Below are 56,538 nucleotides of genomic sequence, written 5' to 3'. Positions count from 1 at the left end.
GCTCTCCCCCGGATGTGTGTGCTCCCCCGGATGTGTGCGCTCCCCCCGACTGCCGGATGCCCGGCGCGCCGCCCGGTCCCTTGTGCTCGGCGATCCGCGCGAACTCCTCGACGGTCAGTGCCTCGCCGCGGGCCTGCGGTGAGACGCCCGCGGCGACCAGGGCGGCCTCCGCGGCGGCGGCCGAACCGGCCCAGCCGGACAGTGCGGCCCGCAGCGTCTTGCGGCGCTGGGCGAAGGCGGCGTCGACGACGGCGAAGACCTCGTCGCGGGAAGCGGTCGTCTCGATCGGCTCGGTGCGGCGCACCAGGGAGACCAGGCCGGAGTCGACGTTGGGGGCGGGCCAGAAGACGTTGCGGCCGATGGCGCCGGCGCGCTTGACCTCGGCGTACCAGTTGGCCTTGACCGACGGGACGCCGTAGACCTTGTTGCCGGGGCGGGCGGCCAGTCGGTCGGCGACCTCGGACTGGACCATGACCAGGGTGCGGTCGATGGTGGGGAAGGTCGCGAGCATGTGCAGCAGCACCGGCACGGCGACGTTGTAGGGGAGGTTGGCGACCAGCGCGGTGGGCGCGGGGCCGGGCAGCTCGGTGACGTGCATCGCGTCGCTGTGGACCAGCGCGAAGCGGTCGGCGCGGCCGGGCAGCCGGGCCTCGACGGTGGACGGCAGCGCCGCGGCGAGCACCTCGTCGATCTCGATGGCGGTGACCCGGTCGGCGGCCTCCAGCAGGCCCAGGGTCAGCGAGCCGAGTCCCGGGCCGATCTCGACCACGACATCGTCGGGCCGGACCTCGGCGGTCCGGACGATCCGGCGGACGGTGTTGGCGTCGATGACGAAATTCTGGCCGCGCTGCTTGGTGGGGCGGACGCCCAGCGCGGCGGCCAGCTCGCGGATGTCGGCGGCGCCCAGCAGGGGGCCGGGATCGTCGGTGGTGCTCTTGCTCATGCCACAGCCTCGTTGCGCTCGTTCACCCGTGAAGCTTACGGCCGCAGACCGGCCACGGGCTCGCCCCCCTTCTGATGTAGAGCTTCTTGGCGCGGTAGGTCTGTTCCTGGGGGGTGGCGTCCTGCGGCCTGCCGTGGCCGCCGAGGGCCCGCCAGGTGCCGACGTCGAACTGGTAGAGCCCGCCGTAGGTGCCGGAGGAGTCCACGGCGTTCGGGCGGCCGCCGGCCTCGCACTGCGCCAGCGCGTGCCAGGCGAGGTGGTCGGCGCCGCGCACGGAGGTGGGCAGCTCCCGGATGCCGAGGTGCACGATCTGCGGGCGCGGGGCGCGCACGACCTCGCTGCGCAGCCGCTTCGGCTTCTGTTTGACGCCGTTGACGGTGCGCACCCGGTAGGTGACCCGCCGGACTCCCGGGCGCCCCTGCTGGACGACGACCACGGTGCCGCGGGCCAGGCGGGCGTCGACCCGGTGGATCGTGCGGAAGGGGACAGTCCGGTCGCGGACCTCCTTGGAGCCGGTGATCCGCAGCACCGAGAGGGTCTGGCCGTCGTGCGGGAAGCTGTCCGGCGGCACCGAGGTGGTGTCCTGGTCGCGCAGGGCGATCCCGGCCTCGGCCAGCGCCTCGCGGACGGTGGCGGCGTTGGTGCGGAGGTGGTGCGCGCGGCCGTCGGCGACGATCGTCACCGAGCGTTCGGTACGGACCGCCAGCTCCAGACCGCGCTGCCCGATGCGCCGGGAGCGGGAGGCCGACACATAGGCGCCGTCGGCCCGTACGCCGATCTGGTGGAGGGCGCCGGCGACGGTGTCGGCGGTGGTCCACACCGTGCGGCGCTGTCCGTCGATGGTCAGCACGACCGGGCGGCCGTGCCGGACGACGACCTCGTCGCCGCTGCTGAGGGCGGTGCCGGGGGCGGGCGCGACGATGTCGTGGGCGCCGATGTCGAGCCGTTCGTCGGCCAGCAGGTCATCGACGTCGGAGGCGAAGGTGTGCAGGGTGCGCGGGGTGCCGTCGACGGTGAGCCGGACCGCCTTGTCGTGGGCGATGAAGGCGGTGGTGCCACCGGCGAGGAAGGCGACGACCAGGGCCCGCGGCAGCAGCCGGCGCAGCGCTTCGGGGCCTTCGGCGCGGCGTCTGCGACGGCCGCGCGCGGCGCGGTGGCTGCTCTGCGAATGACTCACGGCGCGCTCCACATGCCCCGGCTGCGGTTGACGGCCGGAATGTAGCGGAGTCTTCGTCACTCTCCAAAGTCCGATCACTACGGAGAGTTATTAATGTGGCGGATGTGGAGGGGATTCGGGGGGTGTGGGCGGGCTTTTCGGTGGGGTGTGCGGGCTCTTCGGCGGCCGTCGGAGGGCCGCCGCGAACCGTCAGTAACCGAAGGCCCGCGCCGTGTTCGCCGCGACGGCGGTGGCCATCGCGTCCTCGGTCACGGCCGTGACCTCGGCCATGGCCCGCAGCGTGACCGGAATGAGGTACGGCGCGTTGGCCCGTCCGCGGTACGGGGCGGGGGTGAGGAAGGGGGCGTCGGTCTCGACCAGGACCAGCTCCGGCGGGGCGACGGCGAGGGCGTCGCGCAGGTGCTGGGCGTTTTTGAAGGTGACGTTGCCGGCGAAGGACATGAAGTAGCCGGCCGCGGCGCAGATCTTGGCCATCTCGGCGTCGCCGGAGTAGCAGTGGAAGACGACCCGGTCGGGTGCGCCCTCCTCGCGCAGGATGCGCAGTACGTCGTCGTGGGCCTCGCGGTCGTGGATGACCAGGGCCTTGCCGTGCCGCTTGGCGATCTCGATGTGGGCGCGGAAGGAGGCTTCCTGGGCGGCCATGCCCTCGGGGCCGGTGCGGAAGTAGTCCAGGCCGGTCTCGCCGACGCCGCGGACCTGCGGGAGGGCGGCCAGCCGGTCGATCTCGGCGAGGGCCTCGTCCAGGGCACTGTCACCGCCGGGTTCCCGGGCGCCTTGCCTGGACCAGCCGTCCGGGTCGCCGAGCACGATCCGAGGGGCTTCGTTGGGGTGCAGGGCGACGGTGGCGTGCACGCTGTCGTGGGCCGCGGCGGTCTCCGCGGCCCAGCGCGAACCGGCCAGGTCGCACCCCACCTGGACGACGGTGGTCACACCGACGGAGGCGGCCTTGGCGAGCGCCTCCTCGACGGAGGAATCCTGCATGTCCAGGTGGGTGTGCGAGTCCGCGACCGCCACCCGAAGCGGTTCGGGCAGCGGCGGCGGGGTGTTCTTGTCCTGCGGTGCCATGGCCGCGATCCTACGAGGGCCGCGGCAGCGAGCTCACTTGCGGTGGTGCTGGAAGGGATGCAGCAGGTCGGAGAGGTGCCAGTGGTGGCGGCCGGTGTCCTTGTCCCCGGCAGTGCCGTCGGGGTGATCCGAGTCCGCGGCGGAGGGTTCCTTCTTCTTCGCGTCGGCGGGGCGGCGCTGGTGCATGTGCGCCATCGCCTCGGAGACCATCGAGACCTGGCCGGAACGCATGATGCGGACGACGTCGCTGCCGCAGTTCAGGCAGGTGGGGCAGGTCAGCGGGGACGGGACACGCTCGCCGTCCGCGTAGTAGACGACATGGAGTTCGCCCTTGCCGTCGACCTGATGGACTATCTCGTAAGCCTGCTCCCAGCCGTGGCCGCACCGCATACAGGCGAAGGAGTACGCCTCGTGCGCGGCGGCGTCGGGCCGGGGGGCGGGGTGCTCTCCGCCGGTGGTCGTCGTGGAAACTCCGGGGGTCCTGGCGAAATCCGTCATGTGCTGCGCTCCTCTTGTCCGCTGGACAAGGTCTTCGGGAACCGGTTCGTCCCGACGTCCAGTGGACGCCTTTCCCGGTCACAAAGCAGCAGATCGCCGACCGTATTGGCGCAGATTTGGCCGGGGGCAGGGAAAAGTCCCCGCCATACCGGCCAGACCTTTACCTTTCAGGCCAGTCATTTACCTTCTGATGGGTCGGTTTTCTCCGCGCTCTTCGCCGCGTTCTTCGCCGCGACCACCGCGTCGAAGACCTCCCGCTTGGGCAGCCCGGCGTCCGCGGCGACCGCGGCGATGGCTTCCTTGCGGCGCTCCCCGGCCTCCTCGCGGACCCGCACCCGGCGCACCAGCTCCTCGGGGCCCAGATCCTGCGGCCCGCCCTCCGGGGCGCCCTCGACGACGATGGTGATCTCGCCGCGTACGCCCTCGGCCGCCCAGGGCACGAGCTCGCTCAGCGGCCCCCGCTTGACCTCCTCGTAGGTCTTGGTCAGCTCCCGGCAGACCGCGGCGCGCCGCTCGGCGCCGAAGATCTCGGCCATCGCGGCGAGGGTGTCGTCCAGCCGGTGCGGTGCCTCGAAGTAGACCAGGGTGCGGCGCTCGTCGGCGACCTCGCGCAGCCGGGTGCGCCGCTCACCGCCCTTGCGGGGCAGAAAGCCCTCGAAGCAGAAGCGGTCCACCGGCAGCCCGGAGACGGCCAGGGCGGTGAGCACCGCGCTGGGGCCCGGGACGGCGGTGACCTTGATGTCCCGCTCGACCGCCGCGGCGACCAGCCGGTAGCCGGGGTCGGAGACCGAGGGCATCCCGGCGTCGGTGACCAGCAGCACCCGCGCCCCGCCGGCCAGCGCCTCGGCCAGCTCGGGCGTCCGGGCCGCTTCGTTGCCCTCGAAGTACGACACGATCCGCCCGGACGGCTGGACCTCCAGTGCCTGGGTCAGCCGGCGCAGCCGCCGGGTGTCCTCGGCGGCGATCACATCGGCGGCGGCCAGTTCGGTGGCGAGCCGCGGCGGCGCGTCCGCGATCTCTCCGATGGGCGTCCCTGCAAGTACCAGCGTTCCAGTCACCTTCCCATCCTCCCAGGGCGCCGGCGCGCTCCGGCCGGTCGGTGTCCCCCGGTGCGGTCCAGGGCGCTCCACAGGCGGCTTCCCTACGATGGGCCGGGTGACGAGTGACACCACCGCGACCGACGCCGCCGCGCAGCACGCCCCGGAGCCGCCCGGAGCGCCCCCCGTGTGGCAGCGCCGGCTGCGCCGTTTCGGGCTTCCCGACCGCCCGCAGACCGATGTCCGCGCGCGGCTGGTGCCCGCCTTCCCCGAGCCGAGCGGCCGTCTGTGGGCGGTCTTCGGCGCGGGCCCGGAGGCCGCGGTCCGGCTGACGCGCTGGTCCGCCTGGCTGGGTCCCCTGCTGGTGGCGCTGTTCGCCGGGGTGCTGCGGTTCTGGAATCTGGGCAGCCCGCGGAAGGTGATATTCGACGAGACGTACTACCCCAAGGACGCCTGGTCGCTGCTCCAGTACGGCTACGAGGGCACCTGGGCCAAGAACGCCAATGACGCGCTGGTCGGGCATCCGCCGCAGCTGCTGCTCTCGCCCGAGCACTCGTATGTCGTCCACCCCCCGATGGGCAAGTGGCTGATCGCGGTCGGCGAGGGCCTGTTCGGGATGAACCCGTTCGGCTGGCGGTTCATGGTGGCGCTGCTCGGCACCCTGTCGGTGCTGCTGGTGTGCCGTATCGGGCGGCGGCTGATGCGCTCGACGGCGCTGGGCTGTCTCGCGGGCGCCCTGCTGGCGGTGGACGGTCTGCACTTCGTGATGAGCCGGACCGCGCTGCTCGATCTGATCGTGATGTTCTGGGTGGTCGCCGCGTTCGGCTGTCTGCTGGTGGACCGGGACCGCACCAGGGCCCGGCTGGCGGGGGCGCTGCCGGCCGGGCGTGGGGGCACCTCCCGTTCGAGCGAAGCCGAGAACGGGGGAGGGGTCGCGCGCCCGGACGAGAGGGTCGGCGACCGGCTGCGGCTCGGGTGGCGCCCCTGGCGGATCGCGGCCGGGCTGTGTCTGGGCCTGGCGACCGCGACGAAGTGGAACGGTCTGTACTTCCTCGCGGCCTTCGCGCTGATGGCGGTGCTCTGGGATGTCGCGGCACGCCGTACGGCCGGTGCCCGGCGCCCCTTCCGCTCGGTCCTGCGCCGCGATGTCCTGCCCGCCTTCGGGGCCACCGTCGTCGTCGCCCTCGCCACCTATCTGGCGTCGTGGTCGGGCTGGATCGCCACCAAGGGCGGCTACTACCGCGACTGGGCGACCTCACCGGAGGGCCGTACGGGTTCCTGGACCTGGCTCCCGGACTGGCTGCGCAGCCTGTGGCACTACCAGACCGAGGTCTACTCCTTCCACACCGGACTGACCACCCCGCACCACTACCAGTCCAACCCGTGGAGCTGGCTGGTGCTGGGCCGCCCGGTCTCCTACTTCTACGAGGAGACCAAGGTCGGCCAGGACGGCTGCACGGGGGCCGAGCCCTGCGCCCGCGAGGTGCTGGCGCTGGGCACCCCGCTGTTGTGGTGGGCGGCCTGCTTCGCGCTCCTCTATGTCCTCTACCGCTGGCTGTTCAAGCGGGACTGGCGGGCCGGGGCGATCGTCTGCGCGGTCGCGGCCGGCTATCTGCCGTGGTTCCTCTACCAGGAGCGGACCATCTTCCTCTTCTACGCGGTGGTGTTCGTCCCGTTCCTGTGTCTGGCGCTGGCGATGCTGATCGGCGCGCTCGTCGGACCACCGGGCTCGACGGAGCGCCGCCGCACGATCGGCGCGGTCGGCGCCGGTGTCCTGGTTCTCCTGATCGCATGGAATTTCATCTACTTCTACCCCCTCTATACGGGGATGCCGATCCCCAAGTCGGCCTGGCACCACCGGATGTGGTTCGACACCTGGGTGTGAGGGCGTCAATTCGACAGTTCCGTAACAGGCGTACAACAGCGCGTCACCGGACCGTGCCCGTATCGAGACTCAGAGCCCTCGCGTGTCCCTTAGAGTGCGAGGCACGTTCTTGTGTGCGTATTCAAGGACGAAGCTCTTGGAGGGAATCGGTGGCATGCGCCGTGAGGTGAAGTACGGGCTGATCGGCGGATCGGTGGCCCTGGTGGCGGGAGTCGTGGGCGGCTTCACGCTGTTCGGCGGCTCGGACGAGTCGTCGCGGGAGGTCAACTCGGCGGATGCCAAGTCGGGCGAAGACGGCACGAAGGTGGCGACCGGCCCGCTGTCGGCCAAGGAAGTGCAGACGACGTCGCGGGAGTTCCTGACCGCGTGGCAGTCCGGCGACGCCGCCAAGGCGGCCGGGCTGACCGACGACCCGGAGAAGTGCAAGAGCGCGCTCGCGTCCCTGAGCAAGCAGGCGCGGTTCTCGAAGGTGACGCTCACCCCGGGCACCCCGGCCGGTGACAAGGTGCCGTACACCGTCGCCGCGCAGATCGACTACAAGGGCACCAAGGCCGCGTACTCGTACCGCACCTCCGCGACCGTGCAGCGTGAGAAGGCCACCGGGAAGCCGCAGATCGCCTGGAAGCCGACGATGATGCACCCGGGCCTGGCCAAGGGTGACGAGCTGCGCACCGGCGAGGCGGAGGCGCCGCCGATCAAGGCCGTGGACCGCAAGGGCGCCGCGCTGACCCCCGAGGCGCATCCGGCGCTGGCCGGGGTGCTGGACAGCCTGCGGGACAAGTACGGCGACAAGACCGACGGCAAGCCGGGCGTGGAGCTGTTCATCCACCGCGCCAAGAGCGCCAAGCCCGCCGACCAGCTGCCCGAGAAGACCCTGAAGGTGCTGTCCAAGGGGACGCCGGGCACGCTCAAGACCACCCTGGACGCCGGTATGCAGTCGGCGGCCGAGCGGGCGGTCAAGGGCAAGAAGTCCGCCTCCGTGGCCGCGGTCAAGCCCAGCACCGGTGAGATCCTGGCGCTCGCCAACTCCCCGGAGAAGGGCTTCAATCTGGCCACCCAGGGGTCGCTGGCGCCCGGCTCGACGATGAAGGTCGTGACCGCGGCGATGCTGATGGACAAGGGCCTGACCTCGCCGGGCAAGAAGAACCCGTGCCCCAAGTACGTGACCGTCGGCGGCTGGAAGTTCCAGAACCTCAACAAGTCCGAGATCAAGGACGGCACCTTCGCGCAGAGCTTCGCCGCGTCCTGCAACAACGCCTTCATCTCGCACGCCAAGGACCTCCGCGACGACGACCTGACCAAGGAGGCCCGGGACGTCTTCGGTATCGGCCTCAACTGGCAGACCGGCATCCCGACCTTCGACGGCGCGGTGCCGGTGCAGAGCGACGCGCAGATGGCGGCCTCGCTGATCGGCCAGGGCGGGGTGCGGATGAACCCGCTCGATGTCGCCACGCTCGCCGCGACCGTCCGGGCCGGCTCCTTCCACCAGCCGTACATCGTCTCGCCGGCGCTGGACCACCGCACGCTCGCCAAGGCGCCCCGGACGATGAAGCCGTCCACCCTGAGCGGGCTGCGGTCGCTGATGAAGCTGACCGCGACCTCCGGCACGGCCGCCGAGGCGATGTCCGGGGTCAGCGGTGACGTCGGCGCCAAGACCGGCTCGGCCGAGGTCGACGGGCAGAAGAAGCCCAACGCCTGGTTCACCGCCTACCGCGACGACCTCGCCGCGGCGGCCGTCGTCCCGGCGAGCGGCCACGGCGGCTCCAACGCGGGCCCGGTGGTCCGCGCGCTGCTCACCTCCGGCTGACGGGGACGGGGCGCTGTGGGGGCGCCCCGTCTCAGCGTCCGAATCCGGTTCGCATGGCCCGTACAGCTTTCGCTAGCGTGCGGGCCATGAGCGATTCCGCGTCCGGCACCGCCCCGGGCCCCCAGACCGCCATATCGCCCGCCGAGCGCGAGCACACCTCGTGACCCCGCTCGTCGTCGCCGCGGTCCTGCTGGCCGCCGTCACCCACGCCAGCTGGAACGCCATCGCCCACGGCATCCGTGACCAGCTGCTGGCCTTCACCCTGGTCGGCGGCGGCGGCGCGGTCTGCGGTCTCGCGCTGGCCGCCGTCACCCCGCTCCCGGCCGCCGGCGCCTGGCCCTTCCTCCTGGCCTCCGCCGTGCTGCACATCGTCTACCAGGCCCTGCTGATGCAGTCGTTCCGCCTGGGCGACTTCGGGCAGATGTACCCCATCGCCCGCGGCACCGCGCCCCTGGTCGTCACCGTCCTGGCCGCTGTCTTCGTCCACGAGATCCCCGACGGCTGGGCCCTGGCCGGCGTCGCCCTGGCCTCCGCCGGTCTCGTCGGGGTCGCCCTCTGGGGCATCCGCGGCTCCGGGACCAGGCCGCACTGGCCGGCCCTGCTCGCCGCCCTCGCCACCGGCCTCGCCATCGCCTCGTACACGACCGTCGACGGCCTGGGCGTCCGCGCCTCCGGCAGCTCCCTGGGCTACATCGCCTGGCTGATGCTCCTCGAAGGCATCGCGATCCCCGCCTACGCGCTCGCCACCCGCCGCCGCCAACTCCTCACCGAACTCCGCCCGTTCGCGCTGCGCGGGCTGGCCGGCGGGGTGCTCTCCGTCTTCGCCTACGGCCTGGTCCTATGGGCCCAGACCCGCGCGCCCCTCGCACCGATCGCCGCACTGCGCGAGTCCTCGATCATCGTCGGCGCCGCCATCGGCGCCCTCTTCTTCAAGGAACGCTTCGGCGCCCCCCGGATCGCCGCCGCCGGCCTGATGGTCATCGGCATCGGCCTGATGCTGCACACCGGCTGAAAGCTGCCGCTCACTTGGCCATCCGCGCAGCCCGGACCCGCCCCACCAGGTCCTCCGCGGCCGCCGGCCAGCTGTCGTACGCGAAGTCGAAGCCCGCCTCGCGCAGCCGGCCGGGCACCACCCGGCGGCTCTTGAACAGCAGTTCGGTGTCGGAGCGCAGCGCGAACGCACCCAGCTGGGCCATCCACTTCGTGGCGGGCAGCCCCACCGGGACACCCCAGGCGGCCCGCAGCGCCCGCATGAAGTCCCGCTGCGGCAGCGGACCGGGCGCGGCGAGGTTCACCGGTCCGGTCAGGTCGTTCCGGTCGACCAGGAACTCGACCGCCCGGACGAAGTCACGGTCATGGATCCAGGACATGTACTGGGCCCCGCCCGCGACCGGGCCGCCGAGCCCCAGCCGGACCATCCGCAGCAGTACGTCGAACACCCCACCGCGATCCGGGCTCATCACCATCGCGGACCGCAGCGCGACCTTGCGGGTCTCCGGGGTGGCGGCCTCCTCCTGCGCCCGCTCCCATTCCTTGGCGATCTCGATGCTGAACGCCCAGTAGTCCGGGACACCGGGCTCCGCACCGCCGATCTCACCGGTCGCCTCGTCATGGGGCGCGTCGAAGCGGTGGGCGTAGATGGTGGCGGTGCTCATCTGGAGCCAGACCCGGGGCGGCCGGGCGGCCGCGGCGATCGCCTCGCCCACGACCCGGGCGGAGTCCACCCGTGAGCGCATCATCTCCCGGAGGTTGACCTGGGTGTAGCGGCAACTGACGCTGCGTCCGGCCAGGTTGATCACGACGTCACTGCCGTCGACCGCCGCCGTCCAGGGCCCGGGCGTCGTACCGTCCCAGGCCACCTCCCCCGCCCGCGACGGACGTCTGGTCAGCACCACGACCTCGTGGCCCGCGGCGGTCAGCGCGCGGTTCAGGATGCCGCCCACCTGGCCGGTCCCGCCGGGTATCACTATCTTCATCGGGCTCCCCCTCATGGTCACCGGACCTGCCGGGCGCGGGAACACCACACCCGGCACCAGCAGATGCCACCGCCCCGGGCCCCGTCAACGACGCGGGTGGACCGTGCCGTCGGGCGGTGTCTCCAGCGTACGGAGATAGGTGTCGATCGCCCGTGCCGGGAGCGGCGACTGGCACTTGCGGTAGAGCCAGTGGTCGACGGAGTCGAGGACGGCGAGCCGCCCCGCCGGGAATTCCCGCGCCATGCGCCGCGCACCCGGCAGCGGGGTCGCCAGGTCGTGCTTGGCGTTCACCACCAGGACGGGCGGGAGGCTGCCCTTGGCCCGGGCCGGCTCCGGCTCGGGCGCGGCCGGCCATCCCTGACAGCCGAGGACCATGTCCAGGGCCTGGGAGTTGTAGTGGGCGTGCGGCGCGGCGGACCGGGCCTGCTGCCGCAGCTCGCGGTATTCGTCCCAGTCGCGGATGTGGAAGTCGTAGTCCCGGCACATCGTGGTGCGCCAGGCGAGCTCCGGGATGCTGCGTATCCAGAAGACCTTGCCCTTGCCGCTGTTCAGGGCGCCCAGCTGCTCGGCGGTGGGCTGCGGGTTCCACTTCCCCAGGTTGTCGGTGAGGAAGCCGGACAGCTGGTCGGCGGTGACCTTCTTCCGCGTCGGGCCGTGCGGCCCCGGTGCGAACAGCCTGCCCGCGTCGGCGCGCGCGAAGAGCCCCCGGACGACGGACTTCACGTCCTTGCCCTTCAGCGCACACGACGTGTTCTTCGCGCACCAGTCCGCGAGCTGCTGCACCCCGCCCTCGACGGCGGCGGAACCGTCCGTGAGGAAGCGCCCGGCGTCCGGCCGGGACGGGTCCATCGCGCTGTCGAGGGCCAGCGCCCGGACCTTCTGCGGGAAGAGCCGGGCGTATTGGCGACCGATGAGCGTGCCGTACGAGTGCCCGAGGAAGCTGATCTGCTCCTCCCCCAGCGCGGCGCGGATCGCGTCCATGTCGCGGGCGACGCTGACGCTGTCCATGTGGTCGGCGACCGGGCCGCTGCCCGCCCGGCAGCTGTCGGCGAGCTGCTTGTTGAGAGTCCGCATCCGCTGGAACTCGGCCGCGTTCTTCGGGCGGGTGGGGATCTTCCCGGCGAGCTTCTCGTCGCACCGGAGCCCTCCGCTGCGGCCGATGCCGCGCGGGTCGAAGCCGATGATGTCGAAGCGGCTCCGGATGTTCTTGTCATAGCCCTCGGTCGGGCTGTCGGCGTAGTAGGCATCGTCCAGACCGCTCGATCCGGGGCCGCCCGGGTTCGAGAGCAGCACACCGAGGCGCTTCTTGGGATCGGTGGCCTGCTGCCGGGCCACCGCGATCTTCATCGTCGGCCCGTCGGGCTTCGCCCAGTCGACCGGCACCTCCACGGTCCCGCACCGGGTCCGCTTGCTCGGGTCGGGGTAGGGCGGGTCGGCCTTGGGACAGGCGGACCATTTGATCGTCCCCACCGGACCCGCCCCCGCCGCCGGCCCGGGGCTCGCCCCCGCGCTCCACGGCACGAGCAACGACCCGGCAAGCACCGCCACGCCCACCGAGGCCGTGAGGCCCACCTTCCGACGCGACCAGCGCGCCCGACCGTCCAAGCTCTCGACCGACCCGCCCCCGGGCCGCGAAAACGAAACTGAAGTATTCATGCCGCACACCCTCAGGCCCCCACATGACGGCCCTTCCATGACCACATGGTGGCGACGTAACAGAGCCGCACCCTTCGGGGCTCCCCTCCATCGGCGCCGGCGAGCAGGTCAATGGCGCTCTTCTCCATGCCCCGGGAGCACCTCGCTCCCCTCCCTCTCCACCGGTGTGCCGTCATGCCGGGGGTGCCGCGTGCCGTCCGGACCGGTGCGGCATTCGGCGGAGCGGGCCCCTACCGCCAGGACCACGAGCACCGCGGTGCATCCGCCCAGCAGCATGACCGTGGACGGAGAGGTGCGGTCCAGGGTGACTCCCCCTACGAGTGCACCGAGCGAGAAGGTGGCCTGGAAGGAGGCGGTGAACAGGACCGATGCCGCTTCCGGGGCATGCGGTGCCGCCTTGGCGAACCAGGTCTGCGACGCGACGGGCACGGCGCCGTACGCGATGCCCCATACGATCAGCAGGATCACCGCGCCGGTCTCCCGGCGGCCCAGCGCCGGAAGCAGCAGGGTCACCGCGGCGATCAGTCCGGCCGCGAGTCCGAAGGCGGTCCGGGGATACCGGGCCACCCAGGCGCCGCCCAGGAAGTTGCCGAGGATCCCGGCGGCACCGTAGAGCAGCAGGAAGGTCGTGATCAGACCACCGCTGACGTGGGTGACCTGCTCCAGGAACGGCGTCACGTAGGTGTAGGTGCCGAAGTGGGCCAGCACGACGAGGAACGTCAGCAGGAGCGCGAAGCGGATGCCGGCGCTGCGGAGCATGCCGCCGAGGACGCCCAGCCGTGTGGGGTGGACCGGAGGCAGCGGCGGCACGAGCAAGAGCAGCATGACCAGTACGCCGACGGTCAGAACTCCCATGCCGGTGAAGGCCGTTCGCCATCCGGCGAGGTCTCCGACGAGGGTGCCGGCCGGCACGCCGAGGACGGATCCCAGCGGGACGGCGGAGAAGATCACCGCGGTGGCCCTGCCGACCGAGGCCGGTGGCACCAGTCGTTCCGCCAGCCCCGCGCCGATCGACCAGAAGCCGCCGATCGTGATCCCGACCATGATCCGGGAGGCCAGTACGACCCAGTAGTCGGGTGCCGCGGCGGCAAGGAAGTTCGCCAGGGCCAGCAGGAGCATGAGAGCGCAGAGCATCAGCCGGCGGTCGAAGCGTGCCGTGGCCGTGGTGACCAACGGGGCGGCGACAGCCGCCAGAAGGCCGGGCATGGTCATCATCAGGCCGGCCCGCCCGTCCGAGATGGTGAAGCTGGATCCGATCGAGGTCAGCAGACCGATCGGCAGGATCTCGGTGGTGACGATGGCGAAGATCCCCAGCATCACCGAGACCACGGCCGGCCAACCCGTCAGCGGGGACCGGCGGGACAAAGGCTGACCGTGGGCCGAGGCGGTGGTGGTGGCAGTCGGCATGGCGTTCCGTCCTGTGAAAGGCAGCGCGGGTGTACGAGCAGTCCAGCAGGTGGGCCGCGCGGTGGCTGGCAGGTATGCGACCGCATCCTTGCCCTGCCGGCTCTGTTCACGGGTTCCGGCGGCAGCCGGCCTCCCCTTGGGTCCGCCGTGGGCGTCGTCCGTCGTCCGTAGGGTCGCGGAGCCGAGAATCGGATGACCCCGGATTCCGGGGTTGAAGTTGTCGTTGCGGCAGCTTCTACCGTCCTGAACAGGGCCGGAGAGACCGGCCCGGTGACGCGTTCGTGAAGGGGGCGGTGATGGACTGGCCGATCGCGGAGGTTGCCCGGTTGTCGGGTGTGACCGCCCGGATCAGCTGATGGCCGCCGGCCACCCGGCCGACGCCGCGCCCGTGCAGGCCGAGATCGACGCCCAGTACCGTGCCCTGGCCCAACTGCGGGCCGGGGCCGTGTCCACCGATGTTCCGCGCCATGGGGCGCTCCTGCGTGGACAACGACGCCTGGCACGCCGCGTACGAGTCGATCGCACCGGGGCTGGCCGCGTACCAGCGGGACGCCATGGAGGTGTATGCCGCTGCCCGGCTGAGCTGAACCGGGACCGGCCGCCCCGCGGGAACCGGTCCGCGGGAACCGGAGCGCACCAGCGGCCCCTGCCTGTCGCACCGACAGGCGCACCTCGCACGGCCCTCAGGCGCCGGGCGAGGTGCTGCCCGTTCTTGAACGGCGGATCAGCCGCCCGCGGGGGAAACCGCGGCAACGGCCCGCAGCAGCGCCTGTGCCCGCGGGTCCGCCGTCACGTTCCGCTGCATCCCGTTGGTGACGTAGCCGAACGCCAGCCCGCTCTCGGGATCGGCGCAGGCGAGCGCGCCGCCGCGGCCCGGGTGGCCGAAGGAACCGGGGGCGAGGAGCGGGGAGGCCGGACCGTGGAGCATGAAGCCCAGGCCGAAGCGGGTGTGGAGCAGGAGGGTGCGGTCGAGGCCGGCGGACTCCTCGGTGCGGGCGAGGGTGAGGGTCGCGGGGGCGAAGAGCCGGGCGCGGCCGTCGACGGGGCCGATGAGGGCGGCGTAACAGCGGGCCAGGGAGCGGGCGGTGGCGATGCCGCCCGAGGCGGGCAGCTCGGCGGCCCGGTAGGCGGGGGCGTTCTCGTCGGGGGCCGGTGAGATCGCGGCGAAGGCGCGGCTGGTGAGCGAGCCGGGATCGGCGTACGCGTCGGCGACGGACTGCTTGGGGCGGACCCGGAGCCCGGACGCGGCGGGCGGGGCCGGGGGTTCGACGGCGGCGAGCCGTCCGACGCGGGACCGCTCCGCCGCGGGCAGGCCGACCCACAGGTCGAGGCCGAGCGGGCCGGCCAGCTCGTCGGCGATCCAGCTGCCGATGGTGCGGCCGGTGGCCCGCAGCACCAGCTCGGAGAGCAGCCAGCTGTAGGTCTGCGCGTGGTAGCCGTGGTCCGTGCCGGGCTCCCAGGCGGGTTCCTGGGCGGCGAGCGCGGCGGGGCCGCTGACGCCGTCGATGGCCTGGTCCGGGGTGAGCGGGGTGTCCAGGACGGGCAGTCCGGCGCGGTGCGAGAGCAGATGGCGGACGAGTACGCGTTCCTTGCCGGCGGCCTTGAACTCCGGCCAGTACGTGCCGACCGGCGCATCGAGGTCGAGCTGTCCGCGCTGGTGCAGCAGCAGCGGGACGACGGCGGCGATGCCCTTGGTCGCGGAGCGGATCACCTGGGCGGTGCCGGCCTCCCAGGGCGCGGCCGTGGCATCTTCGGACGCGTCGCCGTCCTTCGTACCGCCCCACAGGTCGACGACCTTGCGCCCGTGCCGGTAGACGGCGACCGCCGCGCCCCGCTCACCGCGGCGCGCGAAGTTGGCCATGAAGGCGTCCCGGACCGGCTCGAAGCCGTCCTCGACCGTGCCCTGGACGTCCACCACTGACTCCCGCTTCCCACTCATCCGTCGCTTTCGTGACCCATCCATGGTGCAACGCGCGGATCAGTGCTCATGACCAGGACCGCGGGCCGTGGCCTTCGTCACATGCGCGCACCGCGGCGGGGAGCGGCGTCAGCGGTGGGTCACAGCGGGACGTCGACCGACCGCGGGTCGAAGCCGAAGGGCAGCTCCAGGCGGTGGGTGCGCATCAGTTCCTCGTCGCACAGCAGGTCCTGGGTGGTGCCGTCGGCGACCAGCACGCCGCCGGAGAGCACGACGGAGCGCGGGCACAGCTCCAGCGCGTACGGCAGGTCGTGGGTGACCATCAGGACGGTGACGTCCAACGACCGCAGGATGTCGGCGAGTTCGCGGCGGGAGGCGGGGTCGAGGTTGGAGGACGGCTCGTCGAGGACGAGGATCTCGGGGCGCATGGCCAGGACGGTCGCCACCGCCACCCGGCGGCGCTGGCCGAACGAGAGGTGGTGCGGCGGCCGGTCGGCGAACTCCGCCATGCCGACCCGGGTGAGCGCCTCGGTGACCCGCTCGTCCAGTTCGGCGCCGCGCAGCCCGGCGGAGGCCGGTCCGAAGGCGACGTCCTCGCGGACGGTGGGCATGAACAGCTGGTCGTCGGGGTCCTGGAAGACGATGCCGACGCGGCGACGGATCTCGGCGAGATGCTTCCGGGCGACCGGGAGCCCGGCGACCGCGACGCTGCCGGCGCCCGCTTCGAGGATGCCGTTGAGGTGCAGCACGAGGGTGGTCTTGCCGGCGCCGTTGGGCCCGAGCAGGGCGACCCGCTCGCCACGGCCGACGGTCAGGTCGACGCCGAAGAGCGCCTGATGGCCGTCGGGGTAGGCGTAGGCGAGCCCGGAGACGGCGAGGGAGGGGGGCGTGGTGGTGCTCAAAGGGTCCATCCCAGGAGGCAGACGGCGAGCGCGGCCAGCGGGAGGGCGGCCGCGCGGGTCCATTGTGTGCGGGTGGTGGCGGCGCCGTCGACCACGGGCATGGTGCCGGTGTAGCCGCGGCTGACCATCGCGAGGTGGACCCGCTCCCCGCGCTCGTAGGAGCGGATGAACAGCGCACCGGCGGACTTGGCGAGCACGCCCCAGTGACGGACGCCCCGCGCCTCGAAGCCGCGGGAGAGCCGGGCGATCCGCATCCGCCGCATCTCGTCGGTGATCACATCGCCGTAGCGGATCATGAAGGACGCGATCTGGACGAGCAGCGGCGGCATCCGGAGCCGCTGAAGGCCCAGCAGGAGTTCCCGCAGCTCGGTGGTGGACGCGAGCAGCACGGACGCGGCGACGCCGAGGGTGCCCTTGGCGAGGATGTTCCAGGCGCCCCACAGCCCGGACTCGCTCAGGCTCATGCCGAGGACGGCGACCCGCGGCCCCTCGGCGACGAACGGCATCAGCACGGCGAAGGCGACGAACGGCACCTCGATCAGCAGCCGCTTGAGCAGGAACCCGGCCGGGATCCGGGCGGCCCCGGCGGCGGCCGCGATCAGCAGCGCGTACAGCCCGAACGCCCAGACCGCCTCGCGCGGGGTGGAGACGACGACGAGGACGAAGCCGAAGACCGCCGCGATCTTGCAGTGTGGCGGCAGCGCGTGGACCGGCGAATGCCCGTGCCGGTAGAGCTTGTGCGCGTGTCCGGCGCCCATGTCAGACGCTCTCCGTCGGGCGCCCGGCGCCCGCGTCGGACGGCTCGGCGGTGCCCGCGCTCCGGCGGCGGCGCAGCACGACGAACACGCCGGTGCCCACGGCCAGCGTCGCGCCGACGCCGATGACCCCGGCGAGGCCGCCGGACAGCCGCGGGTCGGTGATGTCCTTGACGCCGTAGTCGGCGAGCGGGGAGTCCTTGGCGGCGTGGTCCTCGGTCTTGCGGTCGATGCCGTGGTCGTGGGCGACCTTCTCCAGGCCGTCGGGGTCGGCGGAGGCGTAGTAGCTGACGCCGCCCGCGCACACCAGGGCGGCGGCGAGGCCGGCCAGCCAGACGCGGCGGACGGAGCGGCGTGCGGGGGCCGGAGCGGCGGCGGCAGCGGGCACGGGGGCCGGCTCGGCCGCCGGGGTGCCGTCGGCCGAGGTGGCGAGCGGCGAGGTGCGCAGCTCCAGCGGCTTGGTCAGGCCGCGGGCGCCGTAGACCAGGTCGGGGCGCACGGCGATGACGGCACCGACCGTGAGGGCGGTGATCGCCGCCTCGCCGATCCCGATCAGCAGATGCACGCCCACCATGGCGGTGAAGACCTTGCCGAGCGGCACGTCCGCGGTCCCGCCGACCGCGTAGAGGGCGGTGAAGGCGACCGCGGCCGCGGGCACCGAGAGCAGCGCGGCGACGAAGGAGGCGACGGTGACCGAGCGGCGCCGCCGCGGCAGCACCTTCACCAGCCCCCGGAACAGGCCGTAGGCGACCACGGTCGTCACGATCGCCATGTCGGTGATGTTCACGCCCAGCGCGGTCAGCCCGCCGTCGGCGAACAGCACACCCTGCATCAGGAGCACCACCGAGACGCAGAGCACGCCGGTGTACGGGCCGACGAGTATCGCCGCGAGCGCACCGCCCAGCAGATGTCCGCTGGTGCCCGCCGCGACCGGGAAGTTCAGCATCTGCACGGCGAAGATGAACGCCGCGACCAGCCCGGCCAGCGGCGCCGTACGCTCGGCGGCGGCCGCGCCGGCCGGCCCCGCACCCGCCAGCTCACGCCGGGCACCGCGCAGGCTGACCGCCACCGCGACGGCGGCGGCCACTCCGGTCGCCGCCGATACCGGCGCATTGATGAATCCATCGGGTACGTGCATGTCGGCTTCTCCGCTTCAGGCGCTGCAACCCGCCCATGGTGGTGCCTCCTGCAAACAAGTTGCAAGAGCGCCTGTGATGCGAACGCCCACGACGACGCCGAAGGGGGCTTCACCTCGGCACTCTCTCCCGGTGGCACTTATGTGCGAATGAGCGGAAATCGGGCAGCGCCGCACGGAGCGCGCCGTACGACGACTCGGACCCCGGTCACCATGGGTGCTCTATAGTTTGCCTATGGCATCGACGACGATTCAGGTCCTGCGGGAGACCCGTGATCACCTTGCCGAGCTCGCCAAGGAGCGAGGTGTGAGCATCGGCCAGCTGGTAGAAGCACTTGCCGCGGAGCAGCCGACTGCGGCACAGCGGGCAGCGCGGCTGGCTGCCGACCGGGAGGTGGTACGCCGGATGATGGGCGTGGACATCCGCGACGAGGAGTTCGAGCAGGCACCCGATGTGCTCGGCAACCTCTACAAGATCGCCGCCGAGAAAGTCCGGGCCGCCAGGGGCACCGCAGCGTGATCGTCCTCGACACCAGTGCTGTCAGGGCGCTCGCCGGCGGCCACAAGACGCTGAACCTCCTGGCGGGCAACATGGCAAAGACACCCGGCGAGCGCCTCAACATCCCCGCCTTGTGCCTGACGCAGGCCGAAGCCGGTGAAGAGAACCTCTCGCAGCGCGTCCTGGCACTCTCTTCCGTGGTGGTCGACAGTCTCGACACGATGGCCGCCGTCAGCGTCGGCACCATGATCCGCGACGGCTACGGCGGCCCCGACACCTGCCACGCCCTGTACTGCGCACTGCCACGCCCCGAGTTCACCGGGATGTCGATTCTGCTGACCGGCAACGAGGACGCCTACCCGCCGGGCGTGGTCACCGTCGACATCGACTCTCCCGGAATGCTGGGCTTCCACTGACGGAACCGCGCGGAAACCGTTTCGCTGAGTGGCCTGTGTCACCCGACCGAGTTGCCGCCACTTGCTCGTCCCGAAACGATGGGTGCGTGAGCGATGCACCCGAGGCCGTCGGGCCGCGCCCGGAGCCGAACCCCGCGAAGCCTCGCGGGCGGCTGCGCCGGATGCCGGCCCGGCCGGACCCGCCCGGTGGCTCGTATCTGCGCTTTCCGCATCTGCACGGCGAGCTGCTCTGCTTCGCCGCCGAGGACGACCTGTGGATCGCCCCGCTCACCCCGGACGGCGAAGAACCCGGCCGTGCCTGGCGGCTGACCGTGGACCGCACCCGCGTCGGCCACCCCCGCTTCTCCCCCGACGGGCAGCAGATCGCCTTCACCACCTGGCGCAGCCTCGACCCCGAGGTGCATCTCGCGGCGGTCGAGGGCGGCCCGGCGCGCCGGCTGACGTACTGGGGCAGCACCGACGCCCGGGTCTGCGGCTGGACGCCGCCCGATCACGAGGGCCACAGCCACATCCTGGCGGTCTCCTCGCACGGCCAGCCGTTCTCGTACTACTCGTGGGCCTACAGCCTGCCCACCGACGGCAGCCCCGGCGGTCAGCTGCCCTGGGGGCCGGTCTCCGACATCGCGGTCGCCGACATCGACGGGGAGCACAAGACACTGCTGCTGACCGGCAAACCGCCGCACGAGCCCGCCGCCTGGAAGCGCTACCGGGGCGGTGCGATGGGCCGGATGTGGCTGCACGGCACCCGGCTGCTGCCGGATCTGCAAGGGCATCTCGACTCGGTGATGTTCGTCGGCGGCCGGATCGCGTTCCTCTCCGACCACGAGGGCATCGCCAACGTCTACTCCTGTCTGCCCGACGGCACCGATCTGCGCCGCCACACCGACCACGCCGACTTCTACGCCCGGCACGCCTCGACCGACGGCGAGCGGATCGTCTACCAGTGCGCCGGTGACCTCTGGCTGGTCGACGACCTCGGCCCGGAAGCGGCGGCGCGCAAGCTGGCGGTGCGGCTGGGCGGCCCGCGGGCCGGCCGGCGCAGCTACCAGGTCCCGGCCGCCGCGCATGTCACCGCGCTCGCGGTGGACACGACCGGGCGGGCCAGCGCGGTCGGCGTCCGCGGCAGCCTGTACTGGCTCACCCACCGCGACGGCCCGGCCCGGACCATCCATGACGTCCCGGGCGTACGGGTCCGGCTCCCCGAAATGCTGGGCGCCAGCGGGCGGATCGCCTATGTCACCGACGCCGAGGGCGAGGACGCGATCGAGATCACCAACCTGCCGCGGGCCAGCGCGCCCGGCGAGCCGCGCCGGCTGGCCGCCGGTGAGCTGGGCCGGGTCCACGAGATGACCGCCGCCCCGGACGGCGAACGGCTGGCGGTGGCCTCGAACGACGGCCGGCTGCTGCTGGTGGACGTGACCCGGCCCGAGGAGGGGGCGAGCGAGGAGGACGCCGCCGGCGGCGTCACCGAGCTGATCCGCTCCGTCAACGGCCCGGTCCGCGACCTGGCGTTCTCCCCCGACTCCCGCTGGCTGACCTGGTCGCACCCCGGCATCGGCCGGTCGCTGCGGCAGATCAAGATGGCCCGGCTGGCCGACCGGCACATCGTGGACGTCACCAACGGCCGGTTCGAGGACGAGCAGCCGGTGTTCACCCGCGACGGCCGCTATCTGGCATTCCTGTCCTGGCGCGGCTTCGACCCGGTCTACGACGTGCACACCGGCGATCTGTCGTTCCCGCTGGGCTGCCGCCCCCATCTCGTCCCGCTGTCGTCGGCGACCCCGTCCCCCTTCGCGCTGTCCCCGGAGGGCCGGCCCGCGGCGGGCGGCCTGGACCCGGACGAGATCCCGCCGGCCGGTGAGGGGCCGCTGCTGGTCGAGGTGGAGGGGCTGGAGAACCGGGTCACCCCGTTCCCGGTGGCGGCGTCCAAGTACTCCTCCCTGGAGCCGGTCAGCGGCGGCGGGCTGGTCTGGCTGCGCTGGCCGATCTCCGGTGCGCTGGGCGAGACCTTCGCCAACCCGGCCGAGACCTCCGGCCGTCCCACCCTCGAACACTTCGATCTGACCAAGGCGCGGCGCACCGAACTCACCAGCTCCCTGGACGGGTTCGCGCTCAGCGGCGACGGCTCCCGGCTGGTCGTCAACGACGAGGGCGAGCTGCGCGCGGTACCGGCGACCGAGCCGCCGGACAGCGACACCACCGTCTTCCTGGACCTGCGGCGCATCCTGCACGACGTCGACCCGGTGGCGGAGTGGCACCAGGCGTTCGAGGAGGCGGGCCGGATCACCCGGGCGTACTTCTGGGAGCCGCGGATGTGCGGCATCGACTGGGACGCGGTGCTGGCGCAGTACCGGCCGCTGCTCGACCGGGTCGCCTCCCCCGACGAGTTCGCCGATCTGCTGCGCGAGGTGATGGGCGAACTGGGCACCTCGCACGCCTACGTCACCGGCGCCCGGCGCAACGAGGGGCCGCCGCACTACCAGCGCGCCATGGGCCTGCTCGGCGCCAACCTGGTGTGCCGGGACGGCCGTTGGGTGGTCACCCGGATCCTGCCCGGTGAGTCCTCGGACTCCAAGGCCCGTTCCCCGCTGGCCGGTACGGGCATCCGCGAGGGCACCGCGCTCACCCATGTCGACGGCCGCCCGGTGGACCCGGTGGCCGGCCCCGGACCGCTGCTGGCCGCGGCCGGCGGCACCACCGTCGAGCTCACCTTCTCCCCGCCGGACGGCGACGGCCCGGCCCGCCGGGTCGCGGTGGTCCCGCTGGTCGACGAACGGCCGCTGCGCTACCAGGACTGGGTGGCCAAACGCCGGGCGGTGGTACGGGAGTTGAGCAGCGGCCGGTGCGGCTATCTGCACATCCCCGACATGGGCGGCTCCGGCTGGGCGCAGTTCAACCGCGATCTGCGGATGGAGGTCTCCCGGCCCGCGCTGATCGTGGACGTCCGGGGCAACGCGGGCGGCAACATCTCCGAGCTGGTGATCGAGAAGCTGACCCGCACCATCATGGGCTGGGACCTGACCCGGGACGCCGAGCCCGTCTCGTACACCAGCAACGCCCCGCGCGGCCCGATCGTCGCGGTGGCCGACGAGATGACCTCCTCCGACGGCGACATGATCACCGCGGCCTTCAAGCTCCAGGGCCTCGGCCCGGTGGTCGGCATGCGCACCTGGGGCGGGGTGGTCGGGATGACCGGCCGGCACCGGCTCGCCGACGGCACCGCGATCACCGTCCCGATGAACGCCGCCTGGTTCCGGCTCTACGGCTGGGGCGTGGAGAACCACGGCGTCGAGGTCGACATCGAGGCGCTGCGCTCCCCGCTGCACTGGGCCGAGGGCCGGCATCCCCAGCTTGGCGTCGCGATCCGTACGGCGCTGGAACTGCTGGAGCGGCATCCGGCGGCGATGCCTCCGGACCTGTCGGACGTGCCGGACCTGCGGCGGCCGCCGTTGCCGCCGCGGAGCGGAGGCGCGGCCGAGGCGGCCGGCGCCTGACACCCGCGGGTCCCGGGCCGCCTCACCCCGGGCCGATCAGGATTGTCTGGTCGTCCGCCCCCGTGCAGGACCGGGCGAGGGCGGTGGCGCCGCCCGCCGTTCGAACTGACGGTAGGTCAATCCCGCCTGTTCCTTGAGCTGTTGCATCATCCCGACGAGTGCGACCGCGTCCCCGGCCGCCCCCGGATCCAGGCCGCCGGAGCCCCCCGTGCTCTTCATGCGGGCCATTGAACCGCCGCCGGACCGCGGCCACAACACCGTCCCCGTCACCCCGCACGGCGGGCGTCACCCGTCCGGACAAGCCGCCGGCCCCCGTCCGACCTGCCCGGACATCCGCGGCTTGTCCGGGCCTCCGATTCCCCTTGCCGGACAGCCGCGGCCCCAGCAAGGTCGTGTCCTGCCGGCCGGCATCGCCCCCCACACCAACGGCTCACCACACAACGGGAGATACTCCGATGGGAATCCGTCACCGGATCATTCCGCTCGCCGCCGCACTGGCGCTCACCGGCGGCCTCGCCGCCACCGAGGCGGCCCCCGCGCTCGCCGCCCACCCGGCGTCCGGGCAGTCCGCCGCGGGCGGGACGTACCTCTACTTCAACAAGAACCAGAGCAACCCGAGCAATTCGCGGCTCTACCTGATGAAGAGCATTCCGAACGCCAAGGACAAGGTGCTCGCCAAGTACCGCGCGGGCTCCGGCAACGGCGGCCGCAACGCCAAGAACGAGTGCGCGAGCATGCAGGGCTGGCTGCCCAACGGCAGCTACCGGGTGCTGGACCACACCAAGCGCCACAACGGCGGGTCCCGGGGCATCAACGGCTATGCGATCCACGTCCAGGACAAGGTCTGCAAGAACGGCCGGACCAAGCGGACCGAGCTGTTCGTGCACAGCGAGATGAACGTCAACGGCACCCAGGGCGCCCGGCAGCCCGGCCGGGACAACCCCTACCGCTGGGACGGTGTCCGGGACTACTACTCGCTGGGCTGCATCAAGCTCACCCCGGCCCACATCATGAACCTCTTCACCAAGGCCGCGCGCTACGGCTGGCCGACGAAGCTCAAGGTCGTCAGCTGACATGCGGTGGGGCGCACCCGGTCGACCGGGTGCGCCCCTCACGCATGGCGCGTACGTCGCCGCGCGCGGTGTTCAGGACGTGCCGTGTCAGCTCTGGAAGCGGCCCTCGGCGGCGTCCATCGCGTCCTGGGCCGGGCGGCGGCCCTGCTGACGGTCACGGGGCTGCTGGCCACGGTCCTGGCCACCCTGGCGCCGGTCGCTCTCGCGCTCCGGGCGCTGACCGCCACGCTCCTGGTCCTGGCGCTGACCGCGCTCGTGACCCTGCTCGCGAGCGTCGCCCATGGCCTTGTGCGCCTGGTCCTTGAGCTCGTTGGCCTTGTCCTGGAACTGGTCCTTGATGCCCATGCTGTTCACTCCTAGTGGGGTGTAAGGGGGGGTTTGACCCCGATTCAGCGTGACACGCCCGGACATTGCTCGCATTTCGATCACGTTTGACTACGTTCCGTGAGGATCGCCGCTCATCGGCGGCCGCTCACCGGTCCGCCCGCGCCTTCTCGTCGGCCTCGCCGCCGGCGCCCAGCAGACCGACCCGCAGCCCCTCCAGCCGGTCCCCGAAGCGCCGCACCTCGCGCTGGCCCACCGTCCCGACGAGCGCGGGCAGATATCCCCGGACCGACTGCATCCCGCGCAGCCACCACTGCCCGTAGACGTGCGCCGAGCGGCGCTCGATGCCCGCGACGATCCGGTCGACGGCGGGGCCCAGCGGATAGGTCTTGTTCGACGGCCAGGGCAGCCGGGAGCGCAGCTCGCGCATGACGTCGTCCTGGTCGGCGCCCCGCACCATGTCGGTGTCCGTCCAGCTCAGATAGCCGACGCCGACCCGTACGCCCCGGTGGCCGACCTCGGCGCGCAGGCTGTGCGCGAACGCCTCGACACCCGACTTGGACGCGCAGTACGCGGTCATCATCGGCGCCGGGCTGATCGCGGCCAGCGAGGCGATCTGGAGGAAGTAGCCGCGGGACGCCGTCAGGAGGGGCAGGAAGGCCCGGCCGGTGACCGCGCCCCCGATGAGGTTGACCTCGATGACCCGCTTCCAGGCGACCGGGTCGGAGTCGGCGAACGGGCCGCCGGTCGCCACCCCGGCATTGGCGACGACCACATCGACCTTCCCGAAGCGGTCCTTGACCTCGCCCGCCACCCGGGCCATCGCCTCGTGGTCGGTGACATCGGCGTGCCAGTGGTGCGCCGGGCCGTGCAGCGCGTCCGCCACCGCCCGCAGCTCGTCCGGCTCCAGGCCGACCAGTGCCAGCGTCGCACCGCGCGCCGACAGCTTGCGGGCCAGCAGCGCACCGACGCCGCGCGCCGCGCCGGTCACCACCACGACCTGCCCGGCCAGACTCCGGTTCGCCCTCATACCGTCTTCTCCTTCTTCTGCCCCGTGCCAGAGGGGACTTCGGCGGGCGCGGCCGCCGCGCTGCCGGTGTTCCGCAGGTGGTCCTGTACGAGTGCGCGCAGCCGCCCGGAGACCGCGCCGGGGTCCTCGATCGGCGTCATGTGGCCCAGGCCCGGCAGCTCGGTCAGCCCGCGGAAGTCGGGCAGGACGGAGGCCAGCCGGCGGGCCTGCACCGGCGGGGTGAGCCGGTCGGCGGTGCCCGCGAGGACCGCGGCCGGCAGCTCCAGCCGGGCGGCGCCACCGGTCAGTTCGAGGCCGTCCAGCACCGTGCCCCAGCGGGCCCGTACCGCGCTCGGGCAGCCGTGCACGATGCGGGCGCATGCCTCGACCTGCTCGGCGGTGGCGCCCGGCCCCATCGTGGCGTACTTCAGGGCGCGCCGGGTGAGCGGCGATACGGGGCCGAGCGGGGCCCGCGAGCGCAGCATCAGCCGGTGCGCGCGCCGGCGGCCCTGCGGGCTGCGCAGCGGGAACACCCGTGATTCGGCGGGCAGATCGGCACTGCCGGTGCTGCACAGCAGCGCGGCCGCGGCCCGCTCGCGCAGCTGGGGCCGCTCGGCGGCGGCCATGATCGTCATGCCGCCCATGGAGTGGCCGCCCAGCACGGCGCGCTCGCCCGCCGCCAGGGTCGTCTCCAGTACGGCGACCAGGTCGTCGGCGAGGGCATGGGTGCTGTGGCCCGCCGGGCCGGCGGCGGGGCTGCGGCCGTGGCCACGCTGGTCGTAGACGACGACCTTGTGGTCGGTGGCCAGCTCGCGGACGACCGGGGCCCAGAAGGCGGTCGAGCAGGTCCAGCCGTGCGCGAGGACGACGGCGGGGGCGGACTCGGGGCCATGGATCTCGGCGTACAGCCGGGCGCCGTCGGCCGAGGTGACGGTCCGGGTGGCACGCGGCACCGGCGGGGCGTACGGCCCGCTGGTGACATGGGCGGGGCGGCGGCTCATGCGGCCACCTCCGCACGCGCGGCGGTGCTCCGGCCCGCGGGTTTCGGTGGCCGCAGCACCTCGTACTCCGCGAGGTCGACCTGCCGGGTGACCTTCTTGAACTCCCCGGTCGTGCCCGGCCAGACGGTGGTGTTGCGGCCGTTGGCGTCCAGATACCAGCTGTCGCAGCCACCGGTGTTCCACACCGTGCGGGTCATCCGCTGCTGGACCTTGCGGTTCCAGTCCCGGACGGCGGACGGCCGGGCGTCGAGCGCGATCTTCCCGCCGAGGACGTCCAGCTGGCGCATGAAGTCGGCGAGGTAGTTCAGCTGCGCCTCGATCATCAGGATCATCGAGCTGTTGCCGAGGCCGGTGTTGGGCCCGATGACGGTGAGGAAGTTGGGGAAGCCGGCCGCGCTGGCGCCGCGCAGCGCCTCCATGCCGTCCTTCCACTCCTCGGCCAGCGTCGTCCCGTGGGCGCCCGTGACGCGCTGCGCGATCGGCATATCGGTCACATGGAAGCCGGTGCCGAAGACGATCGCATCGGCCTCCGCCTCGCTGCCGTCGGACCCGATGAGGGTGCTGCCGCGGACCTCCGTCAGCCCCGCGGCGACCAGGTCCACATTCGGCCGCGCCAGGGCCGGGTAGTAGGTGTTGGAGAGCAGGATGCGCTTGCAGCCGATGCGGTAGTCGGGGGTCAGCGCGGCCCGCAGCGCCGGGTCCTTGATGGCCTTCTTCATATGGTTCCGGGCCAGGAACTCGATCAGGCCCAGCTCATCGGGGCGCTTGGTGAAGGCGCTGACCTGCATTTCCCGCAGTCCCCACAGCAGCCCGCGGCGCGCGGCCCGGGTCGCCGGGACCTTGGTGTGCAGCCATTTCTCGGCCGCGCTGATCTTGCGGTCGGCGCGCGGCAGCACCCAGGGCGGGGTGCGCTGGAAGAGCGTGAGGCGCTGCACGTCCGGCTGGATGGCGGGCACGATCTGGATCGCCGAGGCACCCGTACCGATCATGGCGACGCGTTTGCCGCGCAGGTCGTAGTCGTGGTCCCAGCGGGCGGAGTGCGAGACCTTGCCGGGGAAGGTGTCCAGCCCAGGAATGTCGGGCACCTTGGGGTCCGACAGCGGTCCGGTCGCCGACACCACCACATCGGCGGTCAGCGGTCCGCTCGCCGTCTCCAGCTCCCAGTGCAGCGCGTCCCCGTTCCACCGCAGGGCGCGCACCTCCGAGTGGAAGCGGAGGTGCGGACGCAGCCCGAAGGTGTCGGTGACCCGCTCCAGGTAGGCGCGGATGTGCGGCTGCCCGGAGAAGTTGCGCGGCCACTCCGGATTGGGCGCGAAGGAGAAGGAGTACAGGTGCGAGGGCACATCGCACGCACATCCCGGATAGCTGTTGTCCCGCCAGGTGCCGCCCACCGCATCGGCCCGCTCCAGGACCACGAAGTCGGTGATTCCCTGGCGCCGCAGCCGGACCGCCGCCCCCAGACCTCCGAAACCCGATCCGATCACCGCAACCCGCACATGCCCGCGCTCGCGCTCGGCCATCCCGCCGCCTCCCGAGTTCGACGTTCTTCCCTGCCATCTTCGGCCCCACGACCTTCGGCATCACAGCCACCCGGCCAACCGCGCCAGCAATCACTGGCACAATGGGAGAGTAGGGCAGCCGCGTACCGAGCGGTAGGGGGCGGGCGGCAGGAAGTTACCGCCGGTCGCACGCCGGGTCGTCCGCCGGACCCGCGTCACACCCCCGGCATAGGCTGAGTCCGTGGCAGCGAACGAGAACCCCCAGGACGAGCGGACGGAGCCCGCGGGCCACCGCGCCGCGCGCGAATTCCGGATGGCCGAGCTGGCCGAGGAAGCCGGCATCACGGTCCGTACGCTGCGCTTCTACCGCGAGCGCAAGCTCATCCCGCCACCGCGCCGCGAGGGCCGGATCGCCTGGTACAACGAGCACCACCTCGCCCGGCTGCGCACCATCGGCGCCCTCCTGGACCGCGGCCACACCCTCGGCGGCATCGCCGAGCTCCTCTCGGCCTTCGACACCGGCCGCGACGTGGGCGAACTCCTCGGCCTGGAGAACCCCCTGGTCCCGCCCTGGTCCGAGGAGACCCCGGTCCGCCTCACCCCCGAGGAACTCGCCGACCATTTCAGCGAGGACATCACCGCCGAGAACCTCAGCACGTCCCTGGACCTCGGCTATCTCGCCGTCGACGGCGACGAGTTCGTCCACATCAGCCGCCGCCTCCTGGACGCCTCCACCGAACTCGTCCACCAGGGCATCCCGTTGGCCGCCGTCCTGGAAGCCGGCCGCCAGGTACGCGCCCACGCCGACGCCCTCGCCGACGTCTTCACCGACCTCATCCGCACCCACCTCCTCTCCGACGTCCTCAGCCGCATCGCGGCGTGCGAGGACGTCGGCCCCCAGGAGGTCGACCGCATCGGCGAGACCATCGAAAAGCTCCGCCCGCTCTCCAAGGGCGTGGTCGAGGCCGAGCTCTCGATGGCCATGGACCGCCGCGTCCGGGCGGAGCTGGCGCAGTGGCGGCGCGAGGCGGGCGGCGAGGAGACGTGACCGCGGGCCGCCGGGCGGCCGCGGCTCAGCACCGCCCCGGCCCGTAGCGCGCCATGTGGTCGCGCAGCCGCTGCCGGGCCAGGTCCCGCTCGGTCGGCGTCTCCTCGACCGCGACGCGCTGCTCGGCGTAGATGCGCACCAGATCGGTCCGTACGTAGGACCCCTGCGCCTGCTCCTGGATCAGGTGCGCGTCGCCCAGTTCGGCGAGGTGGCGGTGGGTGCGTTCCGGATCTCGTCCGGCCAGTGCCACGGCGGCGGGCACGTCCACGTCCGGGCCGGGGTGCAGCCCGAGCAGGCGGAACAGCCGGGCGGCCCCGCTCGACAGCGCGCGATAGCTGAGATAGAGGCTGGCCTCCACCGCCAGATCGGCGTCGTGCGCGGACAGCTCCTGGAGCCGGCGCCGCTCATCGGCCAGCTTCGCCGTCCAGTGCCCCAGCGACCAGTCGGGGTGCGCCATCAGCCGGGCGGCGGCGATCCGCAGCGCCAGCGGCAGTCTGTCGCACCGCTCGACGAGCGCCCGCGCGGCGTCCCGGTCCGCCGCGACGCGGGACCGGCCCAGCGCGTTGCCCAGCAGCTCCAGGGCGTCCTCCGCGGCGAACGGCCCCACCGTGAGCAGGGCCGCCCCGTCGCGGACCACCAGCCCGCTCAGCCGCCGCCGGCTGGTCACCACCGCCAGACAGCCCGGGGTCGCGGGCAGCAGCGGGCGCGCCTGCTCGGCCGTGCCGGCGTTGTCCAGCACGACGAGCATCCGCCGGCCGGCGAGCAGCGAGCGGTACAGCGCCGAGCGCTCCGCCAGGGGTTCGGGGATCCTTGCCTCCGGCACCCCCAACGCCCGCAGAAACATGGCCAGTACGGTGGCCGGCCGCATCGGGGGACGCTCGAAGCCCCGCAGGTCGGCGAAGAGCTGCCCGTCGGGGAACTCGTCCTTGTGGGAGTGCGCCCAGTGCACCGCCAGCGTGGTCTTGCCGGTGCCTCCGGCGCCCGTGAGCACCACACAGTCCGGCCGCGGCAGCCGGTCCAGCTGCTGGTCCAGCGCGACGGCCTCCCGCACCCGTCCGCAGAAGTCGGCTATACGGGGCGGGAGTTGGGCCACGGCCGGGGGCGGAGCCGACGGGGGGCCGGACCCGTACGGGACGGCGGGGCCGTAGGGGACGGCGGGACCGTACGGGACGGCCGGACCGGGACCCGGGCCGGGGCCGGAGCGCGGACGGGGGCCGGAACCCGGGCCGGGGCCGGAGCCCGCACGGGGGCCGGAACCGGGACCGGGACCGGGACCGGCCGACGTCCGACCGGCGAACGGCGGGCTGCCCGCGGGCGTCCCGTCCAGCACCGCCAGATAGGTCTCACGGAGGGCCGGGCCGGGATCGATGCCCAACTGGTCCTTCAGATGCCGTCGGGTGCGGTGATAGTGATCGAGGGCCTCGGCCTGTCTGCCGCTCGCCTGAAGCGCGCGCATCAGCAGCGCGGTCAGCTCCTCGTGCAGGGGATGCTCGGCGAGCCAGGCCATCAGCTCCGTGATCAGCTCCCCGTACCGGCCGAGCAGCAGCAGCTTGCCCCCGAGCTCCTGGAGCGCCGCCACCCTCGCCTGGGTCAGCCCGATGCCCAGCGCCCGCCGCACCCGTTCGCCGGGCACATCCGCCAGCGCCTCGCCCCGCCACAGCCCGAGGGCCTGGCGCAGCTTCGCGACGGCGGTCCGCGGCTCGGCCTCGTGGGCACTGGACACCAGATACCGGAACCGGTTGACGTCCACCGCACACGGATCGGCGAGCAGCACATACCCCTGGCCGCGGGTGGCGATCTCGGCCTGGCCGACCAGCAGCCGCCGCAAGCGGTGCACATGGTTGTGGACCACGCCTCTGGCTCTGGCCGGCGGGTCCGTGTCCCAGGCCAGGTCGATCATTCTGCCGACCGGGATCACCTGATTGACCTCGCTGATCAGAATCGCGGCCACGGTACGCAGGCGGCCCGTTCCCAGGCTCAGCAGCCGCCCATTGTTCACCTCGATTTCAACCGGCCCTAGTAGCCGCAACTGAACCATTGTGACCTCGATTTCACGCCGTCGACGCAGGCACGGCAAATCGCCTCTTTTTCCAGAAAGACCGCCGACGGGAACACAAGGTTCCGTTTGTCTCAGCCGCTCTCACTATGCGGACACCGCACGCGAATTGACGCAATGTCAAGGAAAGGCGCGGGACTGCCGGCGGCGGACATGATCACATTGTGAGCGGATCATGAGCGCCGCCGTGAAACATCGCTTCCGTGCCGGTGACCGCCGCTTTCCCCCGCGGCCGTCCGGGCCACCTCTCCGGTCCCCGCCACCCGCAGGGGGCCGGAGAGGCATGCCATCCGTACCCATGGAGGAGAACCATGTCCCAGAAGAACCTCGTGAAGCACGGCGTTGCCGTGGCGGCCCTGTGCGCCGCCCTGGCCGGCACGGCCGTCGCCTTCCCGGCGACCGCGTCGGCGGCGCCCGCGGCTCCCGCCGCCGCGGCGGGCGAGTCGCCGGTCAGCGTCGGTGCCAACGCGAACCTCAACATGAACGTCGACGTGCTCGGCATCGCCAACAAGATCGAGGCGTCGATCAAGACCGCGCAGAACCGTGAGGGCTTCGTCAAGAGCTTCATGGAGTCGGCGTTCTACGCGGCCGGCGGCAAGTACAACGTCATGGTCCACAACCTGAGCCAGCCCTACGAGGACCACTTCAACGGTGTGCAGTCCTTCGGCACCGCCACCTACGACGGTGTCGTCTACGGCATCTGGGTCTTCGAGGACGGCGAGTTCACGAACCAGGGCGACGGCGGCTACATCAACTGGGCCTTCCGCGGCGTCTTCGAGCGTCCCGACAACGGTGGCTACGTGAAGTTCTCCCGCGTCTCCTGACGCCACACCCGCACCACCCCCCAGCTTGACGGCCCGCCGGAATCCCCGGCGGGCCGTTTTGCTGCCGCGGCGGCCCGGGACACCCGCCGAAACCGCCCCCGGCCCGGGCCGAGTTGGTGTAAACGTGGACACGCACCGACGCGGCACGGCTCAGATCGCCATGAGCCGGGAGACATCGAGGGGGCCGTGAATGACCGATGCGCCAACACCCCCGCCGGGAGACGGCGCGCCGGCCGGAACGGGCGGGGCGATCGGCAACGCACCCGCGCTCGGCGGCGGCCTGTGGAACGGCTCCGGGGCCCCGGCGGCCGACCCCGCGGCCCTCAAAGCGGCCCGCCACAAAGCGCTGGAGAAACTCGGCCTGTGGTTCGTCTTCGCCGTCATCTTCGCGGTACTCCCGACCGTCGCCAGGTTCCTTCAGGGGCTCACCCAGAAGGGACACCAGAATCCGGGACTGTACGAGCTGGCCAGCCGGGCGGACCTCTACATCGTCTGTATGGGATTAACCGCCACGGCCATTGGTCAGGCGCTGATGCGCACCGAGGGAAAAATGCCGAGAGCACTCAAGCTGTGGAGCGTGTTCAACATCGTCGTGCTGGCACTCGTGACTTTCCTGGCGGCGGGCACCGAAACGTCGGGAGTGGACCAGGTCGCGCTGGGACGGCAGTCCCTGGTCCTGCTCGGCGCCACCTTGGTCAGCACCGGGTGGACCACGTACCTGTGCGAATTGGAGGTGTCACCGTGACCGGGTTCGAATACTTCTCCGCCATCGCCACCTTCGCTTCGGCCGCCATTGCCGTGGTCGGCTCCTTCTTCAGCGCGAGTTCCTCGGAGGCCGTCCGTGACGCCCTCGGCAAGCTGGCGGCGCACCTGAGAGGGAAGCACAAAGAGCCTCCGGGCAATTAGGCACGAAGGCCCGGCATGACGGCAGGGAGACCGAGGCCCCCGGGCCCTCGCGAGAGCTCCCTACCGTGCGAAGACCACCGTCACCGGCGCATGGTCCGACCACCGCTGGTCATGACTGGCCGCCCGCTCCACATACGCCTTCACCGCACGCCGGGCGAGACCGGGCGTGGCCATGGCGTAGTCGATCCGCCAGCCCGCGTCGTTGTCGAAGGCGCGGCCCCGGTACGACCACCACGAGTACGGGCCCTCGGTGTCCGGGTGCAGGGCGCGGACGACGTCCACGTAGCCGCCGCGGGTCCCGTCCAGGACATCGGTCAGCCAGGCGCGCTCCTCCGGGAGGAATCCGGCCTTCTTCCGGTTGGCCTTCCAGTTCTTCAGGTCGGCCTCCTGGTGCGCGATGTTCCAGTCACCGCACACCACCACCTCACGGCCGTCCGCCGCGGCCCGCTTGCGCAGCCCGACCAGGTACGGCAGGAACTCCGCCATGAAGCGTTCCTTCTCGTCCTGCCGCTCCGTGCCGACCTCCCCGGAGGGGAGATAGAGGCTGGCGACGGTCACCCCGGGCAGGTCCGCCTCGACATAGCGCCCGCTGGTGTCGAATTCCGCCGAGCCGAAGCCGACCTGGACGCGGTCCGGCTCCCGCCGGGTGTAGAGCGAGACGCCGGCCCGGCCCTTGGCGGCCGCCGGGGCGTGCACGGTGTACCAGCCCGCGGGCTCGCGCACCTCGTCCGGGAGCTGGGCGGTCTCGGCGCGGACCTCTTGCAGGCACAGCACATCCGCCGCGGTCTCCGCCAGCCACGGGACGAAGCCCTTCTTGGCGGCGGCGCGCAGCCCGTTCACATTCACCGAGGTCACGGTGTACACAACCCTCACCCAGCCCTTTCCCGGCCCCATCACATCGCCTCGGGCCAGGGGTCAGGCTCCCACACCCCCGGGCGTCCGGGCCGCGCGGGCCGCGGCCCCCGCCTCGTCGCGCCCGGCGCCCGCCCGCCCGTACGCTTTCTGGAATGGAGATACGTCCGGTCCGCTATGACCACCCCGACGCGGTCGCCCTCGACGCGCTGGTGCAGCAGGAGTACGCCTGGCGCTACGGCGACGAGGGCGACATCACCCCGCTCACTCCGGAGATGTTCACCCCGCCGCACGGCACGTATCTGATCGCGTACGACGGCACCCGCCCGCTGGCCACCGGCGGATGGCGGCGGCAGGAGGACGCGGCGGAGGGGTACGCGGTCGGCGACGCCGAGATCAAGCGGATGTTCGTGCTCCCGGAGGCGCGCGGGCGGGGGCTGGCCCGGCGGATCCTGGCCGTCCTGGAGGCCGACGCCCGGGCCGCGGGGCGCTCCCGGATGGTGCTGGAGACCGGGATCAAACAGCCGGAGGCGCTGGAGCTGTACGCCTCCAGCGGCTATGTGCTGGTCGAGAAGTTCGGTCTGTACCGGACGTACGAGGACAGCCGCTGTATGGCGAAGGCGCTGGTGGCGGAGGGCTGAGGCAGCCGGGGCAGCCGACCGCCCCGCGCGGGCGGAGGGCTGCCCCGCCACCCGAGCCCGCCCATTGTTGACATGTCTCCGCACCGCTCCCCATACTCATTCCACTAATCAACTAGCTAAAGGGGGGATCCGGGTGAGCGACCCGAGCCCATGGGCCATCGAGGCCGAAGGACTGGGGAAGAAGTACCTCCGCGGCTGGGCGCTGCGGGACTGCTCCTTCCGGCTCCCGGCGGGCCACATCTGCGCCCTCGTCGGCCCCAACGGCGCCGGCAAGAGCACCTTCCTGGGCACCGCGACCCGGCTGGTGCAGCCGACCACCGGCACCCTGAAGCTGTTCGGCGTCCCGGTCACCGACCCGGCCGTGCTGCCCCGGATCGCCTTCCTCGCCCAGGACAAGCCGCTCTACCCCCGCTTCACGGTGGCCGAGACGCTACGGCTGGGCCGTGAGCTCAACCCGCGCTGGGACCAGGCGCTGGCCGAGCGGATCGTGCGGTCCGGCAAGGTGCCGCTCAGCGCCCGTATCGGCACCCTCTCGGGCGGCCAGCGCACCCGCGTCGCCTTCGCCCTCGCCTTCGGCAAGCGGCCCGAGCTGCTGCTGCTCGACGAGCCGATGTCCGACCTCGACCCGCTCGCCCGGCACGAGCTGTCCGGGCTGCTGGTGGCCGAGGCCGCCGAGCACGGCACCACCGTCCTGATGTCGTCCCACATGCTCTCCGAGATCGAGGTCATGTGTGACTACCTCGTCGTCCTCGCCGAGGGCCGGCTGCGGATGGCCGGCCAGACCGATGACCTGATCCCCGCCCACCTGCTGGTGACGGGCGTCGCCGAGGGGGACGACGGGGTGCCCGAAGAGCTGCGCCGGCACCACACCGTGGTCGAATCCCGGGTCAGCGGGCGGCAGTTCAGCGCCCTGGTCCGCAGCGGCGGGCCGTTCTCCGACAGCTGGGAGGTGCTGTCGCCGAGCATGGAGGAGGTCCTGCTGGCCTATCTGCGCTCACCCGACGCCCCCACCCTCGTCATGGACGGGGCCGGCGCCGGCGGAGCGGGTGAAGCCGCGGCATGAGCACGACCCACACCTCCGGCCCTGCCGCCGCGGCCGAGGAGGACGGCCCGGCCGGTACGGCCGGCGGCCGCCGCGGTCCGCTGCACGGCCTGCCCTGGCTGGTCTGGCACCGGCACCGCACCGTGCTGCGCACCCTCCTGCTGGCCACCGTCGTGGGCTGTGCCGCGTTCGCCTACCAGCGCATCGGCGTACAGGGCTTCCTGCACACCCACGGCACCTCGCCCGGCGGCCCCGACGAACAGCTGGTCACCGCGTTCCGGAACAGCTACGGCTCGGCGTTCGACAGCGACCTCAGCTTCATGCGTTACCTGCCCGTCGTCATCGGCGTCTTCCTCGGCGCACCGCTGATCGCGGGCGAGCAGGAGCACGGCACCCTCACGCTGGTCACCACCCAGTCGGTGAGCCGCGGCCGCTGGATCGCCGCCACGCTCGGCCTGCCGCTGGCCGTCGCGGTGCTGTGCACCACCCTGCTGTCGGCCCTCTTCACCTGGCTGTGGACCCCGGCCCACGGGCTGATCGCGACCGGCGACTGGCTGGCGGACGGCCCCTTCGACAGCACCGGCCCCGTCCCGGTCGCCATGACCCTGTTCCTGACCTCCTGCGGGATCGCCCTCGGCATGCTGATCAAGCGGGTGGTGCCGGCCATGGCGGCCACCGCCCTCCTGGCCACGGTCGCCGGCGTGCTCTGGGCCGAGCAGGTACGCCCCCGGCTCGGCACCCTGCGCAGCGTCAGCTACCCGTACGACTCCGACAACGGCCCCCGCCTGCCGTTCGACGCCGTACGGATGGACGACTGGGTGTCCACCGCGGACGGCAAGCTCTACGGCTTCGGCACCTGCGTCAACGGCGGCGAGGCCGATGCCTGCCGGGCCAAGCTGGGCATCGTCAACCGGGTGACCCAGTACTTCGACTACGGGCAGCTGTCCGGCATGCAGTGGCGGGGCGCGGCGCTCCTGCTGGCGCTGGCCGCCGTGGTGCTGGCGTGCGTCGTCTGGCGGGCACAACGGCGGCCGCTCTGAACGGGCAGCCGCGCGACGGCCGATACGGGCGGGCGGCCGCGGGTCCATACCGTACGGGGCACGCCCCGGGCGGCGCTTTGACACCCGGGACGGCCGGCCTGATCATCAAGCGGTCGGGCAGCCCGGCCCCGGCGGCCCCCAGGACGGCACGGCCGGAAGAAGCAGAGAGGTGGTGAGCGTCGTCGAGTTCCGGATCGACCGTCGCAGCGGTGTAGCCACCTACCTCCAGATCGTCCAACAGGTCCAGCAGGCACTGCGGTTGGGCGTCCTGGTGGAGGGCGACCGGCTGCCGACCGCCGCCCAGGTGGCCGCCACGACCAAGGTCAACCCCAATACGACCCTCAAGGCGTACCGCGAGCTGGAGCGGGAGGGCCTGGTCGAACCGCGCCCCGGCCTCGGCACCTTCGTCAGCCGTACGCTCGCCCGCCCCGAGTCCGCCGCGGACGCCCTGCTCCGCGAGGAACTCCGCTCCTGGATGGACCGGGCCCGCGCCGAGGGCCTGGACCGGGAGGACGTCCAGGCGCTGGTGACCTCGGTGCTCCAGGACCGGTACCCGGCGGACGGCTGAGCCGGCGGACGGGCCCGGCGCCCGTCCTCCCCGAACGGCCCGGACGGGGCGGGGCGCCCCGGCACCCGCCCCGCCCCGCTTGACCCTCACGCGACGTCAGGCCGCACGCTGAAGCCACGGCACGGCCCCGGCCACCGGTGACCTCACCACCGGAAGACCGCGGTCCGGCCGGACATGACGGGACGAAAGGCGCTGCGATGAGCTACTCGGTCGGGCAGGTCTCCGGCTTCGCGGGGATCACGGTGCGGACCCTGCACCACTACGACACATCCGGCCTGCTCTCCCCCAGTGACCGCAGCCCCGCCGGCTATCGCCTCTACAGCGATGCCGACCTCGCGCGGCTCCAGCAGATCCTCTTCTACCGGGAACTCGGCTTCCCCCTCGACGAGATCGCCACCATCCTGGAGGACCCTCAGGCCAACGCCCTGGACCACCTCCGCGCCCGGCACCGCCTCCTCAACGACCAGATCACCAAGCTGCGACGGCTGGTCGAGGTCGCCGAACACGCCATGGAGGTCCAGCAGACCGGCGTGGAGCTGACCCCCGAGGAGCGGTTCGAGGTCTTCGGCGAGGTGACCTTCGACCTCACCTACGCCACCCAGGCCCACCTCAAGTGGCAGCACCGCGAGGGCCATCAGCGCTCGATGGCGCGGGCCGCCGCGCACTCCAAGGAGGACTGGGCGACGATCATGGCCGAGGCCGCCGACTGGCGCCTCCGGCTCCGCGCGGCCTTCGACGCCGGGGAGCCGCCGGACGGCACCCCCGCCATGGACCTCGCGGAGGAACACCGCCGGCACATCGCCCGCTGGTTCACCCCGTGCCCCACCGACATGCACACCCGGATCGCCGACGACTTCGCCACCGACCCCCGCGCCTTCGCCCTGCTCGTCCCACCCACCGAACAACGCCCCGGCCTCGCCCCGTACCTGCGCACCGCCGTACACGCCAACGCGGTCCGCCAGTCGCCGGGCGCCGGGGGCTGAGGGGCGGGCGGCTGCCCGTACGGGGGGGGGCGAGGGGCGGGCCGAGGGGCGGGCAGCTGCCCGGTCCCGGGGGTGCCGGGCAGCCGCCCGCCCGGAAGCAACCGCCGGGCGGCGGCCGGTCGCGAGGGCTCACCGCATCCGCCGCATCGCCCTGCCCGCCGTACCCGCTCTGTCCGCCGTACCCGGCACGCCCGCCCCCCGGCGCATGCGCCCACACCACCCGACCCGGAGAAAGTTGACCGCTCCATGACAAAGATCCTGATCACGGCCGCCGGATCGTACGGCGACATCGCCCCGTACACCGGCCTGGGCGCCCGGCTCCGCGCGGCCGGCCACGAGGTCGCCCTCGCCACCCACGACAGCTACGCCACGCTCGTACGGGCCGCCGGCCTGGAGTTCCGCCGGCTGCCGGCCGACCCCCGCACCCGCCGCACCGCCACCGAGCCGGGCCGGCCCTCAAGCCCCGGCGGCAACCGCGACCTGATGCGCCAGGCCGCCGCCTTCATCAGGGAGCTGGGCACCGGCCTCGCCGACGCCGCCCGCGAGGACACCGGCCTGCTCCTGCTCTCCGCCACCACCGCCCCGCTCGGCCACCACCTCGCGGAGGCGCGGGGCATCCCGTTCCTGGACCTGCCCCTCGTGCCCGGCGCCCCCACCGGCGACTTCGCCCCGGTGGTCAGCGGCGGCCGCTCACTGGGCCGCTGGGGCAACCGCGCCGCCGGCCGGCTCTCCCTCCGCGTCATCGACCGCCTCTACGCCGACGCGACCCGCGAGCTGCGCGCCCGCCTCGGACTGCCGCCCGCCACACCCCGTACGGTCCGCCGCCGCGCCGAAGCCGCCGGCCGCCCGGTCCTGCACGGCTTCAGCGAGGTCCTGGTGCCCCGCCCCACGGACTGGCGCCCCGGCCTCGACATCGTGGGGAACTGGTGGCCCTGGCATGCGCCGGACGACCGACTCCCGCCTGTCGTCGAGGACTTCCTCGCCGCGGGCCCGCCCCCGGTGTTCGTCGGCTTCGGCAGCATGGCGGGCGGCGCGGGCGAGCGGCTGAGCGCGCTCGCGGCGGCCGCGCTGCGCCGCGCCAAGGTCCGCGGCATCCTCCAGTCCGGCTGGGCCGGCCTGTCCGCCGGGCACCCCTCCACGGACGCCGACCTCCTCACCATCGGCGAGGTCCCGCACGCCCTCCTCTTCCCCCGGATGGCCGCGGTGGTGCACCACTGCGGCGCCGGCACCGCCGCCGCGGGCGTCCGCGCCGGCGTCCCCACCATCCCGGTCCCGGTCACCGCCGACCAGCCCTTCTGGGCCGCCCGCCTGGCCGCCCTGGGCGTCGCCACCGCCCCGATCCCCTTCAAGGAACTGTCCGGCGACCGCGCCGTAGCCCGCCTCTCCCACGCCCTCACCCAGGCCACCGAGGCCCCGGCCCGCCGCGACCACGCCCTCGCCGCCGCCCACCGCCTCGCCACCGAGGACGGCGCCACCGAGGTCCTCAAGACAGTCGAGCACCTGACAGCAGCCGAACACCCGCCGGCCTGAGCGACCACCGGCCCCGCCCGGCCGGCACCTGCCCGAGCTCATCCCCCGCCCGCCGGCCGTCGCCCGCTGCCCGCTGCCCGTCCGAGCTCGCCCCCGTCGCCCGCCGTCCGCCCGAACTCGCCCCCGCCCGTCGCCCGCCCGGACTCGTCTCCCGCCGGCCGCCCGAACAGAACCCGCCCGGCCGACGCTCAGCCACCCGTTCGGCGGCCCGGCGCCCCGCCCCGGGATGCGCGCGCCCGCCACCAGGCGTGGGCTCGCAACTATGACCACGTTCCGCAAAAGCACCCCGCTGCGCAGAATGCTGCTGCTCGCCATAGCCCCGACGGCCACGAGCTGCGTCCTCGCCCTGGCGGCCTCCCAGGCGGCCCTCGCCGCCCCGGCCGGCACCTGGGACCACCCCACGAAGGCCCGCCACCGCATCAGCTCGCCCTACGGCGTCCGCGGCAGCTGGCAGGCCGGTCACCACACGGGCATCGACCTCGCCGTCCGCGCCGGGACCAAGGTCAGGTCCGTGGGCTCCGGCACCGTAGTCCTCGCCAAAAGATCGGGCGCCTACGGGAAGGCCGTGACGATCCGGATGAACGACGGCCACTACACCCTCTTCGGCCACCTCTCCCGCATCACGGTCCGCCCCGGCCAGAAGGTCCGCGCCCGCACCCACCTCGGCTACAGCGGCGCCACCGGCCGCGCCACCGGCCCCCACCTCCACTTCGAGGTCCGCACCGCCCGCCACTACGGCTCGGACATCAACCCCCTCCCCTACCTGGCCAAACGCGGCATCCTCCTCACCCACCCCACCCGCGCCTCACACTCCCCCCGCCACCACCACCGCGCCAAGCACCACCACCGCCACGTCCACGGCCACAGCCACAGCCACAGCCACAGCAACCGTCATCATCACCACCACCCCCACCACCCTCACCGCCACCGCCGCTAGCCCCACCACCGACAGGCCCCCACCCCACCCCCTCTGAGTCCCCCTCAGCCCGCACACTGGAGTGATCGTCGGCCGGGCTCCTCACTCTCCGAGACCCGCAAGGCCGAGCGGCAGCTCCGGGAGCAGCGGTTGGCGTCCCGACACCGGCGACGCGACAGGCGCAACGCACGAAAAAGCCCCCACCGGATATCCCCGGCGGGGGCTTTGACGTGCTGTGGACCTGAGGGGATTCGAACCCCTGACCCCCTCGTTGCGAACGAGGTGCGCTACCAGCTGCGCCACAGGCCCTTGCGACGAGTGAAACTCTAGCATCTCGGTCGCGGTGCTCGGAAATCGCTTCCGGTGCTGGTCAGCGGAGGGCCGTCACTCGTTCGCCGCGCGCGGGCGGTCCTCGTCCTCGTACTGGTCGAAGAGGGGGGTTCGGCCGCGGGTGCGGCGGCCGGGGTGGGTGGGGCGGTCCGCTTGGGGGTCGTGGTGGGGGTGGTCGGCGGCGGCGCTGGAGCGGGCGGAGCTCCAGGCGTCTTCGGCGTCCAGGTCGACATGGCTGGTGGCGCGCGGGGCGACCGGGGCGGTGACGTAGGTGGGGAGGGGGACCGGGACCGGCTCCCAGCTGCCGGCCGCGGGGCGCTCGCGTTCGCGCTGCTGGTCGACCCACTCGGCGTGGTCGGTCTCCTCCACCAGGGCGCGGCGGCCCGCGGTATGGGCGGGGGTCGCGGGGCGGGGCGGCTCCGGGGCGGCCTCGGCCGGGGTGTCAAGGCCGGGCTCGGCCGGGTGCTCGTCGGCGGGCGGCTGGTCGGCCGCCTGCGGAGGGCGGCGCCGGCCCTCCCGCAGTCGCTGGGCCGCCGCCTCCGCCTTGCGCCGGTCCATGGTGAAGGTGAAGCGCCGCCGCTCCTGGGCGCGCAGGTAAATGATGTACGCGGTCAGGAGGAGGGCGGGGAGGGCGGGGGCCCAGAGGAAGGGGAGGCCGCCGACCGCGGCGACGATGGCGCCGATGGTGAAGGTGAGGAACAGGATGGTGATGGTGCGACGGCGGCGGGCGAGGACCTTGGCGCGCTTGGTCCGCTCGGCGGCGGAGGGGCGCGGCGGGGCGGCCTGCACCCGGGTGTGGCCGGCCTCGGCCGGGTCCGCAGCGGGGTCGCCGAAGGCCCGGGCGGCGGCCTCGTCGGCCGGAGCGTCCGGGTCCGCTTCGTCGCCCGCATCGTCGGCGGGGTACTCCCCGTGCCGCTTGTCGTAGCGGCGCTGCATCGCCGCGCGTCCGGACAGCAGCCGGATGGCGGTGCTGAAGCGCTCGGTCGGACGGGCCTCGTTGAGCTCGTCCTGCCTACGGAGCCACATCGGCACCAAATAGGCAGCCCAGGCCCCGACGATGACTGCGTAGATGAGGCCGCTGCTTCTCACAACTCACACGGTAGAGGGGTTTGCATGGGGCCATCCGCCAATTGGGCCGGTGTGTCGCACGATCTGGCTGATATCTCGAACTTTTTTGTGATCGTAGAGATCAGCTCCTCCGCCGATCCGGTCATTCGGCGAATGCATTCGAACATTTATTTTATTTGTGGGGTGCGCCGGGCGTCCGCGGTTTCCCCCGCCGCCAGCGGTTGACCAGACCTTCGGGCACCTCTTCCGCGGTGAGGACGAAAACCGCGTGGTCGCGCCAGGCGCCGTCGATGTGAAGGTAGCGCGGGCGGATGCCTTCTTCCCGGAACCCGAGCTTTTCGACCACCCGGCGGCTGGGGATGTTCTCCGGGCGAATGCAGATCTCGATGCGGTGCAGGCCCACGGCCCGGAAGCAGTGGTCGACGGCGAGCGCCACGGCCGTCGGGATGACACCGCGGCCGGCGACTTCCTGGTCGACCCAGTAGCCGATATGGGCGGAGCACATGGAGCCCCAGGTGATACCCGCGACCGTCAGCTGGCCGACGAGCCGGCCGCGGTATTCGACGACGAACGGCAGCATCCGGCCGGCGTGCGCCTCGCCGCGGAGATGGCGGACCATCTGACGGAACGTGGGGCGGTGCGGCGGCGCGAGGCCGGGCGGGGGCGGCGGGATGGTCGCTTCCCAGGGGCGCAGCCAGTCGCGGTTACGGCGGTTGACCTCACGCCAGGCCCGTTGGTCGCGCACCCTTATCGGGCGGAGGGTGACCTCACCGTCCGTCAGGATGACCGGCCAGGGCGCGTTCAGCTCGGGCTCCCGGAGGGTCTGGGGTGGTCGCCGCCGCGGATCTGGTCGACGGCGTGCGGCAGCAGCTCGGTGAGGACGGCGAGGCCGTCGCGGACCCCGCCGGAGGAGCCGGGGAGGTTGACGATCAGGGTCGTACCGGCGACGCCCGCCAGGCCGCGGGAGAGCGCGGCGGTGGGGACCTTCGTGCGGCCGGCGGCGCGGATCGCCTCGGGGATGCCGGGGACCTCGTAGTCCAGGACCCGGCGGGTGGCCTCGGGGGTGCGGTCGGTGGGTGACAGGCCCGTGCCGCCGGTGGTGAGGATGACGGCGTACCGGTCGGCGGAGACGGCGCCGCGCAGGGCGGCCTCCACCGGGTCGCCGTCGGGCACCACCTGCGGGCCGTCCACCTCGAAGCCCATGGCCGCCAGGCCCTCGGCGAGCAGCGGGCCGCTCTTGTCGGCGTAGAGGCCGGCCGCGGCGCGGTTGGAGGCGGTGACGACGAGGGCGCGGGCGGAGGTCATGACCGGCTCCAGTCGCCGGACTTGCCGCCGGTCTTCTCCTCCACGCGGATGTCGGAGATCACCGCGGCCTTGTCGACGGCCTTGATCATGTCGACGACGGTGAGCGCGGCGACGGAGACGGCGGTCAGCGCCTCCATCTCGACGCCGGTGCGGTCGGTGGTCTTGACCGTGGCGGTGATCTCGACGGCCTCGTCGGTGACGGCGAGATCGACCTTGACGCCGGAGACGGCCAGCGGGTGGCAGAGCGGGATCAGGTCGGGGGTGCGCTTGGCGCCCATGATGCCGGCGATCCGGGCGGTCGCGAGGGCATCGCCCTTGGGCATGCCCTCGCCCCGCAGCAGCTCGATGACCTGCGATGACACCAGGACGCGGCCGCGGGCGCGAGCGGTGCGGGCGGTGACGTCCTTCCCGGAGACGTCGACCATCCGCGCCGCGCCCGCCGCGTCGAGATGGGTGAGGTGTTGCTGGCCGCTGCTCATCGTTCTCCCGGTACCAAACTGCCGCCTGTGGGACGACACCGTACCCCCGGCGGCAGCGGGCTATCCGAGCAGGACGACCTCCACGTCCGCGCCCGCGGGGACCTCGGTGGTGTCCTCGGGGACGATGATCAGCGCGTTGGCGTGCGCCATGGCTTTGATCAGGTGGGAGCCGGCGCCGCCGACGGGGGTGACCGTGCCGGCCTCGGCGTCGTAGGAGCCGCGCAGGAACTGGCGCTTCCCCTTGGGCGAGGAGGCGACGGCCTCGGTGCAGCGGGCGGGAGTGGTGGGGCGGTGGACCTCGGGCAGGCCCATGAGGGCGCGGATGGCCGGGCGGACGAACAGCTCGAAGGAGACATACGAGCTGACGGGGTTGCCGGGCAGCGCGAGCAGCGGGATGCGGTCGGGGCCGATGAGGCCGAAGCCCTGGGGTTTGCCGGGCTGCATGGCGAGCCGGCGGAACTCGACCGTGCCGTCCGCGAGGGACGAGCTGTCGGGCTCCGTCTCGGACAGGGCGACCAGCGTCTCCTTGACCACGTCATACGCGCCGACGCTGACACCGCCGCTGGTGACCAGGATGTCGGCCCGGATGAGCTGGTCCTCCAGGGTGGAGCGGAGGGTGTCGGCGTCGTCGGCGACGGCACCGACGCGGTAGGCGATGGCGCCGGCGGCGCGGGCGGCGGCGGTGAGCTGGAAGCTGTTGGAGTCGTGGATCTGGCCGGGGCCCAACGCCTCGCCGGGCTGGACCAGTTCACTGCCGGTCGACAGCACCACGACGCGGGGGCGGGGGCGGACCCGGACCGTGCCGCGGCCGATGGCGGCGAGCAGGCCGATCTGGGAGGGGCCGAGGACCGTGCCCGCCGCCAGGGCCGACTCGCCTTCCGGGACATCGCTGCCGCGGGTGCGGATGTGGGCGCCGGCGGCGGCCGGGCGGTGGACGCGGACCTCGCCGCCGGCGTCCTGGGGGGCGGCGCTGTGGGCGCGCATCGTGGCGGCCGGCCCCTGGCCCGTGCCGCCGTCGGTCCACTCCACGGGAACGACGGCCCCGGCGCCGGGCGGTACCGGGGCGCCGGTCATGATGCGGGCGGCCTGGCCGGGCCCGATCGCGGGCAGCTCACCGCTGCCCGCCGCGACATCGCCGATGACGGTGAGGGTGACCGGGGCGCTCTCCGTGGCGTCCGCGACATCGGCGGCCCGGACCGCGTAGCCGTCCATGGAGCTGTTGTCGAAGGGCGGCAGGGCGACCGGGACCGTGATGTCCTCGACCAGGACGCAGCCCTGGGCGTCGAGGAGTTGCAGCTCGATCGGGTCGAGCGGAGCGATCTTCGACAGCACGTCGTCGAGATGCTCGGCCACCGACCAGACGCGGTCCTGGTGGCTGGTCCGGCCGGTGGCGTTGTTCAACGTCTCACATCTCCTCGGTGACGTAACTGCGAAGCCAGGTCCGGAAGTCCGGGCCCAGGTCTTCACGTTCGCATGCCAGTCGGACAATGGCACGCAGATAGTCGCCGCGGTCGCCGGTGTCATAGCGGCGGCCCTTGAAGATCACGCCGTGCACCGGGCCGCCGAGGCCGGGGTCGGCGGCCAGCGCCTGGAGGGCGTCGGTGAGCTGGATCTCGCCGCCGCGGCCCGGGGCGGTCTTGCGCAGCACCTCGAAGACGGCCGGGTCGAGGACGTAGCGGCCGATGATGGCGAGGTTGCTGGGGGCCTCGGCCGGGTCGGGCTTCTCGACCAGGTCGGAGACGACCACGACATCGTCGTCGCCGGTGGGGGCGGCGGCCGCGCAGCCGTAGAGGTGGATCTGCGCGGGGTCGACCTCCATGAGGGCGATGACGGAGCCGCCGTGCTGCTCCTGTATCTCGACCATGCGCGCCAGCAGCGGGTCGCGGGGGTCGATCAGGTCGTCGCCGAGGAGGACCGCGAACGGCTGGTCACCCACGTGTGGTGCGGCACACAGCACCGCGTGGCCCAGGCCCTTGGGGTCGCCCTGGCGCACGTAGTGCATGGTCGCCAGGTCGCTGGACTCCTGCACCTTGGCGAGCCGGGACTCGTCGCCCTTGCGGTGCAGGGCCTCTTCGAGCTCGTAATTGCGGTCGAAGTGGTCCTCAAGGGGGCGCTTGTTGCGGCCGGTCACCATCAGGACGTCGGAGAGCCCGGCGGCGGCGGCCTCCTCCACCACGTACTGGATGGCGGGCTTGTCGACTACCGGGAGCATCTCCTTGGGTGTGGCCTTTGTGGCGGGGAGAAACCTGGTGCCGAGGCCGGCTGCGGGGATGACAGCCTTGCTGATCCGTGTGTGCGATGGGGTCATGCGCGACACCATAACCGGCCCTATCGGCACGATGATGAGGGTCTGGTGAATAGAGCATGAGAGCGGGAGCAAGGGCGCACAGTGAGCATCGGCCACGATAGGAAGCACAGGTTGCGGCGGGATCTCCTGGAGGTGAGGAGAGCGTTGCCGCCGGATGTCGTCGCGGCGACGGGCGAGGCGCTGGCGCGACGCGCGCTGGAGCTGGACGAGTTGGTGTGGCCGGTCGCCCCGCGGCCCGGGGCGCTGCCCACGGTCGCCGCGTATGTCTCGATAGGCGGCGAGCCCTCCACCCGCGCCCTGCTCGATCTGCTGCGGGCGGAAGGCGTGCAGGTGCTGCTGCCCGTGCTGCTGCCGGACAACGACCTGGACTGGGCGCTCTACGAGGGCGCCGAGGGCCTCGTACGGGCGGACCGCGGGCTGCTGGAGCCGGACGGGCAGCGGCTGGGCCCGGAGGCCGTCACGGAGGCGGACGTGGTGCTGCTGCCGGGGCTCGCGGTGGACCGTCGCGGGCTGCGGCTGGGGCGCGGCGGCGGCTCCTACGACCGGGTGCTGGCGCGGCTGGAGCGGGCCGGGGCGCGGGCGTCGCTGGTGGTGCTGCTGTACGACGCGGAGGTGCTGGCGGAGGTACCGGGCGAGCCGCACGACCGGCATGTGCATGCCGCGGTGACCCCGTCGGGCGTGCACCGGTTCACGGAGCCGGGGGAGCCCGCGGAGGGCTGAGGCGGGCCGTATACGGGCGGGCGGGCGGCGGCCGGGCAGCACGGCCGACGGGGAAACGGCCGGGCGGAACCGGAAAGCCGTGCGGAGGAAACGGAAAGCCGTCGGGAGGAACCGGAAAGCCGTCGGGCGGACCGGATTCCTCCGGCCCGCCCGACGGCTCGGCGCTCACCAGGTGGCGGCGTGCCCGCCACCCGCGCCCCTACGGGGACAGCGTCAGCGTGTCCTTGCTCGCGTTCTTCACGGCCTTCTCGCTGTACGCCCAGGGCAGCAGGTCACCCTTGGCCCACTTGTCGGTCTGGTCGTAGTAGTGCGCGTCGTAGGCGTGCCCGGAGGCGCCGGTGAGGTTGATCCAGCGGGACTTGTCGAGGTCGGCGAGGTTGACCACCATCCGCATCGACGGGACCCAGGTGACCCCGTAGCCGCCGGCGGCGTTCCAGCCGGTGGCGTCGACCGCGGCCTCACCGCCGCCGAGGTTCCAGGGGCCGCGGTTGAACAGGCCCTGGAGCATGCCGGGTCCGTCGGTGCCCAGGGTCTGGTTCGTCAGGAACATCTGGTGCAGCCGTCCCCAGCTCCAGTTGTCGATGTTCTTGCCCAGCTTGGAGGTCAGCTCGTAGCGCGCGTCCTTCATGGCGTGTGCCAGGAGCTGGTCGCGGTTCTTGTCACCGGGGCGGTTGGGCCGGTCCTCGGTCTTCCACCAGGCGTTGTCCGGGTCGTCGAGGATGCCGCGGACGACCTCGTACCAGCGGTCGCCGCCGTCGGGCTGGGCGGTGTCCCCGGCCCGCTCGCCGCATTCGCGGAGGTACTTGTCGTTCTCGTCGGCGGGGCCGGTCTCGTCGGCCGGGCGGACGGTGAGGCACTGCCCGTCGGGGCGCACCTCCTTGGGCATCTTGTTGCCGAAGGCGAGCTTGAGGGTGTTGCGCCAGACGGCATTGAAGTAGGCGGCCGCGGCGGAGTCGGGCTCCTGGGTGAAGTCCCAGCCCTCCAGCAGCTGCTGGGCGTCGCGGACGTACTTGTCCTTGATGTCGATCTTCGTCAGGTAGGGCGTCAGCAGCCGGGCGATCTCACTGCTGTTGTCCTTCTGGAAGGTCTGCATGTCGTCGGTGGAGACCTTGCCGCCGTCCTTGATCTTCGACTCGATCAGGTCGTTGATCCGCTGGCTGCGGGAGCCGTAGCCCCAGTCCTTGGTGAGGAGGTAGGGGTACTTCTCGTCGGTGACGGCCTGGTTGGCGGTGACGATGTAGCCGCGCCGGGGGTTGTACTCGTACGGCAGGGCCTTCTGCGGGATGTAGCCGGTCCACTGGTACTTCGGGTTCCAGCCGGGCGCCGGGTAGGTGCCGTCGAACTGGCCCTCCCCCTTGCCGCGGACCGGGATCCGGCCGGGAGCCTGGTAGCCGATGTTGCCCTTGGTGTCGGCGTAGATCAGGTTCTGGGACGGGACCTCGAAGTGGGCCGCGGCCTTGCGGAAGTCGTTCCAGTCCTTGGCGCGGTTCATCTCGAAGACGGCGTCCATGGACTTGCCGGGGTCCAGCGCGGTCCAGCGCAGCGATACGGCGTAGCCGTCACCGCGGTCCGGGGCGGCGTTGCCGACCGGGGCGTCCTTGCCGACGTTGGCCAGTTCGCCGTTGCGGTCGGAGACGATCGGCCCGTTCCTGGTGGACCGGACGGTGATCTCGCGGCTCTCGCCGCCGGCGACCTTGATGGTCTCCTTGCGGGTTATGAAGGGCTGCTGCTTGTTGTCGTAGAAGTACCCGTCGGCGTTGACCTTCTCCAGATACAGGTCGGTGACGTCGGCGCCGAGGTTGGTCATGCCCCAGGAGATGTCCTGGTTGTGGCCGATGACGACGCCGGGCATCCCGGAGAAGGTGAATCCGGAGGCGTCGTAGTTGCACTTGGGGCTCGTGGTGCGGCAGTGCAGGCCCATCTGGTACCAGAGCGACGGCATCTGGGGTGCCAGGTGCGGGTCGTTGGCGAGCAGCGGTTTGCCGGTGGTGGTGTGGGCGCCGGAGACGACCCAGGAGTTGGAGCCGATGCCGTTGCCGTTGGGGCCGAGCAGCGCCGGGACCTCGTTCATCGTCTTGGACAGCGAGGACAGCTGCGTCTGGAGGCCGGCGGTGACCCCGCCGGGGCCGGCCGGGGCGGCGTTCGCCGAACCGCTGGGCGTGAACCGCTTGGAGGCGGGGTCGACCGCGCCGCCCTCGACGATCGGCTTGTTCCGCTTGTACGGGTATGCCGGGTAGAGCTGGGCGATCTGCGCGGGGGTGAAGCGACTGGTCATCAGGGACCGGTCGATCTCCTCCTGCATGTTGCCGCGCAGGTCCCAGGCCATCGCCTTGAGCCAGGCCACCGAGTCGACCGGGGTCCACTTCTCGGGCTTGTAGTCGTTCTCGAAGTCCAGCGCCGCGTACTCCAGGGACAGCGCGGATCCCTCGTGGTCCTTGAGGTAGGCGTTGACGCCCGCGGAGTAGGACTGGAGGTACTTCTTGGTGCCGGGCGACAGCTTGGTGTCGTACTCCTTCTGCGCCACCTCGTGCCAGCCGAGGGTGCGCAGGAACGAGTCGGTCTTGACCTGGCCTTTGCCGAACATCTCCGAGAGCCGGCCGGCGGTCATGTGCCGCCGTACGTCCATCTCCCAGAAGCGGTCCTGGGCCTGGACGTACCCCTGGGCGCGGAAGAGGTCTTCGTCGGTGTCGGCGTAGATCTGCGGGATGCCGTGGGCGTCGCGGGTGACGTCCACCGGGTTGGTCAGTCCCGGGAGTTTGAGTGAGCCCGTGGTCTGCGGGAACGACGCACGGACGGTACTGACGCCCCAGAACGCGCCGAAGCCGATGCCCGCCACGAGCAGCAGCACGACCGTGATCGCGACGAGGCGGCCGCGCCGCCCCTTCTTCTTCCTGGGGACTGGGCCGGACTTGTTGGCGGGCATCTCTGTCCTTCGAGGGGCAGGGTGGGAGTGCTGGAGCAACCATAGGCGCACGGGTTCAAGGACCCCTACGCGGAGTCACCGCCAGCGCAGCCAACATTCAAGTAATGGTAAATTGTTAGTCTCAGTAACTAGATACGGTAAGGAAAGCCGCCGGAACCCGTGCGAGGAAGGATCAGCTCCTGTCTGTCGACCACCTCAATGAACTCCTGCTGGTCTGCTCGCTCGTACTGCTCATTGCGGTCGCCGCGGTACGGCTCTCCTCGCGCAGCGGGCTCCCCAGCCTGCTCATCTATCTGGGGATAGGCGTCGCCATAGGACAGGACGGGCCCGGTGGCGTCATCTTCGACAACGCCGAGCTGACCCAACTCCTGGGCTATACGGCGCTGGTCGTGATCCTCGCCGAGGGCGGCCTGGGCACCAAGTGGAAAGAGATCAGACCGGCGCTGCCCCGGGCGGCAGCGCTGTCGACGGTCGGCGTCGCGGTGAGCGTGGGGGTCACCGCGGCAGGAGCGCACTATCTGGCCGGACTCGACTGGCGCCAGGCGCTGCTGATCGGTGCCGTGGTCTCCTCGACGGACGCCGCGGCCGTCTTCTCCGTGCTGCGCAGTGTGCCGCTGCCGGCCCGCCTGACCGGCGTACTGGAAGCCGAATCCGGCTTCAACGACGCCCCCGTGGTCATCCTCGTCGTCGCCTTCTCCACCGCGGGGCCGGTCGAGCACTGGTACACCCTGCTCGGTGAGATCACCCTGGAGCTGGCGATCGGCGCCGCCATCGGTCTGGCCATCGGCTGGCTCGGCGCGTACGCCATGCGGCATGTGGCGCTGCCCGCGTCCGGCCTGTACCCGATCGCCGTCATGGCCATCGCGGTCTCCGCCTACGCGGCCGGCGCGCTGGCGCACGGCTCCGGCTTCCTCGCCGTCTACCTGGCCGCGGTGATCCTCGGCAACGCCAAACTGCCGCACGCCCCGGCCACCCGCGGCTTCGCCGAGGGCCTCGGCTGGCTCGGCCAGATCGGCATGTTCGTCCTGCTGGGCCTGCTGGTGACCCCGCACAACCTGATCGACGACATCGTCCCGGCGCTGGTGATCGGCATGATCCTGACGCTGGTGGCCCGGCCTACCTCGGTGTTCGTGGCGCTGATGCCGTTCCGGGTGCCGTGGCCGGAGAAGGTCCTGCTGTCGTGGGCCGGGCTGCGCGGTGCGGTGCCGATTGTGCTGGCCACCATCCCGATGGTGGCTGATGTCCCGGGCAGCGAACGGGTCTTCAACATCGTCTTCGTGCTGGTCGTGGTCTACACCCTGGTCCAGGGGCCGACACTGCCCTGGCTGGCCCGGCGGCTGCGGCTGGGCGACGGCGAGGAGGCCGCCGACCTGGGCATCGAGTCGGCGCCCCTGGAGCGGCTGCGCGGCCATCTGCTGTCCACGTCCATCGGCCCGGCGTCCCGTATGCACGGCGTCGAGGTCGGCGAGCTCCGGATGCCCGCGGGCGCCGCGGTCACCCTCATCGTCCGGGACGGCTCCAGCTTCGTGCCGTCACCCGCCACGGTGCTGCGGCGCGGCGACGAGCTGCTGGTGGTCGCCACCGATCCGGTCCGGGACGCGGCGGAGCGGCGGCTCCAGGCGGTCTCCCAGGGCGGCAAGCTGGCCGGCTGGCTGGGGACCGGCGGCCCCACGGGACGGTCGCGGCACCGCCACCGCTGAGGTCCGGCCGCTCCCCGAGCGGGAATGTGCTGTATCTCTCCACGGATCCCAAGGGAATTTACGTTCTGCCCTGACCGATCCCAGGGCTGCACGCCCCGCGGCCTGTAGTATGAAGAGGCACATCGACGAACCAACTCTGCCTGATGCAGAGCTGGCGCGACCGCTCGGCGGCCGCGGTCCCCCTGCCTTACGCAGCCACCTCTCCCGGTGCGGACCACGCGGTATCACTCGGTCCTGCGCGAGAGGACAGCTCTCGGCGCGTTCCCGTGACGACCTCGCGGGTGGCGCGCTACCAGGCGGCAGAAAGGCCCGGCCGTGGCATCCGCGGTCAAGGACTCCCGTTCCGGATACGGACCACTGCTCCGCACCCCTGGTGCATGGACATTCCTGCTGCCCGGCTTCCTGGCCCGGCAGCCCTTCGCCATGCTGACGATCGGCATCGTGCTGCTCGTCCAGTCCACCACCGGCTCGTACGGCACCGCGGGCGCGGTGTCCGCCACGACCGGTGTCTCGATGGCGCTGTTCGCCCCGCAGAGCGGCAAGCTCGCCGACCGCTTCGGGCAGCGCGCGGTGCTGATCCCCGGCGTGCTGGCGCATGTCGCCGGTGTCGCGGCGCTGATCGCCCTCGCTCTCGCCCACGCCCCCCTGTGGGCGCTGTTCGTGGTGGCGGTCCCCACGGGCGCCTCGACGCCGCAGGTCGGCCCGATGGTGCGGGCCCGCTGGGCCGCCCGGCTCGGCGGCAGTCCGCTGATGCCGACGGCCGCCGCCTTCGAGTCGGTGACCGACGAGTTCACCTTCGTGGTCGGCCCCGTACTGGCGACCGCGCTGTGCACCGGCATCCACCCGGCGGCCGGGCTGGTCGCCGAGGCCGCGCTGACCCTGGCCGGCGGGCTGCTGTTCGCCGCGCAGAAGCGCAGCCAGCCGGCGGTGCACCGGGCGCAGGCCGGCGACCGGCCGCGCGTCTCGGCACTGTCGGTGCCCGGCGTACGCGTCCTGATCGTGGCGTTCCTCGGCATCGGCGCCGTCTTCGGCGGGATGCAGGTCTCGCTGACCGCCTTCACCGAGCACATCGGGCAGCCCGGCATCAACGGCGTGCTCTACGGGATCTTCGCGGGCGGCAACATGCTCGCCGGTATCGCCTGCGGCGCCCTCGCCTGGAAGGTCGGCCCGCGGCGCCGGCTGCTGGTCGCCTACGGGCTGCTGGCGCTGGCCACCACCCCGCTGTGGGCGGTCACCGCGATGCCGCTGCTGGGCGCCGTCGGCCTGGTCGTCGGCCTGTGCATCGCCCCGGCCCTGATCACCGGCTACACCCTCGTGGAGTCGCTGGTGCCGGCCGCCGCCCGCACCGAGGCGTTCACCTGGCTGACCGGCGCGGTCGCGCTGGGCCAGGCGGCCGCGGCCACCTCGTCCGGCCAGCTGGCGGACCGCTTCGGCCCGAGCATGGGCTTCCTGGTGCCGCTGGCAGGTACGGCGCTGGCCCTGACGGTGCTGCTGGCGCTCCGCGCCCACCTGCTGCCGCGCTCCTCGACCGTGGTCGCCGGCGCCCCGGCGGACGGCGCCGACGCCCGGGTTCCGGCCGTTTCCGAGGACCGCGAACGGGAGCTGGCGCGCGCCTGACCGAGCGTGGAGTCGGTCACCGTCCGCCGGTCACGGTGGACTGGCGGGCGGGAATACTGCAATATGGAGCGTCGTTAGCACTCATCGAGTGAGAGTGCCAGGAGGAAGACAAGTGCCGACCTACCAGTACCAGTGCACCGAGTGCGGCGAGGGCCTCGAGGCGGTGCAGAAGTTCACCGACGACGCGCTCACGGAGTGCCCCGCCTGCAACGGACGCCTCAAGAAGGTGTTCTCCGCGGTCGGCATCGTCTTCAAGGGCTCCGGCTTCTACCGCAACGACAGCCGCGGCTCGTCGTCCAGCAGCAGCCCCGCCAAGAGCACCTCCGCGTCGGGCACGACGTCCTCCTCGGACTCGTCGAGCTCCTCGTCCGGCAGCTCCGACAGCAAGTCCTCCGCCCCGGCCGCCGCTTCGTCCACCAGCAGCAGCTCGGGCACCAGCTCCGCCGCCTGACCCCGCACGTGCCCGGAACCCGCCGTCACCGACGGCGGGTTCCGTCGTCTTACGGCTTGCTTTCGTCCCCGCCATCCGCCTTCCCCCTCCGCCGCGCCCCGATAGTGTGATCGGCATGGCTGACGCGGAGATTGGCGTTATCGGCGGATCGGGTTTCTACTCCTTCCTCGACGACGTGACCGAGATCACGGTAGACACCCCCTACGGGCGCCCGAGCGATTCACTGTTCCTGGGAGAGATCGCCGGCCGCCAGGTCGCATTCCTGCCCCGGCACGGCCGCGGCCACCACCTCCCGCCGCACCGCATCAACTACCGCGCCAACCTGTGGGCCCTGCGCTCCCTCGGCGTACGCCAGGTCCTCGGCCCGTGCGCGGTCGGCGGACTGCGCCCCGAGTACGGCCCCGGCACGCTGCTGGTCCCCGACCAGCTCGTCGACCGCACCAAGGCTCGGGCCCAGACCTACTTCGACGGCGAGCCGCTTCCCGACGGCAGCACCCCCAACGTCGTCCATCTGACCTTCGCCGACCCGTACTGCCCCACCGGACGCCGGACCGCCCTCACAGCGGCCCGCGGCCGCGACTGGGAGCCGGTCGACGGCGGCACCCTCGTCGTCATCGAGGGCCCCCGCTTCTCGACCCGCGCCGAATCGCGCTGGCACGCCGCACAGGGCTGGTCGGTGGTCGGCATGACCGGTCATCCCGAAGCCGTCCTGGCCCGCGAACTGGGCCTCTGCTACACCTCGTTGACCCTGGTCACCGACCTGGACGCGGGCACCGAGACCGGTGAGGGCGTCTCCCACGACGAGGTCTTCAGGGTCTTCGCCGAGAACGTCGGCCGCCTGCGTGAGGTCCTCTTCGACGCGATCGCCGGCCTGCCGGACAACGCGGCCCGCGACTGCCTGTGCACCGGCGCCCACGTCGGCTGGGACCTGGGCATCAAGCTGCCGTAACGCCCCGCGGAGCGCTCGGTCTCCCCCTCCCGGGTGGCCGAGTTGTCCACAGGAGCGGGGCCGTCCACAGCCCCGAGCGGGCGGACGGAGTCTTCCGGCACGGTGGTGATCAGCGGTTCACCCGACCCCTCACCCCCTGGCGGTGCCACCATGCTCCGGACCACTCCCGCTCCCCCTTCCCCAGCCGTCCCCGACCCCCTCTCCGCGCCACTGCCCGCTCCCCCGCCGTGTGAAGTGCCGCACTTCCCACCGGTCCGGGCGGGCGGCGGCCGGCGCCGAGGGGTGCGGCTCGCGCGGCAGCGCTTACTGGCCGCCGGCCTGGCGCTGACCGCCGCAGCACTGGCCGGCGGGGCGTCGTACGGTGCCGTACGAGACACCCCGGCCCCCGGATGCCCATCGGCGGCGGCCCCGGGAGGGCGGTGAACCATGCTCCAAGATCAAGTGGCCTCCGCGCCCGCCCCACGCGAGACTGCTGCGCATGGCGGGGCACCCGCCGCGCGCCAATGGGGGCGCGCCCACCGCACCGGTACCGCGGCTTCCGTCCCTACGGCCCGCACGCTCGGCCTCCTCCCCCGGAACCACCGATTCCGCGCCGACGCACCGGCTGCTGGATGCTTCATGTCACACGACTGGACACCCCTGCCCCGCCCTGACGTAAGTTGCGGTGCTGATGGTTGGTGCACCGCCCGTAGTGAGCATGGAAAGAGGCTGTCAGGTGAGCGAGAGCAAGGGCGTCCTTCAGGGATTCAAGGAATTCCTGATGCGCGGCAACGTCATCGAACTCGCGGTCGCGGTCGTCGTCGGTGCGGCCTTCACCAACATCGTCAACGCGGTGGTGAAGGGCATCATCAACCCCATCGTGGGCGCGCTCGGCTCGCAGAACCTCGATCACTACCAGGCGTGCCTGACCGCCACCTGCGCCAAGGATCCCAAGACCGGCGCGTTCACCGACGGGATCTACATCCTCTGGGGCTCGGTGCTCAGCGCCGCCCTGACCTTCCTGATCACCGCCGCGGTCGTCTACTTCCTCATGATCCTTCCGATCAACAAGTGGAAGGAACGCCAGGCGGCCCGTCAGGCCCTGGAGGCGGCCCCCGCCGACCCCACCGAGATCGAGCTGCTGACCGAAATCCGCGATGCCCTGCTCGCCCAGCGCACCGCCGCACCGTCCGTGCCCGCACCCATGTCGGGCACCATCGGCACCCAGAAGACGCACGAGTAACAGACCCCCGCGGCCGACGAACCCCGCCCGCTCACCTCGCTCAGAGGTGGTGCGCTCCCCTCGCTCAGAGGTGGTGGGGCGGCTTCTCGTCCAGAAAACGGGCCAGATCGGCAGCGCTATCGCCCCCGGCCGGACGCTCGCCCCAGCCGCGGTCGGTGTCGTCCGAGGACTGCTGGTTCAACGGGTCGTCAAAGATCAGCTTCGCGGCGGGCCGGGGGGCCGCCGGGCGGACGGTGGGTGAGGGCGCGGGGGTGCGCTCGGTGGCGGAGGGCGTCTGCTCGGTGGCGGGCGGCATCTGCCCGGCCTCGGAGGGGGTCTGCGCGGCGGCGGAGGGCGCCTGCTCGCCGGTGGCGGAGGGCGTCTGCTCGGCCTCGGAGGGGGTCTGCGCGGCGGCGGGGCCGTCGTGGGGCGCGGGCGTCGGCTCGGGTTCGGGGGTGCTGCTCACGTGTCCAGGGTACGGGCGGGGCGGGAGCGGGTCAGGCGTCGGCTTGGACCTGGTCGGGCGGATTGGGCAGGGCGGCTTTGGGGCTGGGGCCGGTCTGGGCGGATTGACAGGCTGGGGCCGGACCGGGGGATTGGGGCTGGGCCGGACTGGGCAGACCGACGCCGGGAGCGGGCCGGACGGGTTGGCGCTGGGACCGGACTGGGCGGATTGGTACTGGGAGCGGGCCGGGCGGGGGCGCTCGGGCGGTCCGTTGCCGGGGCGGGTTGGCGTCCGGGCCCGTCCGGTGCCGGGGCGGCTGGGCATGAGTGGGGGCCGCGCCGTCCCGCGGGGTGGTGGCAGGGTCTGTCGGTCAGGGGTGATGGAGCGCCTGGGCGCGAGCCGCATCGAGGGGCCCGTCCTCAGGGATCCGGAGGTAGTGGTTCACCTGCCACGCCTGGGTGGTGCGGGCCTGCCGATTGGTGGTCTCCACCCACGGCGGGTAAACGCGAAACGCCCGCTTTCCGCCGGAGCCGTTCCGGGAAACGATGCCGCGCTCACACAGCACATCGCGCGGAAAGACGAAGTGCCCGAAGTGGCCGCCCTCGCGAGTGCTGATGACGAAGAGGTCCACCGGATCCCCGGAGTCGAACGGCTGAATCGGCCCGCCGGGGCTCCGCTTCCACACCGTGACGAACTGACCGACCTTCGTCGGGGTGGTCTTGGCAACCCGGAACCGGACGGAGGAGCCGTCGAGAGTGAATTCATGTGCCGCGTACTCAGCACTCTCCGCCTCGGGAACCGGCCGGGAGCAGATGAACCCACAGGGGTCGTAAACCCTCTTCTTCGCCGCGAGGAGCTCAGCATGCAGGGATTCCCCATCCGGCCAGGGCGCGGGAACCATGGACCGGCACTCCGAGGATTCTTCGGGCTTTGTCACCATTCCCCCATCGTGTCATTGCCGCCCGCCGGACATACCTGCGGGACGGGGATATCGGTTTCCACGAGGGACGGTGGGGCCAGCCAAGGACGCCCCGCCGGCGGGGCTACCAAACGAAACGTCCTCTGAGTGAGCGTTTGGTTCATATATCAGGTGCTTCAGGATGGTTCTGAGTGGCCAAGCGCGGGTGCCGGCTTGGCGATTCGCTCGGAAAACGGCTTAT

At 72.3% G+C, this 56,538-nt stretch carries 51 protein-coding genes, 1 tRNA gene and 1 pseudogene (1 of these 53 only partly in view); 25 read left to right on the top strand and 28 right to left on the bottom strand.

From position 1 onward, the window contains the following. From rsmA to rsmI, 5 genes are all read right to left on the bottom strand, one after another. Positions 1-943, bottom strand: partial view of a 16S rRNA (adenine(1518)-N(6)/adenine(1519)-N(6))-dimethyltransferase RsmA gene (gene rsmA, locus ACFWJW_RS21710; RefSeq protein ID WP_387243696.1) — the 5' portion only. Its footprint begins 44 nt before the window's first position; the window shows 943 of its 987 coding nt (coding positions 1-943); its start codon is at positions 941-943; its stop codon lies beyond the left edge, outside the window. Between the two features lie 22 nt (positions 944-965). After that, positions 966-2,120 (bottom strand): ubiquitin-like domain-containing protein, encoded by a 1,155-nt coding sequence (locus ACFWJW_RS21705; protein WP_387243693.1) that lies wholly within the window; start codon positions 2,118-2,120, stop codon positions 966-968. A gap of 189 nt (positions 2,121-2,309) precedes the next feature. Further along, the gene (locus ACFWJW_RS21700) at positions 2,310-3,185 is read right to left on the bottom strand and encodes a TatD family hydrolase (protein ID WP_387243690.1); all 876 of its coding nucleotides are present in this window, start codon (positions 3,183-3,185) and stop codon (positions 2,310-2,312) included. Positions 3,186-3,218: 33 nt separating this feature from the next. Then, positions 3,219-3,683 (bottom strand): hypothetical protein, encoded by a 465-nt coding sequence (locus ACFWJW_RS21695; protein WP_387243687.1) that lies wholly within the window; start codon positions 3,681-3,683, stop codon positions 3,219-3,221. Positions 3,684-3,859: 176 nt separating this feature from the next. Next, positions 3,860-4,741: a 16S rRNA (cytidine(1402)-2'-O)-methyltransferase gene (gene rsmI, locus ACFWJW_RS21690; protein WP_387243684.1), complete on the bottom strand. Its 882-nt coding sequence runs from the start codon at positions 4,739-4,741 to the stop codon at positions 3,860-3,862. Between the two features lie 88 nt (positions 4,742-4,829). Between rsmI and ACFWJW_RS21685 the strand changes: the two genes are divergently transcribed. The 3 genes from ACFWJW_RS21685 to ACFWJW_RS21675 all read left to right on the top strand — a co-directional run bounded on the left by ACFWJW_RS21685 (position 4,830) and on the right by ACFWJW_RS21675 (position 9,424). Beyond that, a complete protein-coding gene (locus tag ACFWJW_RS21685) occupies positions 4,830-6,605 on the top strand; it encodes a dolichyl-phosphate-mannose--protein mannosyltransferase (protein ID WP_387243681.1) in 1,776 nt (591 codons plus the stop codon). Positions 6,606-6,759: 154 nt separating this feature from the next. After that, complete coding sequence (locus tag ACFWJW_RS21680) at positions 6,760-8,412, top strand: penicillin-binding transpeptidase domain-containing protein (protein WP_387243678.1); 1,653 nt, start codon at positions 6,760-6,762, stop codon at positions 8,410-8,412. Between the two features lie 160 nt (positions 8,413-8,572). Continuing rightward, on the top strand, positions 8,573-9,424 hold the full coding sequence (locus ACFWJW_RS21675; protein WP_387243675.1) for an EamA family transporter: 852 nt from the start codon (positions 8,573-8,575) through the stop codon (positions 9,422-9,424). Positions 9,425-9,434: 10 nt separating this feature from the next. On the opposite strand, the gene ACFWJW_RS21670 is transcribed toward ACFWJW_RS21675, so the two are convergent. The 3 genes from ACFWJW_RS21670 to ACFWJW_RS21660 all read right to left on the bottom strand — a co-directional run bounded on the left by ACFWJW_RS21670 (position 9,435) and on the right by ACFWJW_RS21660 (position 13,451). Continuing rightward, positions 9,435-10,388: a TIGR01777 family oxidoreductase gene (locus tag ACFWJW_RS21670; protein WP_387243672.1), complete on the bottom strand. Its 954-nt coding sequence runs from the start codon at positions 10,386-10,388 to the stop codon at positions 9,435-9,437. 84 nt (positions 10,389-10,472) lie between these two features. Further along, positions 10,473-11,858 (bottom strand): alpha/beta hydrolase, encoded by a 1,386-nt coding sequence (locus ACFWJW_RS21665; RefSeq protein ID WP_387243669.1) that lies wholly within the window; start codon positions 11,856-11,858, stop codon positions 10,473-10,475. Between the two features lie 294 nt (positions 11,859-12,152). Then, on the bottom strand, positions 12,153-13,451 hold the full coding sequence (locus ACFWJW_RS21660; RefSeq protein WP_387243666.1) for an MFS transporter: 1,299 nt from the start codon (positions 13,449-13,451) through the stop codon (positions 12,153-12,155). A 349-nt stretch (positions 13,452-13,800) separates the two neighbouring features. On the opposite strand from ACFWJW_RS21660, the pseudogene ACFWJW_RS21655 reads away from it, so the two are divergent. Beyond that, positions 13,801-14,038: pseudogene (locus ACFWJW_RS21655) on the top strand (TipAS antibiotic-recognition domain-containing protein); the annotation flags it as partial. Positions 14,039-14,175: 137 nt separating this feature from the next. Here the strand turns inward: ACFWJW_RS21655 and ACFWJW_RS21650 are convergent. From ACFWJW_RS21650 to ACFWJW_RS21635, 4 genes are all read right to left on the bottom strand, one after another. Next, positions 14,176-15,390: a serine hydrolase domain-containing protein gene (locus ACFWJW_RS21650; RefSeq protein ID WP_387243663.1), complete on the bottom strand. Its 1,215-nt coding sequence runs from the start codon at positions 15,388-15,390 to the stop codon at positions 14,176-14,178. A gap of 119 nt (positions 15,391-15,509) precedes the next feature. After that, positions 15,510-16,280, bottom strand: a complete 771-nt coding sequence (locus tag ACFWJW_RS21645) for an energy-coupling factor ABC transporter ATP-binding protein (protein WP_387243660.1) — start codon at positions 16,278-16,280, stop codon at positions 15,510-15,512. Further along, entirely contained in the window at positions 16,268-17,029 is a 762-nt protein-coding gene (cbiQ, locus tag ACFWJW_RS21640) for a cobalt ECF transporter T component CbiQ (protein WP_387243657.1), read from the bottom strand. The genes ACFWJW_RS21645 and cbiQ overlap by 13 nt, the downstream gene beginning before the upstream one ends. Before the next feature lies 1 nt (position 17,030). After that, complete coding sequence (locus ACFWJW_RS21635) at positions 17,031-18,164, bottom strand: energy-coupling factor ABC transporter permease (protein ID WP_387243654.1); 1,134 nt, start codon at positions 18,162-18,164, stop codon at positions 17,031-17,033. 232 nt (positions 18,165-18,396) lie between these two features. Here ACFWJW_RS21635 and ACFWJW_RS21630 point away from each other — a divergent pair, with 232 nt between their 5' ends. The 4 genes from ACFWJW_RS21630 to ACFWJW_RS21615 all read left to right on the top strand — a co-directional run bounded on the left by ACFWJW_RS21630 (position 18,397) and on the right by ACFWJW_RS21615 (position 23,643). Then, positions 18,397-18,681 carry a hypothetical protein gene (locus tag ACFWJW_RS21630; RefSeq protein ID WP_387243652.1) on the top strand — a complete coding sequence of 95 codons (285 nt, stop codon included), beginning with the start codon at positions 18,397-18,399 and terminating at the stop codon, positions 18,679-18,681. After that, on the top strand, positions 18,678-19,076 hold the full coding sequence (locus tag ACFWJW_RS21625; RefSeq protein ID WP_387243649.1) for a hypothetical protein: 399 nt from the start codon (positions 18,678-18,680) through the stop codon (positions 19,074-19,076). Before ACFWJW_RS21630 ends, ACFWJW_RS21625 begins: the two co-directional genes overlap by 4 nt. A 161-nt stretch (positions 19,077-19,237) precedes the next feature. Next, positions 19,238-22,570 carry a S41 family peptidase gene (locus tag ACFWJW_RS21620; protein ID WP_387243820.1) on the top strand — a complete coding sequence of 1,111 codons (3,333 nt, stop codon included), beginning with the start codon at positions 19,238-19,240 and terminating at the stop codon, positions 22,568-22,570. Between the two features lie 455 nt (positions 22,571-23,025). Further along, positions 23,026-23,643, top strand: coding sequence for a hypothetical protein (locus ACFWJW_RS21615; protein ID WP_387243645.1), 618 nt, complete (start codon positions 23,026-23,028; stop codon positions 23,641-23,643). An 87-nt stretch (positions 23,644-23,730) separates the two neighbouring features. On the opposite strand, the gene ACFWJW_RS21610 is transcribed toward ACFWJW_RS21615, so the two are convergent. From ACFWJW_RS21610 to ACFWJW_RS21595, 4 genes are all read right to left on the bottom strand, one after another. Further along, entirely contained in the window at positions 23,731-23,988 is a 258-nt protein-coding gene (locus ACFWJW_RS21610) for a hypothetical protein (protein WP_042156274.1), read from the bottom strand. 127 nt (positions 23,989-24,115) lie between these two features. Next, complete coding sequence (locus tag ACFWJW_RS21605) at positions 24,116-24,997, bottom strand: SDR family oxidoreductase (RefSeq protein WP_387243641.1); 882 nt, start codon at positions 24,995-24,997, stop codon at positions 24,116-24,118. Beyond that, complete coding sequence (locus tag ACFWJW_RS21600; RefSeq protein WP_387243638.1) at positions 24,994-25,977, bottom strand: alpha/beta fold hydrolase; 984 nt, start codon at positions 25,975-25,977, stop codon at positions 24,994-24,996. The genes ACFWJW_RS21605 and ACFWJW_RS21600 overlap by 4 nt, the downstream gene beginning before the upstream one ends. Then, entirely contained in the window at positions 25,974-27,497 is a 1,524-nt protein-coding gene (locus ACFWJW_RS21595; protein ID WP_387243635.1) for a flavin-containing monooxygenase, read from the bottom strand. Before ACFWJW_RS21595 ends, ACFWJW_RS21600 begins: the two co-directional genes overlap by 4 nt. A 220-nt stretch (positions 27,498-27,717) precedes the next feature. Here ACFWJW_RS21595 and ACFWJW_RS21590 point away from each other — a divergent pair, with 220 nt between their 5' ends. After that, a complete protein-coding gene (locus ACFWJW_RS21590; RefSeq protein ID WP_387243632.1) occupies positions 27,718-28,524 on the top strand; it encodes a MerR family transcriptional regulator in 807 nt (268 codons plus the stop codon). A gap of 25 nt (positions 28,525-28,549) precedes the next feature. On the opposite strand, the gene ACFWJW_RS21585 is transcribed toward ACFWJW_RS21590, so the two are convergent. After that, entirely contained in the window at positions 28,550-30,475 is a 1,926-nt protein-coding gene (locus ACFWJW_RS21585) for a BTAD domain-containing putative transcriptional regulator (protein WP_387243629.1), read from the bottom strand. Positions 30,476-30,891: 416 nt separating this feature from the next. On the opposite strand from ACFWJW_RS21585, the gene ACFWJW_RS21580 reads away from it, so the two are divergent. From ACFWJW_RS21580 to ACFWJW_RS21570, 3 genes are all read left to right on the top strand, one after another. Further along, on the top strand, positions 30,892-31,404 hold the full coding sequence (locus tag ACFWJW_RS21580; protein ID WP_387243626.1) for a stress protein: 513 nt from the start codon (positions 30,892-30,894) through the stop codon (positions 31,402-31,404). 190 nt (positions 31,405-31,594) lie between these two features. Next, complete coding sequence (locus ACFWJW_RS21575; RefSeq protein WP_387243624.1) at positions 31,595-32,149, top strand: hypothetical protein; 555 nt, start codon at positions 31,595-31,597, stop codon at positions 32,147-32,149. Beyond that, entirely contained in the window at positions 32,146-32,310 is a 165-nt protein-coding gene (locus tag ACFWJW_RS21570) for a hypothetical protein (RefSeq protein ID WP_387243621.1), read from the top strand. Before ACFWJW_RS21575 ends, ACFWJW_RS21570 begins: the two co-directional genes overlap by 4 nt. A 60-nt stretch (positions 32,311-32,370) precedes the next feature. Here ACFWJW_RS21570 and ACFWJW_RS21565 read toward each other — a convergent pair whose 3' ends face one another. Beyond that, on the bottom strand, positions 32,371-33,174 hold the full coding sequence (locus ACFWJW_RS21565; RefSeq protein ID WP_387243618.1) for an exodeoxyribonuclease III: 804 nt from the start codon (positions 33,172-33,174) through the stop codon (positions 32,371-32,373). A gap of 143 nt (positions 33,175-33,317) precedes the next feature. Between ACFWJW_RS21565 and ACFWJW_RS21560 the strand changes: the two genes are divergently transcribed. The 7 genes from ACFWJW_RS21560 (at position 33,318) to ACFWJW_RS21530 (ending at position 39,903) form a co-directional block, all read left to right on the top strand. Then, the gene (locus ACFWJW_RS21560) at positions 33,318-33,803 is read left to right on the top strand and encodes a GNAT family N-acetyltransferase (protein ID WP_387243614.1); all 486 of its coding nucleotides are present in this window, start codon (positions 33,318-33,320) and stop codon (positions 33,801-33,803) included. 133 nt (positions 33,804-33,936) lie between these two features. Then, positions 33,937-34,866: an ABC transporter ATP-binding protein gene (locus tag ACFWJW_RS21555; protein WP_387243611.1), complete on the top strand. Its 930-nt coding sequence runs from the start codon at positions 33,937-33,939 to the stop codon at positions 34,864-34,866. Continuing rightward, entirely contained in the window at positions 34,863-35,885 is a 1,023-nt protein-coding gene (locus ACFWJW_RS21550; protein WP_387243610.1) for an ABC transporter permease, read from the top strand. Before ACFWJW_RS21555 ends, ACFWJW_RS21550 begins: the two co-directional genes overlap by 4 nt. A gap of 169 nt (positions 35,886-36,054) precedes the next feature. After that, positions 36,055-36,453, top strand: a complete 399-nt coding sequence (locus ACFWJW_RS21545) for a GntR family transcriptional regulator (protein WP_387243607.1) — start codon at positions 36,055-36,057, stop codon at positions 36,451-36,453. Positions 36,454-36,650: 197 nt separating this feature from the next. Next, positions 36,651-37,436 carry a MerR family transcriptional regulator gene (locus tag ACFWJW_RS21540; protein ID WP_387243604.1) on the top strand — a complete coding sequence of 262 codons (786 nt, stop codon included), beginning with the start codon at positions 36,651-36,653 and terminating at the stop codon, positions 37,434-37,436. Between the two features lie 246 nt (positions 37,437-37,682). Beyond that, positions 37,683-38,966, top strand: a complete 1,284-nt coding sequence (locus ACFWJW_RS21535) for a glycosyltransferase (RefSeq protein WP_387243601.1) — start codon at positions 37,683-37,685, stop codon at positions 38,964-38,966. A gap of 262 nt (positions 38,967-39,228) precedes the next feature. Continuing rightward, positions 39,229-39,903: a M23 family metallopeptidase gene (locus ACFWJW_RS21530; RefSeq protein WP_387243598.1), complete on the top strand. Its 675-nt coding sequence runs from the start codon at positions 39,229-39,231 to the stop codon at positions 39,901-39,903. A 215-nt stretch (positions 39,904-40,118) separates the two neighbouring features. On the opposite strand, the gene ACFWJW_RS21525 is transcribed toward ACFWJW_RS21530, so the two are convergent. From ACFWJW_RS21525 to galU, 7 genes are all read right to left on the bottom strand, one after another. Further along, positions 40,119-40,191, bottom strand: a tRNA-Ala gene (locus ACFWJW_RS21525). 75 nt (positions 40,192-40,266) lie between these two features. Continuing rightward, positions 40,267-41,301, bottom strand: coding sequence for a hypothetical protein (locus ACFWJW_RS21520; protein WP_387243595.1), 1,035 nt, complete (start codon positions 41,299-41,301; stop codon positions 40,267-40,269). 151 nt (positions 41,302-41,452) lie between these two features. Continuing rightward, the gene (locus tag ACFWJW_RS21515; RefSeq protein WP_387243817.1) at positions 41,453-42,085 is read right to left on the bottom strand and encodes a GNAT family N-acetyltransferase; all 633 of its coding nucleotides are present in this window, start codon (positions 42,083-42,085) and stop codon (positions 41,453-41,455) included. Next, positions 42,082-42,585 carry a molybdenum cofactor biosynthesis protein B gene (locus ACFWJW_RS21510; RefSeq protein WP_387243592.1) on the bottom strand — a complete coding sequence of 168 codons (504 nt, stop codon included), beginning with the start codon at positions 42,583-42,585 and terminating at the stop codon, positions 42,082-42,084. Before ACFWJW_RS21510 ends, ACFWJW_RS21515 begins: the two co-directional genes overlap by 4 nt. Next, on the bottom strand, positions 42,582-43,064 hold the full coding sequence (moaC, locus tag ACFWJW_RS21505; protein WP_387243589.1) for a cyclic pyranopterin monophosphate synthase MoaC: 483 nt from the start codon (positions 43,062-43,064) through the stop codon (positions 42,582-42,584). Before moaC ends, ACFWJW_RS21510 begins: the two co-directional genes overlap by 4 nt. A 60-nt stretch (positions 43,065-43,124) precedes the next feature. Further along, entirely contained in the window at positions 43,125-44,465 is a 1,341-nt protein-coding gene (gene glp, locus ACFWJW_RS21500; protein WP_387243586.1) for a gephyrin-like molybdotransferase Glp, read from the bottom strand. A gap of 4 nt (positions 44,466-44,469) precedes the next feature. Beyond that, entirely contained in the window at positions 44,470-45,372 is a 903-nt protein-coding gene (gene galU, locus ACFWJW_RS21495) for a UTP--glucose-1-phosphate uridylyltransferase GalU (RefSeq protein WP_387243583.1), read from the bottom strand. A gap of 87 nt (positions 45,373-45,459) precedes the next feature. Here galU and ACFWJW_RS21490 point away from each other — a divergent pair, with 87 nt between their 5' ends. Next, on the top strand, positions 45,460-46,092 hold the full coding sequence (locus tag ACFWJW_RS21490) for a 5-formyltetrahydrofolate cyclo-ligase (protein ID WP_387243814.1): 633 nt from the start codon (positions 45,460-45,462) through the stop codon (positions 46,090-46,092). A 199-nt stretch (positions 46,093-46,291) separates the two neighbouring features. Here ACFWJW_RS21490 and ACFWJW_RS21485 read toward each other — a convergent pair whose 3' ends face one another. Next, positions 46,292-49,015, bottom strand: a complete 2,724-nt coding sequence (locus tag ACFWJW_RS21485; RefSeq protein WP_387243581.1) for a penicillin acylase family protein — start codon at positions 49,013-49,015, stop codon at positions 46,292-46,294. A 179-nt stretch (positions 49,016-49,194) separates the two neighbouring features. On the opposite strand from ACFWJW_RS21485, the gene ACFWJW_RS21480 reads away from it, so the two are divergent. The 5 genes from ACFWJW_RS21480 (at position 49,195) to mscL (ending at position 54,954) form a co-directional block, all read left to right on the top strand. Then, on the top strand, positions 49,195-50,715 hold the full coding sequence (locus ACFWJW_RS21480; protein WP_387243811.1) for a potassium/proton antiporter: 1,521 nt from the start codon (positions 49,195-49,197) through the stop codon (positions 50,713-50,715). A 315-nt stretch (positions 50,716-51,030) separates the two neighbouring features. Further along, positions 51,031-52,332 carry an MFS transporter gene (locus tag ACFWJW_RS21475; protein WP_387243578.1) on the top strand — a complete coding sequence of 434 codons (1,302 nt, stop codon included), beginning with the start codon at positions 51,031-51,033 and terminating at the stop codon, positions 52,330-52,332. A gap of 112 nt (positions 52,333-52,444) precedes the next feature. Continuing rightward, positions 52,445-52,783, top strand: a complete 339-nt coding sequence (locus ACFWJW_RS21470) for an FmdB family zinc ribbon protein (protein WP_387243575.1) — start codon at positions 52,445-52,447, stop codon at positions 52,781-52,783. 115 nt (positions 52,784-52,898) lie between these two features. Continuing rightward, complete coding sequence (locus ACFWJW_RS21465) at positions 52,899-53,732, top strand: S-methyl-5'-thioadenosine phosphorylase (RefSeq protein WP_387243572.1); 834 nt, start codon at positions 52,899-52,901, stop codon at positions 53,730-53,732. A gap of 715 nt (positions 53,733-54,447) precedes the next feature. Further along, entirely contained in the window at positions 54,448-54,954 is a 507-nt protein-coding gene (gene mscL, locus ACFWJW_RS21460) for a large conductance mechanosensitive channel protein MscL (protein WP_387243569.1), read from the top strand. Positions 54,955-55,018: 64 nt separating this feature from the next. Here mscL and ACFWJW_RS21455 read toward each other — a convergent pair whose 3' ends face one another. Both ACFWJW_RS21455 and ACFWJW_RS21450 read right to left on the bottom strand, forming a co-directional pair. Further along, a complete protein-coding gene (locus ACFWJW_RS21455; RefSeq protein ID WP_387243566.1) occupies positions 55,019-55,399 on the bottom strand; it encodes a hypothetical protein in 381 nt (126 codons plus the stop codon). Positions 55,400-55,748: 349 nt separating this feature from the next. Continuing rightward, positions 55,749-56,279 (bottom strand): MepB family protein, encoded by a 531-nt coding sequence (locus tag ACFWJW_RS21450; protein ID WP_387243809.1) that lies wholly within the window; start codon positions 56,277-56,279, stop codon positions 55,749-55,751. Between the last annotated feature and the right edge of the window lie 259 nt (positions 56,280-56,538).

It is taken from the genome of Streptomyces sp. NPDC127097 (assembly GCF_042724075.1).
GTDB lineage: Bacteria > Actinomycetota > Actinomycetes > Streptomycetales > Streptomycetaceae > Streptomyces.
The sequence above is the reverse complement of the archived record's forward strand: the minus strand, read 5'-3'. Positions and strand labels throughout refer to the sequence as shown.

Bases quoted from the DNA above. Each gene is read 5' to 3' on its own strand.
- ACFWJW_RS21700 (WP_387243690.1), bottom strand. From the start codon at position 3,185: ATGGCACCGCAGGACAAGAACACCCCGCCGCCGCTGCCCGAACCGCTT.
- ACFWJW_RS21620 (WP_387243820.1), top strand. From the start codon at position 19,238: ATGCCGGCCCGGCCGGACCCGCCCGGTGGCTCGTATCTGCGCTTTCCG.
- ACFWJW_RS21635 (WP_387243654.1), bottom strand. From the start codon at position 18,164: ATGCACGTACCCGATGGATTCATCAATGCGCCGGTATCGGCGGCGACC.
- cbiQ (WP_387243657.1), bottom strand. From the start codon at position 17,029: ATGGGCGCCGGACACGCGCACAAGCTCTACCGGCACGGGCATTCGCCG.
- moaC (WP_387243589.1), bottom strand. From the start codon at position 43,064: ATGAGCAGCGGCCAGCAACACCTCACCCATCTCGACGCGGCGGGCGCG.
- ACFWJW_RS21610 (WP_042156274.1), bottom strand. From the start codon at position 23,988: ATGGGCATCAAGGACCAGTTCCAGGACAAGGCCAACGAGCTCAAGGAC.
- ACFWJW_RS21680 (WP_387243678.1), top strand. From the start codon at position 6,760: ATGCGCCGTGAGGTGAAGTACGGGCTGATCGGCGGATCGGTGGCCCTG.
- ACFWJW_RS21465 (WP_387243572.1), top strand. From the start codon at position 52,899: ATGGCTGACGCGGAGATTGGCGTTATCGGCGGATCGGGTTTCTACTCC.
- ACFWJW_RS21660 (WP_387243666.1), bottom strand. From the start codon at position 13,451: ATGCCGACTGCCACCACCACCGCCTCGGCCCACGGTCAGCCTTTGTCC.
- ACFWJW_RS21510 (WP_387243592.1), bottom strand. From the start codon at position 42,585: ATGACCTCCGCCCGCGCCCTCGTCGTCACCGCCTCCAACCGCGCCGCG.
- ACFWJW_RS21670 (WP_387243672.1), bottom strand. From the start codon at position 10,388: ATGAAGATAGTGATACCCGGCGGGACCGGCCAGGTGGGCGGCATCCTG.
- ACFWJW_RS21650 (WP_387243663.1), bottom strand. From the start codon at position 15,390: ATGAGTGGGAAGCGGGAGTCAGTGGTGGACGTCCAGGGCACGGTCGAG.
- ACFWJW_RS21560 (WP_387243614.1), top strand. From the start codon at position 33,318: ATGGAGATACGTCCGGTCCGCTATGACCACCCCGACGCGGTCGCCCTC.
- ACFWJW_RS21580 (WP_387243626.1), top strand. From the start codon at position 30,892: ATGTCCCAGAAGAACCTCGTGAAGCACGGCGTTGCCGTGGCGGCCCTG.
- galU (WP_387243583.1), bottom strand. From the start codon at position 45,372: ATGACCCCATCGCACACACGGATCAGCAAGGCTGTCATCCCCGCAGCC.
- ACFWJW_RS21530 (WP_387243598.1), top strand. From the start codon at position 39,229: ATGACCACGTTCCGCAAAAGCACCCCGCTGCGCAGAATGCTGCTGCTC.
- ACFWJW_RS21450 (WP_387243809.1), bottom strand. From the start codon at position 56,279: ATGGTTCCCGCGCCCTGGCCGGATGGGGAATCCCTGCATGCTGAGCTC.
- ACFWJW_RS21575 (WP_387243624.1), top strand. From the start codon at position 31,595: ATGACCGATGCGCCAACACCCCCGCCGGGAGACGGCGCGCCGGCCGGA.
- ACFWJW_RS21600 (WP_387243638.1), bottom strand. From the start codon at position 25,977: ATGAGCCGCCGCCCCGCCCATGTCACCAGCGGGCCGTACGCCCCGCCG.
- ACFWJW_RS21550 (WP_387243610.1), top strand. From the start codon at position 34,863: ATGAGCACGACCCACACCTCCGGCCCTGCCGCCGCGGCCGAGGAGGAC.
- ACFWJW_RS21685 (WP_387243681.1), top strand. From the start codon at position 4,830: ATGGGCCGGGTGACGAGTGACACCACCGCGACCGACGCCGCCGCGCAG.
- ACFWJW_RS21595 (WP_387243635.1), bottom strand. From the start codon at position 27,497: ATGGCCGAGCGCGAGCGCGGGCATGTGCGGGTTGCGGTGATCGGATCG.
- ACFWJW_RS21630 (WP_387243652.1), top strand. From the start codon at position 18,397: ATGGCATCGACGACGATTCAGGTCCTGCGGGAGACCCGTGATCACCTT.
- ACFWJW_RS21645 (WP_387243660.1), bottom strand. From the start codon at position 16,280: ATGGACCCTTTGAGCACCACCACGCCCCCCTCCCTCGCCGTCTCCGGG.
- ACFWJW_RS21615 (WP_387243645.1), top strand. From the start codon at position 23,026: ATGGGAATCCGTCACCGGATCATTCCGCTCGCCGCCGCACTGGCGCTC.
- ACFWJW_RS21695 (WP_387243687.1), bottom strand. From the start codon at position 3,683: ATGACGGATTTCGCCAGGACCCCCGGAGTTTCCACGACGACCACCGGC.
- ACFWJW_RS21605 (WP_387243641.1), bottom strand. From the start codon at position 24,997: ATGAGGGCGAACCGGAGTCTGGCCGGGCAGGTCGTGGTGGTGACCGGC.
- ACFWJW_RS21535 (WP_387243601.1), top strand. From the start codon at position 37,683: ATGACAAAGATCCTGATCACGGCCGCCGGATCGTACGGCGACATCGCC.
- ACFWJW_RS21485 (WP_387243581.1), bottom strand. From the start codon at position 49,015: ATGCCCGCCAACAAGTCCGGCCCAGTCCCCAGGAAGAAGAAGGGGCGG.
- ACFWJW_RS21540 (WP_387243604.1), top strand. From the start codon at position 36,651: ATGAGCTACTCGGTCGGGCAGGTCTCCGGCTTCGCGGGGATCACGGTG.